Source organism: Cyanobium sp. Cruz-8D1, from assembly GCF_024345975.1.
Lineage (GTDB): Bacteria > Cyanobacteriota > Cyanobacteriia > PCC-6307 > Cyanobiaceae > Cyanobium.
The window spans coordinates 56,503-107,972 of sequence record NZ_JAGQCD010000011.1 but is presented as its reverse complement, the minus strand read 5'-3'; the positions used below and the strand labels follow the sequence as shown (position 1 = coordinate 107,972).

Here is a 51,470-nt window from a genome sequence, read left to right as displayed (position 1 = left end):
TAGAGAGGATCCCATGGTTCAAGCGATCTCGTCGATGGTCGAGATAGATTCTCCTGCTCTGCCGCCTCTTCGGCGGCTTTTTCATGTCCGTAGAGACCCTGGAAATTGCTGATTATTCGAGGTGCCCTTAAGTCATTTCGGAATCGGCAACGACAGGTCCTCAGCTGGATTCTGAGTACAGACCGGCCCGTCCGCACTGTAGTGGCTATGGGCAATCGCCTGACCCTACTCTTAATTGGCCAAGTTCTCGCGAAACCGGAGAGCCTGGTCGCAGCTGTAACCACTGAAGATGAGGCTGTTGAAAACATCAAAAGACATCGACCCTCACTGCTAATCTGCGAGGCACCGCTGGAATCAGGATGCGTGAAATCTCTCATCGTCATTGCCAAAGCAACAGTGGCAGACATCCAGATCCTCGTCCTCATCAGCGAGCGGGAAGACCTAGCAACATGGCCATCAATAGACCCTCTGGTTGACGTGGCGGTTGCCACAAAAGACCTGGGAGACGACGAATACCCGCTGATGCGAGGCTTCATAGAGCTAGCTCGCAAACGCCGCTATCGCACAAACCCATGCGCAGTGGCATATCAAAGGCCGACGTAGTAGCCGCCACAAGGACAGCCATGCTAACCCCAAGAGAGGCAGAGGTGCTGGCATTAGTAGGGAAAGGAATGCGTAACAAGGAGATCGCAGAAAAGCTTGGTATTAGCCATCAGACAGCCCGCACATACGTCAGAGATGTACGCCGTAAGCTCGGCGTAAGAAGCCGCATTTCTGCAGTGATAACAGGATTGGCGAGGCCATAGGCCACCAGGCCTTCATGGCCACACCAAAAGCATGCGGTCAGAGCAGGTTCAAAACAACTCCAGCAGGATTTACCAGAGGAATTATGAGGCAAACCGCCGTACACGAAAAGCCAGCAAAGAAGCGGCTCGAATCACCGAATTACAGCCATTGCAATGATTAGGGCATGCACCCCACACACTATGGACATAGTGTGATCCTGGAGCCAAGCCAGACATGGAAAGGATTGGCGGTGATGATCTCCTCATTTGGGGGGGGGGGGGGCACGCATGCAGGAGCCAGAACCACCATGATGGGCTTCAGAATTGCAGCTTTTTACGTGGGCGTCAACACCTCCAATGCCCGTCTCTTCTGGGGAAACGGCCACTACTACGCGTTTACCCAAGAGAACGCCACATGGCATGATGCATTTTCGCGATCCAATGTCAATCTGGGGCAGCTAGGAACCAATGGCTACCTGGCAACAGTAACATCTGCCGACGAACAGAATTTCATCTTCAATTACTCCTTCAACGGCGGCAAGATTCCCAACCCTGGGTTCCTTGGCGCTACTGATAGTGAAAAAGAGGGCACATGGACATGGAGAGCAGGACCTGAAACGGGACAAGTATTTCGTACCAGCAATACGAATCAGATGTATACCAATTGGGACAAGGGAGAACCCAACAACAGCAGCAATCAAGATTACCTACAAATCAAAACTTCTGGATACTGGGATGACCGAGACCCAGCCAGCATCAACGGCTACGTGACGGAATGGGGCAGTCCCGGCGCAGAATTCACGGCGAGATTTGTCGATCTGAATTCCGACGACACAGCGAATGGATACGAAAACGGCATGGCGGCGCCGAAGATGACAATTAGATTCAATCGTAAGGTGCCGGATGACTATGTTGATATCCGCAACGACACCCCGCTGATCGACATCCCGATCACGTTTGGTGGCACTGCCAAGCTCGGCACTGATTACAACGTATCGGTGAGCGATGACGGTGGCAAAAGTGGCAAAAGCTACTTAAGCGGCGGGCGCCTTTACGTTCGCAACACCCTCAATGTCGTTCTCACCTTCAACCCGATCAACAACAACAGCTGGCAGGCACCTCGCACCATCACAGCAAGCCTGGGCGGCGACGGGAGCGAGAACATTTACGCGATCAGCGGCAACTCCAATAGTCAGGTATGGCTGTTCGACGACGAGCCACAGCTGAGCCTGGGCCAGGGGGCCTATAAGTTCATCCGGACTCCTTTAACATCCACGAACAGCAATCTTCCGGAGAAAAACAGCGATTTCAGCACAAACAGTGATGCACTTCTATTCGACAATGATGGCATCAACGAATCGAGAGCAGATTTCAATAGTATAGGGCTGAACGAAAAGTTTGCCATTCGCTGGGAAACTTACCTCCGTATTCCAGAAACAGGCAGCTATACCTTCAAGGCCACCGGCAATGGCAGCGTACTCACCAAACACAATAACGCGACCGGGGAGGAGTTCAAAGGCCCAACCATCCTGAACAATGGAGCTGTTGTATGGCTGCGGTTTGACTACAAGGATCAAGGCGGCGCGTCGGCCAAACTGACCTGGGATCGCCCCAATGGCTCAGGCGGCATGGTATCCAACGAGGTGGTGCCCGCCAAAGCCATGTTCCTGTCGGAATCGCTCGCACGGGGGGTGAACCGCACGGAATCGGACAGCGACAACACCAGCCTGGGCTTCCAGCTCTTTGCCAACAAGAGTACAATCAGCCCAATCAATATACAGCTTACCTCCAGCTCCGAAACAGCAAACTCCACATCCAACACAACACTTGCGCAACGCCAAACCGGCAGCACCCGTGTAGGCGACGACTACGCAATCCTCGATGGCGGCGCCTTACTCAACACCGGCAGCATTGGCCTTAATGGTGTGGTCAAAGGAAGCATGATCTCCCCATTTGGCACAGTCGCCACTAGGGCAACAACAAGCCGGGACACCAGCACTGGACTCTCGCCCGTACGCGGGGTACCCCTGCGCATGAATGTCACAGGCAATGATCCCTATATTGAAACCTATAACAGCAGCCAATGGAATGTAGCCGATGCTCGACAAGGCGACACCTGGACGGTGAGTGTTTATGCCAAGGCAGACAGATCCACGAGCGGACAACTCTTTATTTTTGAAGCCAATGATAAAGGTGAGTACACGAAGGGAGGGGCCACAACAATCCAGCTAGGCACCGAGTGGCAGCGATATTCCTACACCTACACCTTCACAGATTCCTCCACCCGCTCCATCCAAGTCAGGCTTGACGGCCCTGATAGTGGCGGAACGGGCGCTTCAATCTGGTGGGATGGCCTACAGGTTGAGCGTGCCAGCCAGGCCAGCCCCTTTTCAGCATCATCAGAGATCAATCGTTTCGCCGCGAAATTCAACCCCCTTGATCTTCACAGCGGGGGCTTCGGCACTCTGTCTTGGCAGCCCGATCGGGCCTTCGGCACCCTCCAGAACGTCAGGTCATTTGACGTCAAGGTTCTGAGCGACAGCTATGCCGAGGATACAGAGTCGATCACGCTGACGCTTGCCAATGGCACAGGCTATGGGGTGAGCAACAACAGTCAGACGATCACGATCGCTGACAATCCCTTTGTGCTGTCTCTCAAAGCCGGCCAAAATCCAACCGAGGCCAGTGCCAACGAAACTGATCTCGGTTGGTTTGCGATCACCGCCAACAAGCCAGCCCCAGACGGCGGCCTCCGGGTGCGGTATTCCATCACTGGCGGCTCGGCTAAGCGCGATGTCGACTACTACGCACCAAAATCAACCTTGGTTACAGGTGATGGCTTCAAACCAGAAGATCTAGTTGTGCTACCAAAAGGTGCCACAGAAGCACGGATCTACATCTCAGCCATTGCCGATGCGATCCGAGAAGGCAACGAAACAGTTACTCTCAAACTAATTCCTAACGTTGAAACCGACGACAAGGGCTTCACCTTCCAGCGCTACAACATTGACAGTTCCAAAAGTGAGGACACGCTGACGATCACCGACAGCACGGCCTTTGCGCCGGCAGTGGTGGTCACCCCTGCGGATCGCACAGGTCTGGCAACAGTGCGCGCCCAGCTTGTCAATGGCAAGCAGCAGGCGAGCTTTGACGTGCGCCTCACCAGCCAACCGCGGGACACCGTCACGGTCATCCTGAAAACATCCAGCGGCACCCTGTCCACCACACAACTGAAGTTCTCCAGCAGCAACTGGACCCAGGCACAACGGGTGAACCTCTCGGGCCTGCGCACTGACCAGGCCAGCAGCGTGAGCCTGAGTACCAGCAGCAACGATACCTACTACGCCAATCTGAACACAAGCCAGCGGGTCATTCCCTCCAACTGGCCCTCCGAATTGGGGCTAAGCCTATGGGAAGGTGGCAGTCCTGTACCGATGCAGCCTGCGGCAAGCGTGCAGGCTATCGATGGAACCGAGGGTAGCAACAGCCGCCTGGGCTTCGAGCTGAATCTGGCTTCGCCGGTGACGGGCAGCCCGGTGGAACTCCTCTACCAGCTCAACGGTGCCAACGGCTTCAACCTTGATGGCAGCCATGCCGATGCCATTCACAAACCCCAGGCCAGCTACAGGCCTCTGGTGCTCAACAACGGCAATAGCAGTGGTGGGCCAGCCTATGCCAATTTCGCCGGGCTCACCACGGTCAGCAGCAGCGGTGAAATCAGTGCCGAGGCCTGGGTGCGTCGCGATGCCGGGACCAAGGCAGCGGGAGTTCTGGAATTCACAGACAACAACGGCCACAACCAGATCACCCTTGGCTTTCACGACACCACAGGCAAGCCGAAGCTGGAAATCCGAGATCCTGGCGGCGCACTGCTGCTGAGCCTGATCGCCGACAACGAGGTGGGTCTGGGTGAATGGAACCATCTGGCCTACAGCGTGAATGCAAGAGGCGTCGCCAGTCTCTACCTGAATGGCGATCTCGCCAAACAGGGGCAGCTCAGCCATGCATCGGGACTCAAGGTATCTCTTTATGAGGGCAAGAACTTTGAAACCCTCCGCAGCAACAGTGGTGAATCAAAAATCGACTTTGACGATAGCTATGACACCGCAAAAGGTGGTGACGGCAACACCTTCTCGATTCGAGCAACTGGCCAGATCCAGGCCCGAACAAACGGCGACAACAGTTTCGCCGTGCTGTCCGATAATGGCGTAAGAGTTTGGATCAACGGACAGCAAGTTGTTAACAACTGGACCGATCATGGAGCCACATGGAACAGTTTCATAATATCCAATCTCGTAGCAGGAGAGTGGTATGACATCCAGATCGACTACTACGAGAATGGGGGTTCAGCTCGGCTCCAGCTCGCTGATCGGGCAGGCGGCACGCCGATCACAGCCCTCCGCTATGTACCGCTGTTCGATACAGCCCGCAGTCTCAACTACATCGGCCGCTCAGCCCTGGTGAGCTCTGGTTCTGGCTATTTACGGGGTTCAGTACGTGACGTCGGAATCTGGAATGCGGCCAGGAGCCAGGAGCAAGTCCAAGCTTCGATGCACGCAGCCCAAGCCAGCGGCACAGGCCTGATCAGTGCCCTGGCTCTCAATAACTCAACAGCGAACAGAGTGGCAGGTGCGCCAGCAGCCGTACTGCACAGCGGGTCAAGTAACAGCGCCAGCTTCGCCACCACACCCATTTACGGGATCAAGATGCCCGTGGGCGCCTCAAGCGTCAGCCTGCCCACTCCAGCGGTTGACGATCTCACGGCCGAGGGCACTGAAAGTCTCACCCTCACCCTGATCAACAGCGGGCTCTACAGCATCGGCGGTAGCACGGGCACAGCTACGGCCTATCTCCAAGACAACGACATCGCCAACGTGCTGTTCCTCAGTGCCAACCAGACAGGCAGCACTGACGGTGCCACCATCTGGACACCAACCAGCCAGTTCCGCGTGCGCGAAAGCGATGCCAGCAATGAGACGATCACCCCGCTGGGAATCCGACTGAACAGCCGCCCTACTGCCGCAGTCACCCTCACTCTCGATCCGCTCTCCTACGACAGCGGAGAAATCCAGGTCACCAATCCCGCAAATCCCGCCGCAACTGCGGTGCAACTGGTCTTCACCCCCGACAACTGGAATCAGATCCAGCCACTGCACTTGCAGGGTATTGACGACGACGAAGACGATGACGATACGACCCAGCAACTCAGTTTTACTCTCACAAGTAGCGACCCGATCTACGCCGCAATCAGACCCAGCGTTTCGATGCTTGTCATCGACAACGACGCCACAACAGCCAGCGAATTGCTGGCGACAGTCCAGAGTGCAACGGCACCACTGGCCACCATCACAGGCCCCTCACAGAGCACGATTCACGAGGCCGGAAACGACAGTGCAACGTTCACGATCAGATTACCTGGAGCGTCAAGCGAAGACACTCTGGTGTTCCTCGAGGTGGATCGTCGGCTAAGCCAAGTCAGTGCCAGTGACATCTCCGTCAGCGCTGGCAGCGGCAACCAATCGATGGGCGGGCTTACCCGCTTCGATAGCGCTTCGGGGGCCGGGGAGACAGCCAAGCTTGACAACGATGGGATCAATGAAAGTTCAACTAGCTTCAAAAACAATAATCTGACTGGCAACTTCACCAATACCTGGTCCGGTTACGTCTATATCCCAGAAACGGGCAGCTACAACTTCAGCATCCCTGTTCAAGGGGGCACCAGGCTCTCGTTGGATGGGCAGATAGTAATCGATAAACTGAATACCAACGCGCAAGCAACTTGGAGCACTGGCACGATACAAGCCAATCGCGGTGATTTTCTTGCCATCAAGCTCGATTACAAGTCATTCAACACCAGCTTGCCCAGCGTTGCGTTGAAGTGGAAGCGACCCACCGATGGCGGCACGAAGTACCTTGAAGAGGTAGTCCCTAGTGCTTTTCTAAGCCGCACCAATGGCTTCAGCGTACTGATTCCCAAGGGCAGCACCAGTGGTACCTACACAATCAAGGGCGTACAAGATCAGGTTGCTGAGGGTGTGGAGAGTCTGGCCACATCTCTGCTCACAGCCCATGGAGTTGGGCTGATAGTCCAAGAGCAATCCGGAACCGCAAAACTGCTGGTGACACTGGCCACGACTGATCGGGAGTCAATCACCTTGGCAAAAGGCAGCGTGCTCGCCTTGGGTGAAGACCTCGCAAATAAAAGCGAGACGATTGCCACGTTCACGCTCAGCGCAGCAGCCACCATCCATCGCGATCGCACAACAGGCCTTGCGGGCACGTTGGCATGGACAGAAAAAGGTAAAACCAGCGCCTTCAGCAGCTCCGTTGTTGGTCTGGTAGCAGGCCATGGCAGCGATCTATACCAGATCGCCGATCCCAGTGTTTTGCTCACACTCACCGCACCACTCACCGCCAATGGCAGCAAGAGCTATCTCGCCAACTTGCGGTTGGAAGCCACAAATCGCAGCACAGTCACGATTCCCTCGGGAACCATGCTGAGTTACAGGGTGGACAGCACGGGAGAATTCATTTCACTCGTGCTCAGCAACTCACTCACATTGCGAAGCGGCGAGACGGCAACCAATGTTGTGATGAACGAGTCGGCTAAAAGCACCTCTCTTGTTCCCACGGCAGCAACAACTCCCTTAGTAGGCCTGAGCAGCAGCTACGTCTTGCCAAATACAAACGTGGTGCAGCTGATCGACGACGACCATGCTGGCCTGTTCTTCTCATTGGATGCTGCAGGCACCAATCCTATCGACAGCACACCAATAAACCTCAGCGAGGGGGGCAGCAGTACGAACCGATACGTACGGCTCATCAGCCAACCCACCGCATCGGTGACTGTCTATGTGGAAACAGACGATGCCAGCGAAGTTCTGCTGCAGGTGCCGAGCAGCAATCCCGCCCCAGCTGGCTCGCGGATTGCCCTCACATTTAAGCCAAGTAACTGGCAGACAGCCCAGGCATTCACGGTCGTCCCGGCCGATGACAAGCTCGTTGACGGCACTCAAAACGTTGACCTGCATGTGCGCACCACCAGCAGCGACAGCTTCTACAACATCAACGAAGCCAACCTGCCAAAACTGCCCTTCAGGGTGAATGACAATGACACGGCCACACTGCTCGTTGAACTGCAGCAAAGCACGATCAGTAAAGCTGGCAATGGCTTTCTTAATCTGAGCCTTACAGCGCAGCCCACGGCAGATGTCACAGTGAGCCTGGTACCAAGCGACAGTCAGTTCACCATTAACAACAGGAGCATCGGCCGTGGCGAAACACTGATCTTCACACCTGCCAACTGGTCGACGATTCAAACGATATCTCTATGGGCAGTGGACGACTCCACCGTGGAGGATATAACAAGAAGTCAGTTGCAGATAATCACAACAAGCAGCGATGCAAGCTTCAACGGGCTGAGCATCAATCCGGTTCAGATCGACATCGTCGACAATGATCTGCCCCAGGCTCTGATCACACTGATCAGCGATAGCAGCGAGGATGCCAAGCCAGGGCGATTCAGAATTGAGCTAACGAATCCAGCACCGAATTCAGCCGGGTCGAATGGGATCCAGGTGAACTATCAGATCTCGGCACTGAGTCTGGATCCCGGTCTTGGCTATCCAGCCACACCATCAAGCATCAACAAGATCACCCAGTCGCCAGGGAGGACGTCTGGCCAGGTGCGCATCGCACCTGGACGTACCAGCAGTGACGTGATCGTTGTGCCCATCGACGACTTCATTCAGGATAAGGATAACAAAACGTTCACGGTTCAACTGACAGCCGGTGAGGGCTACTCCCTGAGCAATGACGCAGTAAGCAATAGCGCGACGGTCCAGATCATTAACAACGACGTCGCAGGTGTGGTGCTGTTCACCTCAGGTGAGCGGGTGCTCGTGAAGGAAACCGGCGAGATTGCCACCTACCAACTGGCCCTGCTGTCTCAGCCCTCTCATAATGTCACTGTCAAGCTCAGTGAGCGAATCCCAAGCGGAGCAAGTCGACAACTTGGAACTAGCAGTGCGGCCTACGAGAAAACCCTCACCTTCACACCCAGCAACTGGTACACAGCACAGCAAGTCAGCGTCTGGGCTTACGACGATGCCAAGATCGAAGACGGCACGGGTGATAACCAATTCACCGGCATCCATGCCGCCCAGCTGAGCTACAACTTCAGCAGCGTCGACGACAACTACAACAGCGCCAAGAACAATGACAGCCATTTCACCAACATGGTGCAGGCGGTGGACGTGCTCGACTTTGAGCTCCCCAGCCAAACGGCTGAAGCGCTGCATTCATCGCTCACATCATTACAGGAGGGCATCGATAGTCTCTCCCTACCGATTGTTGGCAGTCTGGATGGCAAAGCTGGTGACGGTCTGCGCAAGTTCATCACCAACCTGGTCAACAGCGTGCGACAGATCAGCACGCCCACACCCAAAAAGCTCAGCAAGCTGCTGAGCGAGCAAATTGCTGATGCTCTCGGCATTCCCGAAACTGCCGTCACCGTGAGCCTGGCGATGCAAGGCACCAGCGCGGTGGTGGTGAGCTTTCAATTCGCCGACAGCTACGACATCTTCAGTGTGCCCCTGGCAGCCGACTTCGGCCTGCCGGGCCTGGGATTTCAGAGTGAAGGCACGCTTGATGCCTACTTCAGCTATGACGCCGGCCTGGAGCTGGTCTTCCCTCGCTCCGGTGAGATCTATCTCAATACCAATAATGACAAGACCTTCCTCAGTGCCGAATTCAACACCAGCCTATCGCCTGATTTCAAGCTCACTGGCGGGCTCGGATTCCTGCAGCTGGATGCCGTCAATCAAGCCAGCGTGAACGACAACGTAAAAATCAAGAGCCAACCAGCCAGCACCGCACTCGATGTGGCCTTTTCACTCGATCTCAGTGGCGATGCAGGTAGTGATGGCAAGCTCACACTCCGCGAATTCAGCAGCCTGGATTTGGGAAAAGTGTTCCAATACGAGATCGCAGGCGATGCTGCGATGTCATTTGGTGTGACGACCAGCGTCAATGGCTCAGCTGCTATCCCCTCCCTCAGCTTTGACCTGGCCAGCCTCCTACCCCTTTTTAACTACTCAAACAAAGACCAGGCAGGTGCCGCGGATAACAAAACATCATTTTATTTCGATAATATCAAGCTTGATCTTGGAAGCTACATCACCCAAATGCTTGCCCCCATCGTTGACGGGCTGGATTCAATTCTCAATCCCCTCTATCCAATCGTAGACGCACTCTATAGCGACACCCATATCTTCTCAGCAATTGGCATCGAGAAAACCTTCGATGTCAATGGGAATGGGCAAGTAAGCCCTCTCGATCTGGCCTCCTGGTTCGCCGATTTCTACGCCACATTCGATCCAGCTCGCGGCAAGGTGCTTAAGACCTCGATCGATGCGACGATTGAATTCCTAGACGTCATCAAAGGGGTCATGGATCTTATCCGTGACTTGGAGCAAATGAAAGAAGAGGGCAGTTTTTATGTCGACTATGGAAGCTATGTGCTGCCTGCCTTCAGCGCTGGTGATCAGTCTGCGTCAACCGAATCAGTCGTGATCGACAAAGATAGTACACCTGCGCTCTCCAGCAACACTGGAGATCAGGCCAAAGCAGGCGGCAACAACAGCTCTGGGAAGTCAAGCAAAAGCTTCGGAGATATCATGAAGCGGCTTAATGATCTTGGCTTCGAGATCCCATTGATCGATGACCCCAAAAACGCAATTAAGCTATTGCTGGGCCAGGATGTAAGCCTGTTCGAATGGCGCATGCCCGGTATGGGGATGACCTCGGAAATTGAGCAGAGCTTCCCAATCTATCCAGGCATTGAGGGGATCATTGAAGGCGGGTTCGGCGTGGGTGCCAACATTGGCTTTGGATTTGACACCCACGGCCTCAATGAATGGAAGCAGAGTGGCTTCAAGGCCGGCGATGCCTGGAAAGTGTTTAACGGCTTTTACGTGGCTGACTGGGACACTAATGGTGTCGATGTCCCCGAATTCACCATGGACGCCACCATGGGGGCTGGCCTCGGACTCTCGGCCTTGGTAGTGAGGTCCGACATCACAGGCGGGCTTGAAGCTGCAGTGAGTTTTGACCTGCTGGATGAAGGGGAAATTGCCGGCACATCAGATGGCAAGATCCGCGGCTCGGAAATCAGCAACAGGATCAGTAAACCACTTGACCTATTCGAAATGGTGGGCAGCCTTTCGGCCTATTTGAAGGCCACAGTGGAGGTGGGGATCGACATGGGCTTCTACTCCATCTGGGACACTGTGTGGCAAGAAAACCTTGCTGAAATTCCACTCTTTGAATTCGGTGTGGGAGGGAGTTATGGCAGCGGTTCGGTGTCAAACGGTTATCTCCAGGGCACCACAGTGTTCTTCGATGGCAACGGCAACCTCACCATCGACCCCTACGAACCAAGCACCACAAGCGGTGATGACGCCCACTACAACCTGCGCATCGATCACCGTACCTTTGACACAAACCGCAACGGCACGATTGATCTCAGCGAAGGCCGCCTGGTCGCCTTCGGCGGCATCGACAGCACCACGGGACTGCCACTGGAAGTGCCGTTCCTGGCTGCACTTGGCCAGATGCTCACGCCGCTCACGACCCTTCACACCCTGGCAATCGATAGCGGCCTTAACGATGAGGATGCTTCGAAATGGATTGATCAAGCCTTCGCACTAGGGGGCTTTGACTATCTGCGGGAGGATCCCGTGCTGCGGCTGAATCAGGCTGCCGGTGCCACAGCAACGGCCAGTGAATGGGATGCAATGGCTGCTTACATCGGCCACATCAAGCTGCACTTCGGGTGGGACATGCTGGCGTATTCGCTCCAAAAACTCCTTTCCGAGCAATACCCTGAAGATATTCACACTGAACTCGGGCTGATCACTGCCTTCACTCAAGAACTGCTCGAGTTATCGGCAGACACACCGATCAATAATCGGCTTGCCACAGCTGCCTTGCGCACGATTACTCGACATCAACCCGACCTACCATCAGCTATCGCAGCTCTTGCGCCTTTGGCCGGGAAGAAGGCTGCGAATGCCAACTGGGAGCTTTCCCAACAAATCGACGCCATATTGGCCTCTGCCAAAGCCAGCGAAATCAGCCTGCCCGAGGCTCAAACCGCCATCAATGGACTCAAGCAAGCTGCCTTTGCCCATTACAGGGCTGAAATGGATAACGTCAGCCACGAGCTCTATTTGATTAACGACGCTTCCCAGCTGCGGCGCGCTGTTCATGAACGGCTGCAGCGGGTGCACCATGGCTTCGTCGCTGAACAGTTCTCCTCTGAGGCTGGACAGCTGATCGACGGCCTGGACTTCGGTTGGATACTGGAGGAAGGCTCCGCCCTGGTTAGCCCGACAACCTTCAGCGCCCGCAACGCCCTGCAGGCCCTTGGTGTCAATCTCGGTGCCCAGCAGCTGGCCTTCACGCTGAATGCCAACCCCAACCAAAGCGACCCAAGTCCGCAGGTACGGCTGCTCGCCAACCTCGAGGGCCTGGGCCTGGATCAGCGCATGGCGGGCCATGCGTTTACCTACTTCGTGGACACCGATCTCACCCCCTCCTCCTTTCTCTACGACGGCAACAGCCGCACGGGCGCACGGCTGTTCAACCTCGGCGCGGGCCTGCCGCTGGTGGCAGAGCTCAACTACATCGACAACGAAAGGGGTGACCGCGATCTTCGTGAGGGCGTCATCCAGGACCCCGGCACCTTCGGCGAACTGATCCAAGACCACCACTTCATGGCCTCCACTGAGTCACCAATTCTCACGGTTGCCTCCAATACAACCAATCCGCTGCCTGCAGCCGTGTTCGCAACCAGCAAAATGGTGCGATCAGGAGCTACTTCCAACCAAGTGGGCTACATCGTGATCGCCAGCGGTGAGGACTGGGATCCTGGCCGTATCACTGTTGAAAGCCTCAGGGAACGCCTCCAAATCCTCGGCGGCACGCTCGAGAGCAGCAACACCCCCAACCTGGGCAGCAACACGTCGCTCTCCCGTGAACTGCAATTCACTACGGGCGACCAGCTGGTGTTCCTGGAGTTGTCTGATCTCACGATCTGGGACCTGGACGACCGCTCCACCACCCTTGATCAGTTGTCCAACCGGATCGGCACCATGCAGCTCAGCATCTCCTCGGCTGGCGGCATTGCGACGTTGAACTCCCAGCGCTCGGGTCTTTCCATCCAACTGGCTCTCCAGGAGGAAGAAGCGACGCTGGCTGGCTTCGTGGCTCGCCAGCAGCATCAGGCGGCCGTGCTGGATTTCACAGGCCTGGGAGAAGCCCGAGTGGAAGGAGTCCTCGAACTTGCTCGGGAAGCCTCACATAACACTCGGTTGAGCTTCTATCGCGTACTTGACGCCAACGGCGCAGTTGCCAACCCCGACGACCCAATCACAGGCAAACCAATACTGCCAGGGCATGAGGGCTACACGCAGGCTGCCATGGCCAATCGCGTTGACGCTCTCACAGGGCTGTCCACTAACAACACTCAAACAACGTCCCGGGAGATCACGTTGGCGGAAACGTTCATGCTCGCTCCCTATGCAGAAGTGGACACCGGCAAGACCCAACACACGTTCTTTGCGTTCAGCGAGGCCAATGCCGATGGGGTCCAGCACTTCCAGGTGCTGGGCGACAACGTCTTCGGCTTCGAAGACCTCTACGGGGGAGGGGATCGGGACTTCGACGATCTGATCTTCTCCTTCAAGCCCGCGGCATTGATCGACAGCCCCCCCCTGGCCTGATGGGCCCCGGCGGGTGGCCGGGCCAAGCTTCCCCTATGTTCCCCAGCCCCAACCCAGGGGTCTCCCAGCCATGCCCCGTTCAGCTGCGCCTGTCGACCCCAGCCTTGGCTGGGTGGATGTAATTTTCGTTGGCGCGAGCGATCGCTTGTCAGGCCATACGATCGCCGAGCCGCAGTCGGATCACCTGCGCGTGATGCCCATCGCGAGCGCCAGCGACGACGTCGTGTTGGTGGATGGCCCCCATCCGGCCGGACCGGCCGAGGGCCTGTTCAACCGCAGCTTCTTCCAGCACTGCCGCCGGCTGCTGCGCGAGGTGTTCGGCCATGCCGATCGGCTCTACGGCTGGGTGTCCATGTACCCGAGCGGCTGGTGGAGCTGGACCTTCGCCTGCCCCGATGGCCCCCGCTACCGGGAGCCGCTGGTGGAGCGCGCACTGGCCGACACCACGGCTCAGCCATGAGCCTGGAGCTGTTCGACACCGAAGGGGCGATCTACATGGGCGCCCGCCGCGAGCCCCGGGGCTGCGCCGTGGGCCTGTTCGGCGTGCCCTACGACGGCACCACCTCCTTCCGCCCCGGCGCCCGCTTCGGCCCGGCGGCGATCCGCGACGTGAGCAGCGGCCTGGAGAGCTACGACCCCCAGCTCGACCTTGATCTCGAGGACCTGGCCTTCGCCGACCTCGGGGCCGTGGCGATCCCCTTCGGCGCCCCCGAACCGGTGGTCGCGGCGGTACGCCAGGCCACCGAGGCGGTGCTGGAGTTGGGCCTGGCGCCGCTGATGCTGGGCGGCGAGCACTCGATCAGCAGCGGGGCCGTGGCGGCGGTGGCGCAGCGCTATCCCGATCTGGTGCTGGTGCAGCTTGATGCCCACGCCGACCTGCGCCAGGAGTGGCTCGGGGCCCGCCACAGCCACGCCTGCGCCATGCGCCGCTGCCTGGAGGTGCTGCCCAGCGGCGAGCTGCGTCAGATCGCCATCCGCAGCGGCACCCGTGAGGAGTTCCAGGAGCTGCACGCCAGTGGCCGGCTGGTGCCGATCGCCGCGATGGCCGCGGCGCTGGCGCCCCTGCGGGGCCGGCCCCTCTATCTCACCGTCGACCTCGACTGGTTCGATCCCGCCGTGCTGCCCGGCACGGGCACGCCGGAGCCCGGTGGTTTCCACTGGCCCCAGTTCGCCGAGCTGGTGGAGGAACTGCGCCAGCACCAGCTGGTGGCCGCCGATGTGGTGGAACTGGCCCCCCAGCTCGACCCCAGCGGCGTCAGCGCCGTGCTGGCGGCCAAGGTGACCCGCAGTCTGCTGCTGTTGCTTGGCGCTCAGTAGCAGCAGGTGCCACTGGCGCGCTGCTCCCGCAGGCGGGTGTGCTGCTGGCCGATCAGTTGCACCGCCAGGGTGGGATGGTTGTGCAGCAGGTTGAGGAAGCGGAGCCGATCCAGCCGCAGCACTTCCACGGGCGTTCGGGCGAAGGCGTCGCTGCGGTGGCTCAGTTCGCGCCAGGTGATGTCCTGGTAGCTGAACAGCTCACCGGGGCGGAAACAGGTTTTTTCGCCCTGCTCGCCCACCAGTTCAACAATGCCGCGCTTGACGGCGTAGATGGCGTCGGCGCTGGCGCCGCGGCAGAAGACGTGGGCTCCGGTGGGAAGGGTGAAGGTTTCACAATCCACATGAACAGCCATCAGTTCGATGGGTGATGGGGATGTGGTGGTTCTGATCAATTCAGGGGGACTCCGTGGTGGCGTGGACGGACTTAAGCCTTCCTAGGGCCAAACGGTGCGTTCCGGTAGGTGAAGGAAGGGTGACACAGTGGAAGAAAGTCAAAACGGCATCCACCGTCACACTTCTGGCCGTTCCGCCGCCGTCAGGTGAGGCCCGTGGCCAGGCTGAGCTGCTGGCTGCCCACCGGAAGGCGGGCCTGCTTCCGTAGGCCGTCAGGGGAGACCACTGGCAGCCGGGGCGGTCGTGCGGTCCAGTGGTGGCACCAGAGGTCGGCCACCAGCTCGGGATGGATGGGCAGCTGGCGCAGCTGACACCATCCCATCTCCACCCCGGCGGGAGGGGTGCAATGGCGGCAGCTGCGACAGTTGGGACGGTTGCCCATCCTGTTGACCTTGTGGGGGACTCAACGTACGCAGTTCCACGCTGGTGTGATAGGGGTGGGAACCGAATCACAGGCTTTCTTCGGTATTGGCGGCGACGGCGCCGCTCCGGGTCGGTGCCACCTTCCTCCATAGGATCGCGCCACCGGGCACCGGCGTCCCCTTGGCCGGCCGGCTGTGTTCCATGGATTCCAGCTCCCTGCTCCGCACCCCCCTGGACGCCGCGGCCGTTGCCGCGGGTGCCCGCATGGTGCCCTTCGCCGGCTGGCAGATGGCGATCCAGTTCGCCGGCCTGGTGCAGGAGCACAACGCCGTGCGGCAGCACTGCGGCGTTTTTGATATCTCCCACATGGGGGTGCTCACCCTGCGCGGGCAGGGCACCAAGGACGCCCTGCAGCGGCTGGTGCCCACCGACCTGTTCCGCATCGGCCCTGGCGAAGCCTGCTACACCGTGCTGCTCAACGAGGCCGGCGGCATCCGCGACGACCTGATCGTCTACGACCGGGGCCGGGTGGATGGCCCTGAGGGGGAGCGGGATGAACTGGTGCTGGTGATCAATGCCGCCTGCGCCGAGGCCGACACCACCTGGATCGTCAGCCAGCTGGAACCCGAGGGGATCGTCATCAGCGACCGCAAGGGTGATGGCGTGCTGCTGGCCCTGCAGGGCCCGGAGGCGCCCGCCCGCCTCGAGGCCCTCACGGGCACCAGCCTGGCGGGGCTGCCCCGCTTCGGCCACCGGGAGCTGGCCATCGATGGCGCACCGGTGTTTGTGGGCCGCACCGGCTACACCGGCGAAGACGGCTTTGAGCTGCTGCTGGGCCGCCAGGCGGGTCTGGCCCTCTGGCAGCGCCTGCTGGCCGACGGCGTCACCCCCTGCGGCCTCGGCGCCCGCGACACCCTGCGGTTGGAGGCGGCGATGCACCTCTACGGCAACGAGATGGACGCGGCCACCACCCCCCTGGAGGCGGGTCTGGGCTGGCTGGTGCACCTGGAGATGCCGGCGGACTTCATCGGCCGCGCCGCCCTGGAGCGCCAGACCGCCGAGGGGGTGGGCCGCAAGCTGGTGGGACTGAAGCTGCAGGGCCGCGCCATCGCCCGCCACGGCTACCCGGTGCTGCAGGACGGCGTGGCGGTGGGTGTGGTCACCAGCGGCACCTGGTCCCCCACCCTGGGGGAAGCGGTGGCCCTGGCCTACGTGCCGGCGGCGGCGGCGAAACCCGGCACCGAACTGGCGGTGGAGATCCGCGGCCGGGCCGAGCCGGCGCTGGTGGTGCGGCGGCCCTTCTACCGGCGCGGCTGAGGACTCGGTGCTGAGGCCCCTCGGGCTGCGGGCGCCCTGTGGGAAACTCGCGGATTGATGTGTTCTTTCCCATGCGCAGCCACGGGTGCGGCGATCTGCGCAACGACGCCATCGGCCAGCAGGTCCAGCTGTGCGGCTGGGTCGACCGGCGCCGCGACCACGGCGGCGTGATCTTCATCGACCTGCGCGACCGCACGGGCACCGTGCAGATCACGGTGGATCCCGACCTGGCCCCCGCCGCCTTCGCCGTGGCCGAACGGCTGCGCCACGAGACCGTGCTGCGCGTGGAGGGCAAGGTGCGGGCCCGGCCAGCCGAGTCCCTCAACGAACGGCTGGCCACCGGGGCGATCGAGGTGCTGGCGAGCGGCATCACGGTGCTCAACGAGGTGCGCGGCAACCTGCCCTTTCCGGTGTCGGTGCACGACGAGGAGAACACCCGCGAGGAACTGCGCCTGCGCCACCGCTACCTCGACCTGCGCCGCGAGCGCATGGCCCGCAACCTGCGCCTGCGCCACGCCACCGTGCGGGCCGCCCGCGGTTTTCTGGAGGGGGAGGGCTTCATCGAGGTGGAGACCCCGGTGCTCACCCGCTCCACCCCCGAGGGCGCCCGCGACTACCTGGTGCCCAGCCGGGTCTGCGGCGGCGAGTGGTTCGCCCTGCCCCAGTCGCCCCAGCTGTTCAAGCAGCTGCTGATGGTGGGCGGCCTGGAGCGCTACTACCAGCTGGCCCGCTGCTTCCGCGACGAGGACCTGCGGGCCGACCGCCAGCCGGAGTTCACCCAGCTGGACATGGAGATGAGCTTCATGGACCAGGAGCAGATTCTGGCGCTCAACGAGGGCCTGATCGCCACCATCTGGAAGCAGGTGAAAGGCATCGAGCTGCCGCAGCCGTTCCCCCGCCTCACCTGGCACGAGGCGATGGCGCGCTACGGCACCGATCGGCCCGACACCCGCTACGGCATGGAGCTCACCGACGTGAGTGACCTGGTGGCGACCATGGGCTTCAAGGTGTTCTCCGGGGCGGTGGCGGCCGGTGGTTCGGTGAAGTGCATCGCCGTGGCCGGCGGCAACGAGGCCGTCAGCAACGTGCGCATCAAGCCGGGCGGTGATGTGTTCAGCGAGGCCCAGAAGGCGGGGGCCGGCGGCCTGGCCTTCATCCGGGTGCGGGCCGGCGGCGAGATCGACAGCATCGGCGCCATCAAGGACAACCTCACGGCCGAGACGAAGGCGGAACTGCTGCAGCGCACCGGTGCGAGCGAAGGCACCCTGCTGCTGTTCGGCGCCGGCGACACCGCCACCGTCAACAAGGCCCTCGATCGGGTGCGCCAGTACCTGGCGCGGGAGCTCGGCCTGGTGCCGGCCGAGCGGGACAACGACCAGTGGAACTTCCTCTGGGTGGTGGATTTCCCGATGTTCGAGTTCAACGCCGGCGAGAACCGGCTTGAAGCCCTGCACCATCCCTTCTGTGCCCCCAGCGCAGGCGATCTGGGCGACGACCCCGCCGCCTGGGCGACCACCCTGCCCACGGCCCGCGCCCAGGCCTACGACCTGGTGCTCAACGGCCTCGAGCTGGGCGGCGGCTCGCTGCGCATCCACGATTCGGCCCTGCAGCGCCAGGTGCTGCAGACCATCGGCCTGCCGCTGGAGGAGGCCGAGCGCCAGTTCGGCTTCCTGATGGAAGCCCTCGACATGGGCGCCCCGCCCCACGGCGGCATCGCCTTCGGCATGGACCGGCTGGTGATGCTGCTGGCGGGCGAGGAATCGATCCGCGACACGATCGCCTTCCCGAAAACCCAGCAGGCCCGCTGCCTGATGACCCAGGCCCCGGCGGACGTGGCGCCGAAGCAGCTGGAGGAGCTGCACGTGGCCAGCACCTGGGTGGAGGAGCCTGCGCAGGCCTGATCTCAGCGGATGCGCCGCCTCCATTTCGCCATCAGCGAACCTCAGGCCCTCTGGATCGCCCTGATCCGTGAAACCGGCTGGCCGCACGCCAGCCTCCAGGTCGCTCTGGCCCTGCTGGTCAGCCTGCTGGATGTGGGAGGGCTGGGCATGGCGATCGCCCTGCTGTTCGGCAGCCCGGGCGGCTCGACTGGCCTGCCATTGCAGCTCTCCCTGCCGATCCTGCTGCTTGTGGTGGTCGGGCGGTCGGCGCTGCAGGGCCTGGCCACGGTGAGGCGGGACCAGCTCAAGAACGATTTCAGCGATCGGTTGCGCCGCGACCTGCTGGCCCTGGTCCTGGCGGCGCCGGCCAACCGGGTCCAGAGCGTGGGGCGGGGGGATCTGCTCGGCCTCCTGGTGAGCGACATCGGTCGCAGCACCCTCGCCCTCGATCAGGGCATGCGGGCTCTGCAGGCCGCGATCGCCCTGCTGATCTACAGCCTCGGGGTGCTGCTCGTGGCGCGGGATGCCTCCCTGCCCCTGCTCCTCGGCCTCGCCGCCGCGGCCCTGGCGGCGCTGCTGCGCCGTTCCGGAGCCTGGCAGCTGGGACACCTTCAGACCCAGCTCAACGGAGCGATCCAGCGCACCGTGGGGGATGGCCTGCATGGCCTCAAGGCGGTGCGTGCAGCAGGGGCCGAATCCTGGCTTCTGGACCGGTTTGCCCTGGAGACCGGTCAGGTGCGCCTTGTGCTGCAGCGCACGGTGCGTCGGCAGGTCTCCTACACGGTCCTGCGCGATGGCCTGGCCCTCACGGCGGTGGGGCTGTGGTTGTGGCTGGCGCAGAGCAGCCTCTCGAATCAGGCGGTGGCCACCACCCTGCTGCTGGTCTACCGGGCGGCGAGCTCACTCGGCACCGTGATCAGCAACCTTCGCTACGGACTCGGCGCCCTGCCCGGCTACGGCGAGCTCTGCCGCCTGCGCCAGCGCCTGCGGCCCCTGGCGCCCGACCCAAGGGCCGTCACCGGCCCCGCAGCGGGGGCGAAGGGGCCGCTACCGCAGCCGCTGTTGCGGGTGACCTGGCAGGGAGGGGCTGCAGCGGTGGAGCTGCAGCGCGGCCAGCTGACCCTGGTGACGGGGCCATCCGGCAGCGGCAAGACCACCCTCCTCGATGGGTTCTGCGGCCTGCTGAGGGAGGAGAGGTCCTTGTGGCAGCTGCACGGCCCATCGGATGGCACCGCGCGGGAGGCTCGCCTGGGTGTCCAGCGGTGGCGAGAGCTGGTGGCCTACGCACCGCAGGATCCGGTGCTGTTCGAGGGCAGCCTGCGGGACAACCTGCTGCTGCAACGCTCCGGGACCGGCCAGTGGACCGATGGGGCCCTGCAGGGATGGCTGGAGAGGCTGGATCTGCACCATCTGCTGGCACGACCCGAGGGTCTCGATGGGCGGCTGCATCTCTCGATCGACTGCTTCTCCGGAGGTGAGATCCGCCGGCTGGCACTGCTGCGGACCTGGCTGATCGATCGACCGGTGGAGGTGCTGGATGAGCCCACCGCCTCCCTGGATCCGGGCAGCGCCGCCCTGGTGCGCGCGCTCATCCGGGAGCGGTGCGGCGAACGCCTGGTGCTGGTGGCTAGCCATGACACCCAGCTGCTGGAGGCCGCAGACCACACCATCCGGCGCAGCCGCACCGACCGCGACCAGGCCCGGGCCCTGCACAACACCTAGGCCCTGAGGCGCTCGCGGACCCTGGCCAGTCGGGCGGTCAGGGCGGCGGCCAGGCTGCGGTCGACCCCGGAGCCTGGATCGTTGAACATCGCCGGGGGAAGGGCATAGGCCGCGGCGCTGCGCAACACGTCGATCGGAGCGCTGCTGAGCGCCACCCTCTGGTACCAGAGATCCCAGGCCCGATTCAGGTGCCAGGTGCTGCGCTGATGCAGATCCAGGGGTTCCGCCTGGGTTCGGGTCGCCACCCGGACGGCCCAGCGTTGCCTGCGGGACAGCTGGTCAGGCTGGCCTGGAACCGGGAGGTGCAACTCCAGCAGCGTGACGGCCACGGCCCAGCCCAGGGCCACGGCAGGGCGAAAGAGCAGGTCATCCCGCAGGGCCTGGCCCCGGGCCCGCATCAGCCGCACCAGGTCCACCAGGGCCCGCAGTTCCCCCCAGCGATCATTGAGGGCATGGGCCGCCAGGTGCTCCAGGGCATGGGCCTGGCCCAGCGTCGGCAGAGGCTGGGCCCCGATCGGGAGCTCCAGCCGCTCCCGCCAGGCGCCCTCGAATCCCGGCTGGTCGCGTCGCACGTTGGTGAGGGCCCAGTGGAGATCCACCACCAGGGGCCCCCGGGCCAGCGGCAGCTCCTTCATCGCCCAGCGGGCATAGCGCCAGGCTCTGCGGCCCGGGTCGCGGGGCGCGTAACCCGGCAGCCTCCGGAAGCCCGCCCCCTCCAGCACCTCCAGGGCTCCGGACACCGCCTCCGGATCCACCAGCAGATCCAGGTCGCCCCCGCCCCGGCTGCCGGGATCGCCGCCGGTCTGCAGCGCCAGCAGGGGCCCCTTGAACACCAGCACCCGCACCCCCGCCGCCTGGAAACGGGGGATCAGGTCCCGGGCCAGCCCCGCCAGCGCCAGACCGCCGAGCCGCTCCAGCCGTGCGCGGCGATCGAGTTCGCCGATGACGCTGGGGGGCAACCCCAGTGCGGCGGCATGGGGGCTGAGGCAGACCCCCAGCCGGTGACGGGCCACGGCCGCCAGCAGGGCCGAGGGGTCCAGGCCGGAACAGTCGGGGGGGGTGGCGGCGCTGCCGCCCTCGCCGGCCAGCATCCAGCCCAGGGCGCGGCGCAGGGCGATCAGTTCGGCCGGATCGCAGCCATAGGGTGTGCTCATGGGAAGACCCTCCGCCCCCTCCCATCTTCGCGGGCGCTGGCAGCGCTGGTGCCGGCTGAGCGCCCGCCAGCGGCGGCTCACCCTCCAGGCCTGGCTGCTGTTGCCCGCCGCCGGCGTGGCCGTGCGGCTCGTGCCCCTGCGCCACCTGCTGACGCTGCTGGCGCTTCAGAAGGCCGCCGATCCCGGCAGCAGCCCCAGGCCCCGCACCCCTGGCGCGCCCAGCGATGGCCTCAGTTGCGACATCGCCGAGGCGATCGCCCGGGCGGCAGCCCACCCGATCGTGGCCAGCACCTGTCTGGTCCGGGCCCTGGTCGGCACTGTGCTGCTGCGCCGGCATGGCAGAGCCGCCCAGCTGACCCTGGCGGTGGCGACACCGAGCGAAGGGCTGGCGGCCCATGCCTGGCTGGAGAGCGACGGCGAGCCGATCAGCGGCTTCCCCGTGCTGCCCACCTGGCAACCCCTGGTGCGGTTTGTGGCTGGAGCGGGCCCCCCGTGATGGTTCCGATGGCAGGCCTGATCCGCCGCCGGTCCACGGCTCCCCTGCCGCCCCTGCCGCCGGACGGCGGTGGCGCGGAGCAGCAGGAGCTGATCCGGCCCCGCCTGTGCTGGCGGGGGCAGCTGTCCCACCACCAGCCCTCCGGCACGGTGTGCCTGGCCTCGGCCCGGATCGACAACCGCCGCGAGCTGCTCGAGCAGCTGGAACTGAGCGTGGAGGCCTGGGGGCCCGGAACGCCCCGGCAGGCCGCCTGCGACGACACCCATCTGATCCACCGGGCCTGGCTGCGCTGGGGCGAGGCCTGCTGCGAGCGGATCCTCGGCGACTGGGCCTTCGCGATCTGGGACGAGCGGGAGCGCTCCCTCCTCCTGGCCCGCGACCACTTCGGCATCACCTCGCTCTACTACGTGCTCACCGACACGCTTCTGGCCTTCGCCACGGAACAGTCGGTGCTGATCGATCTGCAGCTGCTGCCCTACGAGATCGACGAGCTCTACGTGGCCCAGGTGCTGGTGGCCTGGCAGGGCTACCACGGTGGGCAGACCGTGCGGCGCGGCCTCCATCGGCTGCCGCCGGCCCATCGGCTCACGGTCACCCGGGAGCGGCACCGCCTGGAGCAGTACTGGCATCTGGAGCGCACGCCCCCGCTGCGCCTGCGCGACCGGCGCGACTACGTGGCCGGCTTCCTGGAGGTGTTCGATGAGGCGGTGCGCTGCCGCCTGCGGCGCGACCGGGGCGGGCTCGTAGGCAGCACCCTGAGCGGGGGCCTCGATTCCGGCTCGATCAGCGCCACCGCCGGCCGGATGCTGGCGGCCTCAGGCGAGGAGCTGCGGGCCTTCACCTCGGTGCCGATCGCCGACACCACCCCGTTCACCGGCGAGCGCTTCGGCGATGAGTGGCCCTTCGCCGCCGCCACCGCCGCCGCCGCCGGCATCCGCCACCACGAGCCCGTGGAGGCGGCCGAACTGGCGCCGATGGCGGCGATTCAGGCGCTCCTGGAGATCCACCGGGAACCCAGCCATGCCGCCGGCAATGCCTTCTGGATGCTCAGCCTCAACCGCCTGGCCCGGCAGGCGGGCTGTTCGGTGCTGCTGATCGGCCAGAGCGGCAATGCGGGACTCTCCTGGGCCGGCAGCCCGTGGTCCCAGCCGCTGGGGTACCAGTGGCAGCGGCTGGGACCACGGGAATGGCTGCGCCAGGGGGCCCTGCGCAGTGCTCCAGCTGCGCTTGTGCAGCGGTGGCGCCGCTGGCGCCTGCGGGAGTTCTGCTTCGATGGCTCCGCCCTGGCGCCCGCGGCGGCCGAACGGCTGCAGCTGAAGGAGCGGATGCTTGCGGACCCCGATCTTTTCCCTGCCCGCGACGCCCTGCAGGAGCGTTCCTGGCTGATGCCGGGCCGCTCCTTCGTGGGGGCGCTCCACGCCCAGATGGGTCGGGCCGCCGGCCTGGAGATCCGTGATCCGAGCGCGGATGCCCGGCTGCTGGCCTACACCTGGTCGGTGCCGGATCAGGTGTTCATCGATCCGGACAGCGGCGAGGATCGCTGGCTGATCCGGGCCGCCATGCAGGGGCGGCTGCCCGATCGGGTGCGCTGCCAGCGACGCCGCGGCCTCCAGGCGGGGGACCTGGCGGTGCGGCTGCGGCACGACGCCGCCGCGGTGGAAGCGTGCCTCGCCGAGCTGGAACGGTCGGACCAGGCCCGGGCCCTGGTCGACGTCGGCAAAGTCAGGGAATGCTGGCAGAAGGTTCAGCAATCCGACGACGTTCCATCTCTGCGGGGTAGCGGCTCTATCATCCTGAGGGGGCTGATGGTGGTATTGTTCATCCAATCATTCGGCCAAGCTCGGCTAATGTCCTGAGACAGCTTCGTTTTGTCTTCCACAGCTCGACTGATGAATTCTTCCGCCAAGCCCATTCCAGTTGGATCCCCAGCCGTGCATCGGCGCAAGCTCGAATGGCGCCAGCCCTTGGTCCAGAGAATCTCTCTGGAGATCACGCTTGCGTCTGCTGGAAGCACTGGTGATGGAGTCGGAGGGGGTCCGAATCCTCCATAGAAAGATTCTTAATTCTGGCCTCAGACTTGAAAGTTGATATTCTCTGCTCCTTCCCAGTTTCTTCCAGCTGATTGCCTCCTACGTACACACCGCCGCCTCTCCTGCGAGCTGCTCATCCGGGCCCCCTACCCAGGCCACTTTTTCCTTGATGCCGGCCCTCGGGTCGGCCGTTTTTTTGTGGAGGGGGGGCACACCATTCACTTCGAGCCCGCCGTCGACCTGGATCCCGCCCGTGCCGACTTCGTGCTCGCCCATCCCGTGCTGGCCGCTCTCTACCGTCACCGGGGTGACCTGGTGCTCCACGCCAATACCCTCCACTGGCGCTACGGATTGATCGCGATCTCCGGCAGTTCCGGTGCCGGTAAATCCACCACCGCCGCCGGCCTGATTCAGCGGGGCGCCATCCAGATCGCCGACGATCTCACCGTTCTCCGCGCCGGAGACCATGGCCAGTTGGTGGTCCGCCATGGTGCTCCCCAGCTCCATCTCACCCGTGTCGCCGCCGAGCGGCTCGGCCTGATCCACGGCGCCCGGCCCAGTCCTGTCCGCTCTGACAAGGTGGTCGTCCCCCTGGATGGCCCCACCGCCAGCCCGCTCCCCCACGCCGCCGCCGAGCCCGGGGGCTGGCCCGACCCCTCCGGGCCCGGTCTGCGCGACCTGGTGCTGCTCGAACCGGGCGACGGCCCGCAGGTGCAGCTGCGCCGCCTCCGCGGCGCCGACCTGTTCCTCGCCCTGCAGCACGGCCTCTATGGCCCTCTGAAGCCCTGCGACACCCCCGCCAGCTTCCGTCTCCAGGCCCTGCTGGCCCGCAGCGTCAGGGTCTGGTCCCTCAAGCGGCCGCAGGGCCGGTGGTGCCTTGATGCGGTGCTCGACACCCTCGAGCAGGCCCTGGCGGCGGCCCCCGCACCCCTCGGCGAGGATCCTCCCGCCAGCGCTGAGCCCCGCCTGCCCCCAGCCCATGGATGACCACACCCTGATCACGCGCCGCGCCGACGTGATGGCCACCGACATCGATGACGCCACCGTGATCCTCAGCCTGCAGAGCAACTGCTACGTCAGCCTTGAGGCCATCGGCCAGCGGATCTGGGCCCTGCTGGAGCCCCCGATCAGCCTGGACTCCCTGGTGGAACGGCTGCAGGAGGCGTTCGAGGGCGACCCCGGCGCCATCCGCCGGGATGTGGAACACTTCCTGGGCGAACTCGAAGCGGATGGCCTGGTGACCCTGCAGTCCACGGAGCCATCGGCCTGACTCCCCTCGGGCCGCAAAGCCGGCTCGACCGGCTGGCCGGCCAGCTGGGGATCGCCATCGTGCTGGCCTCGATCCTGGGGGGGCTGTCCTTCCTGCTGCGCCACATCGGCCTGATCGATCCGGCCGGCTACGCCGCAGACCTCGCCCGTTTCTGCCACCCGCCGCTGCAGACCCTCTGGTTGCCGGCCTCGTGCCGTGCCTGGAGCTGGCTGGACGGGGCGGGCGGTGCCATCACGCGCCTCGACATGGCGAGGCTCTACCAGATCAGCCCGCCGGAGCTGCTGCTCAAGCTGCTGCGCCACGGCCTGATGGCGGGCCTGGTGCTGATCTCCGGCCTGGTGGTGTGGCGCCATCCTGGTCTGCGCCTGCCCCCCCGCCAGCGGCTGCTCTGGGTGCCGCTGCAGCTCTCGCTGGGGGTGGCCCTGTGGATCGGCCTGCAACGCGGCCCTTTGCCCGCCGTGCTGGCCGGCCTGCCCGGCCAGCTCTGGGTGCCCCTGGTGCCGCTCTGCGGCTGGCTGCTGCCCGCCCGCCGTCTGCAGCGGCTGGTGGATGCGGTGGCGGTGCTGCTGCTGCTGCATCTGCCGGTGCTGCTGCTGGAGGCCATGCGGGGCCTCCCCTTGCGCCATGCCACCCAGCTGTGGGGGGTGCCCCTGCCGGGGCGCCTGCCCGGCCTGATGGGCCAGCCCAACACCCTGGGGGTGGTCGTGGTGCTCGGCCTGGCCTTCTGCCTGGCCTTTACCGCTCGGGCCTGGCACCGCCCCGTGCTGGTGGCGGCGGCGCTGCCCCAGCTGCTGCTGGCCCGCTCCGGCATGGGTCTGCTCGCCCTGGCCCTGCTGCTGCTGTGGCCCAGCCTGCAGCGCCAGTGGCAACGCCATCCCCGGCGGGCGCTGCTGCTGGCCCCGGCTCTGGCGGCCGCTCTGCTGCTGGTCCTGCCCCACCTGCTGGGACGGCCGGATCTGCTGGAGTCGATCAGCGGCCGCTGGGGCCTGGTGGGTTCCGCCGTGCGCTCGGCCTCCCCCTGGCAGCTGCTGCTCGGCCGAGGCCTCGGCAGTGGCGGCGTGGTGGTGTCGCGCTGGCAGGAGGTGAGCGGTGGCCTGCCGCCCCTGTTCTCCCCCCTGACGCTGGCCAGCGAGGCGGCGGCGGGCCCTGCGTTACGGCCCACCGATTCCTTCTTTCTGCACCAGTTCATTGAGGCCGGCCTGCTGGGGCTGGCGGCCCTGCTGGGGCTGATCGCCGCGGCCCTGCGAAGGGATCGGGCCAGCCGGCCCTTTCTGCTGCTGCTTCTGCTGTGCGGTCTGACTCTCAACCTGGGCGAGGTGTTCCCCCTCGGCCTGCTGCTGGCGGTGAGCCTGTGCCATGCCCTGGCGCCGGGCCATGGTTGATCCCCGCGCTGGCCATGGAGGCTGGACCATCGCCTGGTGCCTGGCCGCCCTGACGGCCGGCGTGGTGTACCTGCAGCCCCCGACTCCCTGGATGCGCCGGGGGGTGGTGCATGTGGCACCCGATGGTTTCGATGGCTGGCTCGGCGGCGATCGACGCCTGGCGGTGCGCACGATCCAGCGTGGCCTGGATCTGGCCCGTGCCGGCGAGACCGTGCTCGTCTGGCCTGGGGTCTACCGCGAATCGCTGCGGCTGCGCCACGGCGGCCGGGCCGGCCGGCCCCTGATCCTGCGGGCGGCCGTGCCCGGCCAGGCCGTGATCTCCGGCACCGCCGACCCCAGCGTCAGCCGTCACTGGAGCTGGCAGCCCGTGGGGCCCCGTCGCTACCGCACCCGCACCCCCTGGCGGATCGATGGACTGCGGGTCGACGGTGTGATGGCCTACCGGGCCCGACGGGCCACCGACCTCGACGCCCTTTGCCGTCGTCCCGGGGCGATGCCGGCCTTCCAGATGCGGGGGGACCACCAGCTCGACCTCTGTCTCCCCCAGGGGCGCCCTCCGCAGCAGCGGCGACTGGACGTGAACCGCCGCATCCCGGCACGCCGCCGCTCCGGGGGCCATCAGGTGGCCCTGCTCTGGGTGGAGGCCCCCCATGTGGAGATCCGTGATCTGGTGTTCGATTTCCCCGTGATGGCCGCCATCCAGCTCTGGAACACCCACCACCTGCGCATCAGCGGCAACGCCTTCCATGGCGCCGATGTGGCGATCGACGGCAGCACCGGCCTGCGCCAGCCCCACCAGCTCCTGATCGATCACAATGTCAGCGACTGCCGTCCCCTTTACCAGTGGCGCCAACGGGGCTGGCTGAGCTGGGCTGAGGTCTATCCCTACTCCAACTGCAGCCTCACCTGGATCCAGGGGCGTGACATCAGCCTGCGCCACAACCTGATCAGCGAAGCCGGTGATGGCATCAAGCTCTCGCCCCTGGGGGGGCGCAATCGCATCGAGGCCAATGTGATCGCCTTCACCACCGATGACGGCATCGAGTTGGATGGGGCGGCCTCCAATCTGGAGGTCAGCCACAATCTCGTGGTGGCAACCTGGGCCAGCCTTGGTATCAGCCCGGTGAGCACCGGTCCGCTGCGCATTCACCACAACCTCTTCCTGCAGCAACGCCAGAACCCCCTGAGCGGCAACGGCGTCTGGCTCAAGCTGATGGGCGGGCCGATCCATGGGGTGACGCTGGACCACAATCTTTTCCTTGGCCAGCGGCTGGCCTGGAGCGTGCCCGATTCCCCCGTCAGCGACTTCAGCCTGCAGAACAATCTGCTGCTCCTGGTGGATCCGGCCGAAGCCGGCTTCCATGCCCGCCGCCAGGTCGCCTGGCAGGACAACCGGGCGGTGGTTCTGCCCTGGCAGGCCTGGCCGCCGCCCGATCTTGGCCCACCGGCCTTGCTGGCGCTGCTGGAGTCCGGAGTTGGGGACGGCCCACCCCTGCCCCTGGAGCTGCCGCTGCCGATCCTGCGGCCCGGTCCCGCCTGGTATCGCCTCGAGCAGGAGGCTTCCGGCCGTCAGCTGAAGGCCCTGCTGGACGCCGGCTGGATCCGCAGCCGATGAGCTCCCCGCCTGTTTGGCTCCGCCTCGGCGCTGCCCTGGCCGGCCTGCCCGCCGCTCTGGCCACGGCCCTGCTGGTGGGCTGGCTGCTGCAGCCCTGGAGCGTGGACCGACCGATCGCCCCCACGGAACTGCTGGACTGGGGCTGGCGCTGGGGACTGGTGCTGAGCAGCTTTCTCTGCGGAGCGGCCTGCCTGGGCCATCGCCGGCCGGCCTCCCCCGCCCGGGTGCTGGGCGGCGTGGGGCAGGCGGTGGGAGTACTGCTGGTCCTCACCGCTCTGGGGGTGCTGCTGGCGCTGCTGGCGCTGCAGCTCGGCTGGGTCGGTCAGGAATGGATGGTGCCCGCTCGCCGGGGCCTGATGCTGCGCATGGCCACGGAGACAGGACTGGAACAGCTGGGCCTGCCGGTGGCCTTCAGCACCGCCATCCTGCTTTGGAGATCGAGGCGAGGTTCGGCATGACCGCGCCACGTGGCGCGCCGCAAGGCCCAGGCCATGCTCAGGGGAACCAAGCCCTAGGTCGTGGTCGTGGCGGGTTGGACAGCCTCATGGGTTCGTTTTCTGCGTTTGCGTCGTAACCCGAGCGCCCCTAGGCCCTTTCGCTTGCTGGGTGGCAGCACACCAGCCAAATATCCGAAGCTGATGGCATAAGCTGCGGCCGAGATGAAGATGCGGGAGGTTTCTTTCATCAACTGATCCGGCCTCATGCCGACCTGGGCTTCAATCTGCTGCTTGAGCTGATTGGAGGCCTGTTCCGCCCTTGCAAGCAGGATGTTGCGTAAGATCCCGATGGGTGTGTCTAGTTCCGCCTGTGAGAGGCCGGCGTTGCTGCCGAAAAGTTGTTGCACCTTGGCTTGAAGCTCCTCATGGGTGTTGGCGCTGGCGATGGCCTCGCGCAACTCCGTGAGCTTCTCGGAGGCCTGGCTGGTCTGTTTCCCCTGGACAAGGGTGACGGACGTGTGGAAACTCCAGGCCGCGAAGGCCTGAAGGGGAATCAGCAGCAGAAACCCCAGGGAAGCGGCCACGATCCAGGGGCGCCACGCTTTCCAGCGGTCCCGAAGGGTCTGGCGGGTGGGATCGAACCCGACGGCCAGGACCATCAGCAGGACCCCCATCAGCGCCAGGAAGGCGTTGTTGATCAGCGCAGCAATCACGGCCAGCTGCCAGGTGTGATCAAGCAGCTTCGGTGGCGCGGAGGCGATGACCATGGCGGCCACGAACATCACCAGGAAGATCAGGGACAGGGCAGCGAGCAGCCGAGCCACCGCCCCTCTGTTCCATTCTTGCGGCGGAAGAGGCGGAAAAGCGAGGCGCACCAACAGGCGATCAGCAATAGATGGAAGTTACATGGAAGCAAGGGAGAGGGGGGCGCTGCGTAGCCGGATCGGAAACAAGCCGTGTTCCCGTCGGTGCAGGGCCGTTGCCTGAGATCCCTACAGGCGGTGATGCCGGTGGCGAGGGCGCAGCAGACGACGCGCCAACCGCCCAAGGGGGTGGCTGAGCAGGCAGGAACGCAGAGTGCCGCGCAGTCGTTGCCACTCCCAGGCCTCGATCGCCGCGTCCTGCCGCAGCCGCAGATCCCAGGTCCCCGGGCGCGCCAGGATCCAGGGCCGGGCCACGGTCCAGGAGAGGGTCAGCAGCGCATAATCCGGTCCGCGGGGGAAGAGATGGATCTCCCGGCCCTGAACGGGCAGTCCTCGGGGCTGCAGCGGCCTGGGCGGAGGCGTCTCCGCAGCCATCAGGGCACCCCAGTCCAGCCCCAGGCGAGGGCCGAAGGCATGCCAGGCGGTGGGACGGGGATCAGCCTCAAACAACAGCGGCGACGACCCGTCATCCGGCATCCGAAAAGTGCAGTTGAAAAAGCCATGCAGACCCGCCCCCCGTCCGAGGGCCTGCAAGGCGGCCGTCACACCGGCCGGCACGATGGCCACGAAGCGGCGGCTCAGGTTTGGACCGAAGGGACCTGTTGAGTGCAACGGCCGCGACGCCTGATGCCCCAGCAGCTCACCATCGCCGAACAAGGCCTCGACGGCATGGTCCTCCCCTGCCACCCAGGCCTGCAGCAGGAGGGGGTACCAGGTCAACGGCGGCGGGTCCGCCAGCACGGCGGCCGCATCCGGCACATACCGCACCTGCTGTCCGCCTGATCCGTGATCGGCTTTGAGCATCAGGGGCCCATGGCAGCTGGCGAGGGCAGCGGCCAGCTCGGTCGGGGAGTCCACCACCCGGGTCCCCGGGGTTGGGATGCCATGCCGCTGAAGCAGGTGGGCCAGCCCTGCCTTGGAACCCACCAAGGCCAGCCCCTCGGGTCGGCGGATCGGCAGCAGGGCGAGCCGGCGCTTCAGCGGCAGCTCAGCCCTGGCCAGGGCATGGGGCAAGGCGTCGTTGGCATGGACGACCCAGTCCGCTGCACCATCGACGGGACAGGGCTCCGCCAGAAGGGCGTTGGTCCATCCCTCCAGCGTCCATGGGCCCGGCAGCGTTACAAAGTGATCGATGAAGCGGCTGCGGCGGAAGGGACTGGCCCCACTCCCCAGGGCCACAAGTTCGAGACGATGGCCCGCCAGCACCTCCGGCAGCCGCGCTGTGACCTCGCTGCAACCGATCAGAACGACGCGACGCATCCAGCCTCGCCATCCGGGGTCAAGGGGCGCCAGCGGGCACGCCGGGCCAGAAGGCGCCGGCGATGTTGCGTCTGTTCGTCTGGGAACAGCAGATCCGCCACCACGGGAGCCAGTGCATAGCCGCGCCGCTGCAGCTCCACCAGCAGGTTGTGGTCACGGCAGCCGCGATAGGCCCGGGTCTGGAGGCTGCCGAGCGGCAGATCCCAGCGGGCCACCGTCGCCCGGGCCAGGGCCGTTCCCCTGATGTCGGAAGCGCAGCCGGCGGAACAGCAGAGACGCAGATCAGGCCAAGCCGCTCGCGGTGGCGGCAGGGCAGATCGCAGCCCCTGCATCCAGGCGCGGTCCAAGGTCACCGCACCCTGGGGCGGCCAGCCTCCCAGGGAGACCCCCCGATCCGCACCCAGGGCCACCGCCGCCACCGCCGCGGCAAACCCACCGCCGCTGTAGCCGATGGTCACCACCTGGTCATAGACCGCCAGGGGCACCAAGGTCGGGAGGGCCTCCAGCAGGCGGGCCATCGCACTGGAAGCGCCATCCCGGCCAAAGAAGGATTGCTGGTGAGGCCGCTCCCGCAGCACGAGCACCACGTCGGTGGCGAAAGGACCCAACAGCTGCAAGAAGCAGGGCGCCGTCATCGCGACGGCATTGGCGTTGGACCCGAACGCCACCACCAAATTCCGCGCCGGTCCTGGGGCGACCGGTCCATGGCGGTACCAGTGCATCCGAACCGCTCCCAGATCCCGGACCGCCACCGCTTCGCCGTAGGGGGCGGGGGCAACGAGCAGGCCGGGGGCGTCCGTACAGGTTTCGCACAACCAGGACGTCAGAGGCTGGGACGGCTCGCCCGAAGCCAGCCAGGCCAACAGGAGACCCTGCAGCTCCAAGGGACGCATCACCCGGTCATGCCGCATCCGCAGCTGATTCGACCGGTTGGTCGACAGGTCTCGAAAGCGCTGATAGAAGGCCTGGGATTCCGGGGACAGCCCCGCCACCAGCTCCGGCCTGCGGCGCACCAGCCAGCGTGCCGTCCGCAGATGCCAACGCTCCCTGACGCGCTCCCGATGGGACCGGAACCAGGCCATGGCCTGGGCAAAGGTGCGAACCCCGATCACGCCAGAGCATGCCGTCGTGCGAGCTCGCGCCGCAACGGCTTGCCGCTCGCCCCCCGAGGAATCTCCTCCACCGGGATCAGGGCCTTCGGCGCCCGGTATCCCATGGCGTCCTGGCAAAGGCGTCGCAATCGTGGCAGCTCCTGAACCGCATCCGTGTCGGGACGGAGTCGCAAAGCCGCCATCGGCACCGCTCCATAGACGCTGGAGGGGGCACCAAAGGCCACCACCTCCAGCACCGCCGGATCCTCCGCCAGCACATCCTCGATCTCCTGGGGGGAGATGAGCACGCTGCGGAAGAGAAAGACGTCGTTGGCCCGACCCACGAAGGAGAGCAGGCCATCGGGCCATTGGCGCAGCAGATCGCCGGGGCGGGAATCCTCGACGGTGTGCTCGATGTCGATCGGACCGTGCTCGGGGTGCAGCAGCCGCACCCGCCAGGTCTTGGCCACCACGACCTCCCCGATGCCCAGGGCCTGCCAGTCGGGGGCCGCCTCCGGATCAAAATGGAAGCGCACATTCGCTAGCGGCACGCCCACCGATTCGCCGTCATGGGCCAGAAGCTGGTCGGCCGGCAGCAACGTGAGCGGACCGAGGCGGCTGTTGGCCAAGGCGATCGTCAGACGGGCGCCGAAGCGACCATGAAAGCGCCGCCGCACCCCCCCCGGGACCCGGTCCGTGCCCGTCACGAACCCCAGGGAGGCAGGGAAACGCCGCTCCAGCCGCTCCGCCAGCATCGTCTCGATGTACGGCGGATTCACCGATAGGGTGTCGGCCTCCAGGAGGCCCGCCAGCTCAGGCAGATCCTGGCGCTCAGACACCCGCACACAACAGAGGGTCGCCCCTTCCAGCAGGATCCGCGAGGCCCAGGCGCGCGAGGCTCCGAACTGCATGCGGAAGCTCATCAGCATGCGCCGGCTCGGCGGCCACTCCGGATGCTGCTGCATCGCCAGCCACTCCAGGAAGGAACTGCGCTGGATGGCCGGCACCCCCGTTGTGGTGCCGGAGCTGAGGGCCAGGCCTGCCGCCCGCTCAAGCCGAACCCGGGCCTCCTGCGCCACGTCCGCCAGCGACAGGAGACGATCCGGTGCTTGCCAGGCGGGTTCCGGCGACCCGGCCAGCGGTGCCCAGATCTCCCAGCCCTGCGCCACCGTGGTCCGGCGGTGCAGGCCCATGGACGGCGATAGGGGCCGATCGCTGAGCACGACGCCGACTCCCGCCCGGCGGACCAGTGTGGCCCGTTCAGCCTCGGTGGCATGGAGCGGCAAGAGCAGCAACGCCCGACCGGAGAAGACCTGGGAGAGGCCAAGAAGCAGATTGTCGATCGTGTCGCCACCGTGGATGGCCCAGATCAGATCGGGGTCGCTGCAGCCACAGCGAGCCGCCGCAGCCGTGACCAGCTCTTGCCAGCGATCGATCTGGGGCAACAGATCCCCGTGGGTCACGGTGTGACCGCTGAACCGCAAGGCCTCTCGCCCAGGGTCGGCAACGACGCGGAGTCGGTAGAGCTCCCGCAACATCCAGCCCGCTGGCGGAATGGGCCCTGGCGGCAGAGGTAGGGCTGGGGGCAGGTGCAAGGCTTGCGCCGTCAAGACGTTCCCCTCAGGCCCTGGGGGCAGCGGCGATTCGGCAGAGAAGTTGATCGGCGGAATAAAGAGAAGCCATCTCTTCTGGAGTGATCAACACGCCATGATCAATTTCCAGAGTGATACAGGCCTCCATACGACCAAGACTGTCGAGACCAAGTTCCTCCAGAGTCACATGGGCGGGCTCGGAGCGCAATGCAAGCAGCAACCTGCCCAGATCCGACGGCGGCACGCTGATGGAGGCAAGGGCCGCCAAAAGCAGGGCCACCGGTTCGGATGCGGTTGTCATCGCTATGGGATCAGAATCTGAATCAGTTTCCGCTCCGACTGATGATGACTAGCGGGAGGGGGATGGCCTACCAGAGAGTCCTGGAGGCGTTTCGCCGGGTCCACGAAGAGTGGGTCCGGTTTCGCCAGGAGCTTGCAGTACGGGAGCTGTCTCACCCTGACCTTCAACAATCATTGTCAATACCATTGGATTCATCCGAAGCTCACAAATGGTAGCGTTTCTCAGGCCAGGCCACATCAGCTACCTTTCGGTTCATCATATTACTCGAGGCCGGCACAATCCGGAAGCCATCCAGTGAAAGCGCTGGCCGGTTCGCGTGGGCCCTCCACTCCCTTAGAGCACTGTCGATCCCCTGAGCCCTTGACGGAGCCTGACCGAGCGACGGCAGGCCCTGCACCGCTGCCGTAGCGCCAAGCAACGGATGATCCAGGCCAAACGGTGCCTAGTGGTGGCCGTGGCCGGCACAAGCCCCACTGTGTTCATTCCGGCGCATGGGGCCAACGACCAACCCACCGCCGACCTGCTCACCCAACAGCCAGGAGCTCCAGATCCACGAGAAGACCGCCTGGATGGAGAAGATCCTCCTGGCGTGTTGCGCCGTCCCCAATGTCCGCAGCGTCCGCCACACGGGGCCATGCCGCCATGCTCGTCTTCGTCACCGGCGGGGCGGTTCCCGAGCATCGGCAAAGGCAGCGTGGCCGCCTGTCTCGGGCGGCTGATTCATTGGCGCGGCGATGGCGGCTCCTGCCTGAAAAGGAAGACTGCCGTCGAGTTTCAACGTCCTTGAGACCTGACCCTCATCAGAGCAGGCTGTGTCCCCAGGACACGGTGGACATGGCCGCACAGCTGGGCGATCTCCATGCCGCCCCCTGCGCGCCCTCACCACCAACGCTGGAAAGCTCGGTACCTTCACTGAAGTCCCGCCCTCACCTTCCCGCCATGGCCGCCACCGTCACAGCCCCCGCCATCGACATCGGCATCCCCGCCGAGCAGCGTCAGCAGATCGCCGAGGGCCTAGGACGCGTCCTGGCCGACAGCACCGTTCTGTACGCCAAGACCCACGGCTTCCACTGGAACGTCACGGGGCCGATGTTCAACACGCTCCATCTGATGTTCATGGACCAGTACACCGAGCTTTGGACCGCCCTCGACCTGATCGCCGAGCGCATCCGTGCCCTCGGCTTCCCCGCCCCCTATGGCGGCTCCATCTACGCCGGCCTCTCCTCGGTCCCCGAGGCCGAAGGCGTGCCCGCCGCCCTGGCCATGGTGCGTGAGCTGGTGGAGGGCCACGAGGCCGTGGCCCGCACGATCCGCTCGGTGTTCAGCATCGCCGATGGGGCCAACGACCAGCCCACCGCCGACCTGCTCACCCAGCGGCTCCAGATCCACGAGAAGACCGCCTGGATGCTGCGCAGCCTGCTCGAGGCGTGAGCCTGGCGCCGGCTTGGGCGCACAGGCGAACTGGAAGGAGTCGGTAGATTGGGTGATCAGCGCCAGGCCCGATGTCCGCACCCTCCGCCCCGCGGGGCCATGCCGCGAAGTTCGTCTTTGTCACCGGCGGGGTGGTCTCCAGCATCGGCAAGGGCATCGTGGCCGCCAGCCTTGGGCGTCTGCTCAAATCGCGCGGCTACAGCGTCTCGATCCTGAAGCTCGATCCCTATCTCAACGTGGATCCAGGCACGATGAGCCCTTACCAGCACGGTGAGGTGTTCGTCACCGATGACGGCGCCGAGACCGACCTGGATCTGGGCCATTACGAGCGCTTCACCGACACGGCCATGTCGCGCCTCAACAGCGTGACCACCGGCTCGATCTACCAGGCGGTGATCAACAAGGAGCGCCGCGGCGACTACAACGGTGGCACCGTCCAGGTGATCCCCCACATCACCGGCGAGATCCGTGAGCGCATCCACCGGGTGGCGGCCAACAGCGGTGCCGACGTGGTGATCACCGAGATCGGCGGTACGGTGGGCGACATTGAATCACTGCCGTTCCTGGAGGCGATCCGCGAGTTCCGTGGCGACGTGGGCCGCCAGGACCTCGCCTACGTGCACGTCACCCTGCTGCCGTTCATCGGCACCTCCGGCGAACTCAAGACCAAGCCCACCCAGCACTCGGTGAAGGAGCTGCGCTCGATCGGCATCCAGCCCGACGTGCTCGTCTGTCGCAGCGACCGGCCGATCAGCACCGACCTCAAGGCCAAGATCGGTGGCTTCTGCGGCGTGCCGGCCGGCGCCGTGATCCAGGCCCTCGACGCCGACAGCATCTACGCGGTGCCCCTGGCCATGGAGAGCGAAGGCCTCTGCCGCCAGGTGCTCGACGTCCTCTCCCTGGTCGACCACGACAGCGACATGGCGCGCTGGGCCGACCTGGTGGAGAAGCTGCGCCACCCGGGGCCCGCCGTGAAGGTGGCCCTGGTGGGCAAGTACGTGCAGCTCAACGACGCCTACCTCTCGGTGGTGGAGGCCCTGCGCCATGCCTGCCTGGAGCGGGACGCCTCCCTTGATCTCCACTGGGTCTGCGCCGAGCAGATCGAGAGCCAGGGCGCCGACGCCCTGCTGAAAGGCATGGATGCGGTGGTGGTGCCCGGCGGCTTCGGCCACCGCGGTGTCGACGGCAAGGTGGCGGCGATCCGCTGGGCGCGGGAGCAACGGGTGCCGTTCCTGGGGCTCTGCCTCGGCATGCAGTGCGCCGTGATCGAGTGGGCCCGCCACCAGGCCGGCCTGGAGGGGGCCACCAGCGCCGAGCTCGATCGGGCCAGCCCCCACCCGGTGATCCACCTGCTGCCCGAGCAGCAGGATGTGGTGGACCTGGGCGGCACCATGCGGCTGGGTGTCTACCCCTGCCGGCTGACCGCGGGCACCATGGCCCAGCGCCTCTATGGCGAGGAGGTGGTGTATGAGCGCCATCGCCACCGCTACGAGTTCAACAACGCCTACCGCTCCCTGTTCCTGGAATCGGGCTACGAGATCTGCGGCACCTCCCCGGACGGCCGCCTGGTGGAGCTGATCGAGCTCAAGGACCACCCCTTCTTCACCGCCTGCCAGTTCCACCCGGAATTTCTGTCGCGGCCGGGCAAGCCCCATCCTTTGTTCCGGGGGCTGATCGAGGCGGCGCAGCAGCAGCGCGAGGGCGTCGCTCAGGAGCGGCAGGTCCCGGCCGATGGGGTGCCGCTGCAGGTCTGAGCCTCGCAACGGTCGGGCAGGCCTGGGCGGCTTGCCGACCTGGATGGCTGCATGGCGTGCTTCTTAGCCCACCAGATTCACGGTGGTGCCGTAGCGCCGCAGCTGTCGGTCAGCCGTCAGCAGCAGCATCGGTTCGGTCCTGCTCTGGTACACCAGCAGCCGATCAAATGGATCGCGATGCTCTCCATCCGTCTCCAGCTCTGCCATCGCCAGCAGATGGCTGTTGCGAATCGGCAGCCAGCGGAAGCCCTGCAGCGGCACCTGGCGCTCCAGCTCCGGCAGGTCCACCTGCAAGCGGCCGAGCGACACCTTGATCGCCATCTCCCACAGCGAAGCCTGGCTCACGAACACCTCAGCCTCCGATGCCTGCAGGCGCTCCACAACAGGTTCAGGCAGCCGCGGATCGCCACTCAGCCACCAGAGCACCAGATGGGTGTCGAGCAGGAGTCTCGTCACCGCAGGGCCTCGAACAGATCAGCCAGCGGTGCATCGAAGTCATCACTGAGCTGGATTCGGCCGCGCATCGCACCGGGCACTGCCACCGGCTGGGTAGGAGCCTTCCAGCCCACCAGCCGCGCAATCGGTACGCCGGCCCGGGCGATCACCACCTCCTCTCCCTGCTCCACCCCATGCAGCAGCTGGGAGAGCTGGGTCTTGGCCTGGTGGATGTTCACGGTCTCCATCGCCGGCCGCTTTGAACTAAGTCTTAGCTTAGTCCTGCTGGAACGCAGGCCTGCCGCTGGGCCTTTGACCTGCTGTTGGTGGGCTGCGGTGTCGGTTGCTCCTGGTGAGCTCGCGCCGCTCCAGGGCGGCGGAGGAGCATTCGCGGCGCCCGCTGAGGACGCTGGACCTTCTGCCAGTACCACCCAGAGTTCCTGTCGCGTCCCGGCAAGCCCCATCCGCTGTTCCGGGGGCTGATCGCGGCGGCGCAGTTGCGGCATGGGGATGGGAAGCATCAGGAGGCGATCACGAACGTCCAATCGGCGGCGGCGACGACAGCGTCAGCCCACTGAACAGCCAACTGATTATTGAGCTGACTTGCTGACCCATGCTTCGCCTCGTGATCGATCTAGCAGCGAGCTGGTCGCATTAATTCTTGCCATAGGTGGCATCGTGATCTGGGGCAATCGTCAGCAGGCGAATGAAATCACCGTCTCGGTGAGCCGTGGCGCGGCGTGACTGGCTGATCCGAAGTGAATAAACAGAGTCAATCCCTGCAGGAAGCTTGATGCTCGTGATCTTTTCCCATTTGATGCCCTGATCGCGGTACAGCTGATTCCAGGTCAGCTTGCGGATCTTGTTGAGGGTGTCCAACGCCGCATGGCGCTCGTTCTTCTGCAGGCTCAGCAGCTGCTCCTGGAACACCGGATTATTCAGATCGAGCCTGACCTCGGCATCACGGCTCGCCATGGCCAAGACGCGTCAGGGTGTCCTGCAGCCCAGCATCGGCTGGCCCATGGCTGACGGACCAGGCCATCGCGGCTTGCAGATCTGCTGCAGCCGAGGGTTCGTGCAGCCAGCGCTCATTGTCTGGAATGACGGTCGCGGTGCGAATAACCCAGACACCGGGTTCGCGTTCTTCCACCAACACATGGCGGCCGGCGTATTGCTTGCCCAAGGAAATCTGCCCGTTGCTGCCAACGAGCTTCAGCGCGGCGGGGTGGGCTGCGGCAACCATGGCCGATCTCTCTGATCGTTCTGCACGAAAGTCTACGGTTCGTGTGGCACCAACTGAGCAGTGGGAAAGCTGAGTTGGCCGCGGGGTTGCGCGGGGTCAGCTTCTGGGCATCCAGCGTCAACCCCCGCCAATGCTCTCCGCCGGATCTGGGATCGGGGGAGACGGCAGCCCGATGCCGGTTTTAGGCAAAGGCGTGACGTGATCCAACGCCGAGCTAACCCACCAGCAGTTTCTGGAGGCAGGGCTGGATCTGGTCCTGCTGCAGGCGGATGCCGGCACCGGCGAAGGCGGGAGCTGATCTTGGCTGGGATCGACCGGCCCAGCCCGGCCGGACGAAGCTTCAGACGTCTCCTCAAGTCGTCCAGATGTTGATGCTATCGGGAACCGGCTGGCGGCCTGCCTCCCGGCCTGCCTCCCGGCCTGCCTCCCGGCTTGCTTCAGGAGGATAGAGGCCACCTGCATCGTTGACATGATCACAGTGGTGACTGGCCTGCCCCGCTCGGGTACCAGCCTGGCGATGCAGCTACTGGAGGGGGCCGGCATCCTGCCGTTCACGGATGGCTGCCGCAGCGCTGATGCCAGCAATCCACAGGGCTACTACGAGGCGGAGATCGTCAAGACCCTGCCCCAGGACAGCGCCTGGCTGGCCCAGGCGGAGGGCCGGGCCGTGAAGGTGATCCACCTGCTGCTGCCCCAGCTGCCTGGGACAACCGCCCCTACCGGGTGCTGGTGATGGAGCGAGAGCTCGGCGCGGTGCTGCGTTCGCAGCAGCTGATGCTGGAGCGGCTGGGGCTGCATTGCCTGAGGCGCGACTGCGGGGTGTGATGCAGGCGCAGCTGGCACAGATGGAGGGCTGGCTGGCCGCGCGGCCCCGCCCGATCAACAGCAGCTGGCCGGCGTGCTGAAGCGGCGCTCGCCGCAGGGCCCATCAGGAGATTATGACGAGGTGGAGCAACAGACTTGACAAAATAAGGGGGGGGTTAAGTCAGGGAAAAGCTTTTGCAATGGCGAATCTTAAGTCCAGGTTGGCTGGTCATCTGGCCGCATGCTCCGTAACTGCGATTGCCGCCTGCTCCGCTTCCGCTGCCAACGCCGCCATCGTTTACAGCGGCCCAGTTAATTTCGTAGCCGCCGTTGACATCGATGGCACGTACATCAATGTCGAAACCAATCAGCTGACCAACGGTCCAGCAAGCGAAGTGCCGGGCTGGGACGTCAACCCCTATCGCCGCGCGACGACCGGCAGCGGCATGAACTTCTTCAGCCCCACCGGTGGCGGCCAGATGCGCTATACGGGCGTGACGACCGGGCCTGCAGGCAACCTTGCCGTCGGCACCTCGATCGGCGCCACAGGCTCCTTCAACATCGCCACCACCGACGTGGTGTTCGGTTCCGCTGCTGGCAACTGGCAGTACAGCGCCGAGAACGTTATTGGCTTCAGGTTTGTTGGTGCTGACGCGGGCGTCCGCTACGGCTGGATGCGCTTCCTCATGGGCTCGCAGCCTGCGACGGGCAACCTGGTCACCCGCACCGTAGTTGACTACACTTTCGAAGATCAGGCCAGAGTGGCTATCCTGGCGGGTGATAACGGCGCCCGTGACTCCCCCTTCGAACTCTTCCGTGCCCGGTCCGCTGCCCCTGTTCGGCGCCACCGCGGCCTTCGGCTGGTCCCGCCGCCTACGCCGCCGCACTCTTCAAACGTCGAAGCAACCGGCACCGGACACCACACTTACTTCGTGCATACCCACGGCTTGAGTCGGGCCGGGTTCTTGTTGCCGCCGCCGGCCTCAGGCCGTCCTATGCGCCTGCTGATGCTTGGCTGGGATGGCGCCGACTGGGACGTGCTCGATCCCCTGCTTGAGGCGGGGGCTCTTCCCCACCTGGCTGGCCTGCTGGCCCGGGGCTGGCGAGCGCCCCTGGCCAGCCTGGAGCCGCGGCTGTCGCCCCTGCTCTGGACCAGTGCGATCACCGGCGTCACCCCCGATCGCCATGGCGTGCTCAATTTCGTAGAGCCCTCCCCCGATGGCCAGGGCCTGCGGCTCGCCTCCTCCACCAGCCGCCGCTGCCGCGCCCTCTGGAACCTGCTGCAGCTCTGCGGGCTGCGCAGTCACGTCGTCAACTGGTATGCCACCCATCCGGCTGAGCCGATCAATGGGGTGGTGCTCAGCAACCAGTTTTTCCAGGCCAGCGAACCCCCGGCGTAGTCGCTGCATCCGGTTGTGCAGCACAGCGAGTGGCTGCAGGCCAGGCAGGCGGCGGGCGGCGCGGCGGCGGCCACCCGCGCCCGCATCCTTCCCGATCCGGCCCTACTACGGCAGCCGGAAGACAAGGCCCTCAGCCAGGCCCTCGGTGCGGCCGCCGAACGGGCTGAAACGATCCATCAGCTCTCCCTGCGGCTGGCCGCCCGCAACGACTGGGACGCCCTAATGGTGTTTCACGAGTGGATCGATGTGGCCGGCCACCACGCCATGGCCTACGCCCCGCCCCGTCAGCCGCACATCTCAACGCGGCAGCAGCGGCTGTTCGGTGGGGTGATTGAGGCGGTGTACCGCGAACAGGACCGCATGCTCGGCGAGCTGCTGGCGGCGGCGGGCGATCTCGGGCCCGATGGGGATCTCAACGTGATCCTGCTCTCCGATCACGGCTTCCAGCACGGCGCCTCCCGCCCGAAGCTCAGCGGCGTCGCCCTCGGTGACGACCGCGCCGAGCAGGAGGCCAGCTGGCACCGGCCCTTCGGCATCCTGGCCATGGCCGGCCCCGGCATCCGCTCCGCGGCCCAGACGCCGGCCGCCTCCTTACTCGACATCACCCCCACCGCCCTGGCGCTGTTCGGGCTGCCGGCCGGAGCAGACATGGACGGCCGCGTGCTGCATGAACTGCTGCGGGCCGATCCGCTGGCGCCGATCCCCAGCTGGGAGCTGTTGAGCGGCGATGCCGGCGAACATCCCGCCGAGCAGCGGCTCGATCCGTTCGAGGCCCACGAGGCCGTGAAACAACTGATCGATCTCGGCTATCTGGCCGCCCTGCCGCCCGGTCAGGCCGATCGGGTGGCCTTCGTGCGCCGCGAAACCGCCTTCAACTGCGCCGTGGTGCTCGCCCGCAGCGGCCGGGGCGCAGAAGCGATCCCCTGGCTGGAGCCGCTGATGGAACAGCAACCCCGCCAGGCCCGCTACGCCCTGCTGCTGGTGGAGTGTCTGCTGGCCAGCGGCGACGCCAGGGCCGCTTTGCGCCAGGCCAAGACCTTCCTGCAACGCCAGCTGCTCTCCAGCGCCATGCGCCTGCAGCAACTGTTGGCGCTGCTGGCCCTGAACCAACAAGAAGAAGCCCGCGAGCTGCTGCCGCTGATCCGCCCAGGCAGCACCACTGAGCACCTGAACCTGGCCGAAATCCATGCCCAGCTGCGGCAGCCGCAGGCGGCAGCCGAGCACTACCGGGCGGCCCTCGCCGATGCCGGCCTGGCAATCCCGGCCCACCTAGGCCTGGCCCGCCTGGCCCTGGCCGCCGGCCAGGGCGAACAGGCCGCCGAGCACTGCCTCGACGCCCAGGCCCTCAGCCTGCAGGTGCCGGAAGCCCACCTCCTGCTGGCCCTCTGCCTGGCCTGGCTGGAGATGCCCCAGGAGGCCGCGCTGAGCTGTGGCCATGCCCTGGCCCTGCAACCCCACAGCCGCCCGGCGCTGCTGCTGCAGGCCGGCCTGGCCGGCCTGCAGGGTGATGCCGACGTCGACCCCCTCAGCCGTGAGCAGCTGGACGGCCTGCTCGCCGTTGATCTGGACACCGCCAGGCCGCAGGAGCGTCTGCTGCCGGAGGTTCTCCTTTGGATCCGCAGCCGCTCCGTCCCCGCTCCCCTCGCACTCGATCGCTTCTGATGGAATCCCGCAGCTCTCTCGCCGACACGCGAGTTCTGGACTGGCTTCCTGCTGCTGGCCCTGTTCGGCATCTGGTCTCTGCTGGCGATCCTGCCGCTGCCGCTGCCCAGTCCCGTCTGGGCCCATCAGCTGGTGGTCACCCTGGTCAACAATGCGCCGCTGCTGTTGATCGGTGTGGCCCTGCTCCGCCTGGCGATCGCTTGGGGCGCTGGTGCGCCGGCTGTTCGGGCCTGGCGCCTGCGTGTCTGCCGTCTTGCCGCTCTGGCTTCGGTGGTGTATGTGCTGATGGTTCCGCTGGATCTGGTGTCCACCTGGCGGCAGGTGCAGGGGCTGCCGCTCCAGGCCCAGAGCCGTCAGCGGGCGATGGATCGGGTGGAGCAGCAGGCCCTCCAGGCCAGCGACCAGGCGGCTGATGGGGCTTCGCTCGCCAGCCGCCTGCGTCAGTTGCAGGGGCCGCAGCTCACCTCCACTGACCTGGCCCAGCCGCTCCCGGATCTCAAGCTTGAGCTGCGCGCCTCCCTGGCCAGCAACTTCGCAGCCTTGCGCAACCAGGCGGCTGGTCCCAGGGCTGAAACCCTCTTCGCCATGGGCAGGGAGAGCCTGCGACTGGTGTTGTCGGCTCTGGTGTGCGCCTTGGGGCTGTCGGCCCTGAGCTGGAATGGAAACACGCAATGGAGCCAGTTGCAGGCCATAGCGGACGGGCTGGCCGGGATGCGCCGCCGCAACTGGATGCGCCAGCGCCATCAGGCTCTCCGCGAGGCCATCAATCCTCAGGCTCAGGCTCCTCGTCCGCGTAACGGCCGATGGAGCTTCGGTCGCGATCAAGGCTCAAAGGACTACATCAACGAGATCCTGCGCGAGCAGGAGCGCGACCGGCCCTGAGATCACAGCGCCCTCCCCTGTGGGCACAGAGAGGTGGGCAGACGACCGAGCCGACCTCGCCCGGCAGGCTTCTCTGCCGCGGTCTGACGCAGCCATGGCGAGACTGCCATCGCTGGGCCAAGGCGGATCCTGCCGCCCCTGCGGCTCGGCTGGCAGGCTGACGCTGTCATCCCCTACAAGCCCCCCTAGAGCGTGTCCGCCTTGGTATCGCTGTCCCTGCCCGTCGTCGAGACCTTCCACTCCCTGCAGGGCGAAGGGCTCCATGCAGGCCGCAGCGCCTTCTTCATCCGCCTGGCGGGTTGCACGGTGGGCTGCAGTTGGTGCGACACCAAGCACTCCTGGCCGGTGGGCGCCCATGGTCAGCGCAGCCTGGCGGCTTTGGCCGCCGAAGCGCGCGACGCGGCCAAAGCCGGTGCCGCCTTCGTGGTCATCACTGGCGGCGAGCCCCTGCAGCAGCCCCTGGACGGCCTGTGCGCGGCCCTGGCCGCGGCGGGCCTGCCCCTGCACCTGGAAACCAGCGGCGTGGGGGAGCCCAGCGGCCGCTTCGACTGGATCACCCTCTCCCCCAAGCCCCACCGCCCCCCGGCCGCCACCCTCCTGGCTCGCTGCGACGAGCTCAAGGTGGTGGTGACCTCCGCGGCCGACCTGGCCTTTGCCGAAGCTATGGCTGCCGAGGCCGGCCGCCTGCGCCCGCCCGCCGCTCTCGGCCCCGAACTCCTGATCCAGCCCGCCTGGGACGAGTCGGGCTCCGAGGCGCTGGCGGTGGCCTACGTGCGTCGCAACCCCGCCTGGCGGCTCAGTCTGCAGAGCCACAAGTGGCTGGGGGTGCGCTGAGGCCGGGGAGCGAGCCCCAGCGCTGGGGCCTCAGAGGGCCTGGGCCGGCTGCTGCACCTTCTCCGCCTTCCACAGCCGCCAGCGCAGCTGCAGATCCTTGGGGGTGTACACCACGATCGGCCGGCTGGCGTCGTAAGGCACCACGAAGGGCCTGCTGCCCATGGGCACGAACACGGTGCGCTTGGCCTGGCCGGGGGGGCAGGCCATCCGGGTGGTCACCATCGGGCCCACATCGCTCACGGTGTAGACGCTGACGCCGAGATCCTTGCGTTTGCTGGCGCGGAAGCGGCCGCGGAAGGCCTGCTGGTTGCAGTCGGCCTCCACCTCCCGGCCGGGGATCAGCTGCACCCGCCAGTCGCTCGGGTGGGGGGAGAGGCGCGGATCGGCGCCGGGCGGCAGCACGCCGGGCAACTGGATCACCCAGCGGGTCTGGCCGGCGGCCGCTGGTGGGTAGGGCTTGAGATCCAGCCGGGGGATGGCCAGGGCCGGAGCCCCCAGTCCCGCCAGGGTGATGATGACGCTGGCGGTGGCCGCCGTCAGGCGGGCGCGGCGCAGGGGGTGGGCCATGGGGATCCTCATGGAATCACGATGGCATCTTCCGCCCCCTCCGGCCGCTTCCACAATGGGGACACCTTGCGCCCAACGGCCCATCACGCGCACTCCCCCCTCTCCGACGCCTTTAGCGATTGCCCTGCTCTCGGGCGGCCTCGACTCGGCCACCGCCGCCGCCCTGGCGATCGAGGCTGGCCACCGGGTGATCGGCCTCTCCTTTGATTACGGCCAGCGCCACCGGCGCGAGCTCGCCGCCGCCGCCATGGTGGCCGCCGCCCTGGCGCTCGAGGAGCACCATGTGATCGCCGTGAACCTGGCGGCCTGGGGCGGCTCGGCCCTCACCGATCCGGCCATCCCTGTCCCCGATGGGGGTGTGGTCGAGGGGGTGATCCCCACCACCTACGTGCCCGGACGCAACACGGTGTTCATCGCCCTGGGACTGAGCCTGGCCGAAGCCCGTGGCGCCGGCAGCCTGGTGCTCGGGGTCAATGCGGTGGATTACTCCGGCTATCCCGATTGCCGCCCCGATTATCTGGCCGCCTTCCAGAGCCTGGCCGACCTGGCCAGCAAGGCGGGGCGCCAGGGCCAGGGGGCCCGCCTCTGGGCGCCGCTGGTGGCCTGGGACAAGACCACCATCGTGCGCGAAGCGCTGCGACTGGGGGTGCCGATCGCGGCCACCTGGAGCTGCTACAGCGGCGAAGATCTCCCCTGCGGCCGCTGCGACAGCTGCCGCATCCGTGATGCCGCCCTGGTCGCCGCCGGCCGGGCCGATCTGGCCAGTGCTGCCATCCGCGCCGGAGCCGCCCGTTGAAGAGCGTGCCGCTTCCGTGGCTGGAGCCCCGCTCCCTGGCCCGGGTGCTGGCGGCGCGCTTCGGCCAGGACGGGCTGGTGCTGCTCGATGGCGACGGCAGCCGCCTCGGCAGCCGCGGCGTGCTTGGGGTGGATCCGGTGGCCCGGGTGGTCTGCCGGGGCCTGCCGGGCACCCCAGGGGCGGGCGATCCCTTCGCCGTCCTGGCGGACCTGGAGCGCCAGGGGGGGCCGTGGCTGGGCTGGCTCGGTTACGAGGCCGGGGCCTGGGTGGAGCCTTCCGACCACTGGCAGCTCTCCGACATGGCCAGCTTGTGGGCGGCCCGCCACGACCCCCTGATCCATTTCGATCGGGGCGAGCAGCGGCTCTGGCTCGAGGGCCGCGACCCCGCCCGGTTGGCGGCCATGGTGCGCTTGCTGGAGGATCCGGCCACGGTCGCGGCGGTGACTGCGACTGGGGAGTGCCCGGCCGATGGGGCCGGCATCGCGCCGGGCGACTGGCGCTGGCACACCTCCCCGGAGGACTACGCCGGGCAGGTGCGGATCCTGCGGCAGTGGATCGCCGCCGGTGATCTGTTTCAGGCCAACCTCACGGCCTGCTGCGAGAGCTTGCGGCCAGCGCGGGCCGATCCGCTGACGCTCTATAGCCGCCTGGTCCGGCACGGGCCGGCCCCCTTCGCGGGCCTGGCGATCGCCGGCGAGGAGGCCGTGATCTCGGCCTCCCCTGAGCGCTTCCTGCGCCTGCACCCCGATGGGCGGGTGGAGACGCGGCCGATCAAGGGCACCCGGCCGCGCCACGGCGACCCCGACGCCGATGCCGCCAGTGCCGCCGCCCTGATCTGCGACCCCAAGGACCGAGCCGAGAACGTGATGATCGTCGACCTGCTGCGCAACGACCTGGGCCGGGTCTGTGTGCCCGGGTCGGTGCACGTGCCCCAGCTGCTGGGGCTGGAGAGCTACGCCCATGTGCATCACCTCACCTCGGTGGTGATGGGCCGGCTCGCCGCCGGCCGCGGCCTGGTGGACCTGCTGCGGGCCTGCTGGCCGGGGGGCTCGATCACCGGCGCCCCCAAGGTGCGCGCCTGCCGGCGCCTCAACCGGCTCGAGCCGGTGCCGCGGGGCCCCTACTGCGGCTCCCTGTTTCACCTCGAGGCCGATGGCGGCTTCGACAGCAGCATCCTCATCCGCACCCTGTTGCAGAAGGGCCGTCGCCTGCGGCTGCATGCCGGCGGCGGCATCGTCGCCGACTCCGACCCGGCGGGGGAGGCCCGGGAGATGGGCTGGAAGATCGAACCGCTGCTGGAGGCCCTGGTATGAGCGGCGGCGGCGCCAGCGGCCCGGGCCCCAGGGCCATCGCCTGGATCGATGCGCCAGCGCCGGAAGGAACCTGGGGCGACCCGGACCACCTCAGTCTGCCCCTGAGCGACCGGGGCCTGCTGCTGGCCGATGGCTTGTTTGAGACGGTGCTGGTCCAGGCGGGGCGCCCCCGGCTGCTGGCGGAGCACCTGGCGCGCTGGCAGGCCTCGGCCGCCAGTCTGGGTATGGAACCTCCCCCCGGCGCCGATCGGGTGCTGCCGCTGCTGGCGGAGGCCGTGGCCCGCAGCGGTCTCCGCGGCGATGGCGCCCTGCGGCTCAACTGGAGCCGGGGGAGCGGCGCCGGGCGGGGCCTTGCCCTGCCGGGGTCGGGCGAACCCCAGGGGCGGCCGCGCTTCTGGTTGCAGCTGAGCCCCTGGACGCGCCCCAGCGCGCCGGTGGCGGTGATCGTCAGCGGTCTGGAGCGCCGCAACCCCGACAGCCTGGTGGGCCGCTGCAAGACCTTCGCCTACGCCGGCGCCATCCAGGCCCGGCGGGAGGCCCGGGCCGCCGGCGCCGACGATGCCCTGCTGCTGGGAGGTGGCGGCGACCTCTGCTGCGGCACCAGCGCCAACCTGCTCGTGCGCCTCAACGGCGAGTGGATCACACCGCCCCTGGCCAGCGGCTGCCTGCCGGGGGTGATGCGGGGCCGGGGCCTGGCCCTGGGGTTGGCGCGGGAGGGCGACGTCGCCGTCGCCGACCTGCTGGCCAGCGAGGGGGCCCTGCTGATCAACAGCCTGGGCTACCGGCCGATCCGCCGCTGCGAGGGCCATGATCTGCCCCCGCCGAGCGGGATCGAGGGCCTGTGGGAGCGGCTGCTGGCGTCGTCATAGGTTGGCCCCAGAGTCGATCTATCCACCTTGTCCGACGCTGTGGGGGGCCGGTCCCGGAAGCACCTGGCGGGATGGCTGGCCTGTCTGGGCGTGGCCCTGGCCGGCTGTGGCGCCACGTCCAAGGAGGTGGCCATCCAGAACGCCAAGCCGGGCGACCTGCTGGTCAGTGTTGATGGAAGCCGCGTGGAGCTCGTCAGAGCCTTCACCCCAGGCATCGCCAATGGCCTGCACAAGGGTGTTGTGACGATCACAACAGAGGCCGATGGGGCCAAGGGTCAGATGTATGAAGTCACGGTGATCTGCAGCATCAAGGGAGAGTCGGGCTGGCAATCCTATGACAATATCTACGGTGATCCGATCAGTGATCTCAATGCGAAGAGAACATTCCCAGTCAAGGATCGCTGGCAGTTCCTGTTCCATTATGATGGCCGGACGGAAAAGACTGGAACGCTTGAACCCAGTGGCTGGGTCTCACGACTGAAAGACAATCTGTGCCGCAAAGGTGATTTCGATGACACCTGATTGCTCTGATGGACAAGCAGCATGAAGTCTTGGTCAGCCTTGATAATCATTCCTATTTCAATCCCATAGGCAGCTCCTGGGCTGCCGACATTCGGTAGCAATAGGCACTTTCGAGCCGCAGGTCATCCTTTTGGATGGAGAGGACATTGCGCCTCGGTTTCTCGATGCCAAAAACACTCTTCTCCGTCGATCTCACCAAGCCGATGGATCAGCAGGACATGCCCGGTCACAACCGTTGGCACCCCGACATCCCGGCTGTGGCCTCGGTGAATCCTGGTGATGTGTTCCGGATCGAATGCAAGGACTGGACCGATGGCCAGATCAAGAACAATGACGACCCCAAGGACATCGAAGATGTCAATCTTGAGGTTGTCCACGTCCTGAGTGGCCCGATCTGGGTCAACGGGGCCCAGCCCGGAGACATCCTTGTGGTCGACATTCTTGATGTCGGTGCCCTGCAGGGGGACGAATGGGGTTTCACCGGTATCTTTGCCAAGGAGAACGGTGGTGGCTTCCTCACCGATCACTACCCCAAGGCCGCCAAGGCGATCTGGGATCTGGAAGGCATCTACACCTCCTCCCGCCACATTCCCGGTGTGCGCTTCGCGGGCATCACCCACCCGGGTCTGATCGGCTGCGCCCCTTCCCAGGAGCTGCTCAATGAGTGGAACCGACGCGAGACGGAACTGGTGCAGACCGCCCCCGACCGCCGCACCTACGGCGCCGGCCTCTCCGGCAGCGAGCCGGTGCTGGCGGCCCTGCCCAACCCCAACAGCGCCATCCTCGGCACCCTCCCCTCCAGCGAGTTCGAGCGGGTGGCCAACGAAGCGGCCCGTACTGTGCCGCCCAGGGAGCACGGCGGCAACTGCGACATCAAGAACCTCACCAAGGGCACGCGGATCTACTTCCCCGTCTATGTTGAAGGCGCCAAGCTCTCGATGGGTGACATCCACTTCTCCCAGGGGGATGGGGAGATCTCCTTCTGCGGCGCCATCGAGATGTCCGGTTACCTCGATCTCCATGTGGAGATCATCAAGGGCGGCATGGCGAAGTATGGGATGGTCAACCCCATGTTCAAGACCAGCCCGGTGGAACCCCACTACTCCGACTACCTGGTGTTCGAAGGCATCTCCGTCGATGAATTCGAAGGTAAGCAGTACTACATGGACGTGCACATCGCCTACCGGCGTGCCTGCCTCAACGCCATCGAGTACCTCAAGAAGTTCGGCTACACCGGCGAGCAGGCTTACCTGCTGCTGAGTTGTGCGCCGGTGGAAGGCAGGATCAGCGGCATTGTTGACATCCCCAACGCCTGCTGCACCCTGGCGATCCCCACCTCGATCTTCGATCAGGACATTCTCCCCTGCTGATCAGCCAGTGGAATGCGGGGGCCTGAACGTCAGGCCCCTTTTCTTTTGTGCCACCGCTCCGCTTTCATTTCTCTCCCCGTTCGCACCATGCCTGTCTACGAATACAGCTGCAGCAATGGCTGCGAGAACTACGAAGTCTGGCGCAGCATTGATGAGCGCCAAACGGAGACCAACTGCCCGTCCTGCACCGCGGAAGGGGTCCGGGTCTTCACGCCTGTGATGTCGCTCAGCGGCCCGCTCAGGCTGAAGCAGGAACAATCCGGACCGCGCCTGGTGCGCAAGGAAACCAAGGAAGTGGCTGGCAAGCAGCGGCTCAAGGAGAGCGGCACCCGTCCCTGGATGCTCAATCGCGGCTGCTGAGGCCGCCGGCCGCCACCCGATGGTGGCGGCCGGGGAGAGCAAAAGTGCCTCAGACGGTGAGGAATTCCTTGATCACGTCATCGGAGAGCTTGTCGGTCTGGCCACTGGAGACGATGCCGCCGCGCTGCATGGCGTAATAGAAGTCGGACTGGCGCACGAAGTGCAGGTGCTGCTCCACCAGCAACACGCTGATGCCGGTTTCCTTCATGATCCGCTGCACCGCATGCTCGATGTCGAGGATGATCGAGGGCTGAATGCCTTCGGTGGGTTCATCCAGGAGCAACAGCTTGGGCTTGCCCAGCAGGGCGCGGGCAATGGCCAGCTGTTGTTGCTGACCGCCACTGAGGTCGCCCCCTTTGCGCTTCAGGAACTTCTCGAGGATCGGGAACAGATCGAAGATCAGTGGATCAATGTGGCGGTTCTTCTCAAGACCCCCAGGCAAGGCCTCCATGCCGAGCAGCAGATTTTCCTTGACGGTCACCTGGGGAATGATGTCCCGGCCTTGGGACACATAACCGATGCCCGCCCTGGCCCGCTTGTAGGGCGGCTGGGTGGTGAGCTGGTCATCCTGGTAATGGATGGTTCCCGATCGCTGCTGCAGCAGGCCGATGACGGTTTTGAGGAAGGTGGTTTTGCCGACGCCATTACGGCCGATCAGGCAGACCATCTTGCCTTCGTCGATGGAAAGGTCGACGTTGCGGAGAATATGGCTTTCTCCGTAATACACATTCAGGTCGGAGACCTGGAGCAGGGGTTGGGCGCTGGTGGAGGACATGGGGTCGGTGGGTGATGGTCAAGAAGCGATTACTGTTCGGGCGGCCCCAGGTAGACCTCAATCACCCGCGGGTCGGATTTAACCTTCTCCAGAGGCCCCTGCGTAAGCACCTGTCCCTGGTGCAACACGGTGACGTCGAAACCCAGGTCGCGGATGAACTCCATGTCGTGCTCGATCACCACCACGGTGTGGTCGCCGGCCAGGGACTTGATCAGCTCGGCCGTGCGCAGGGTTTCCTCGTCAGTGAGGCCGGCGACGGGTTCATCGAGCAGCAGCACTTCCGGGGCCTGGGCCACGAGGGAGGCGATGGCCAGCCACTGCTTCTGGCCGTGGGAGAGGG

The 51,470-nt window shown here is 65.5% G+C and carries 41 protein-coding genes and 1 pseudogene (1 of these 42 running past the window's edge); 27 read left to right on the top strand and 15 right to left on the bottom strand.

Annotated elements, in window-relative coordinates:
- Positions 1 to 572 precede the first annotated feature (572 nt).
- From KBZ33_RS21820 to speB, 4 genes and pseudogenes are all read left to right on the top strand, one after another.
- Positions 573 to 806, top strand: a complete 234-nt coding sequence (locus KBZ33_RS21820; RefSeq protein WP_396108259.1) for a response regulator transcription factor — start codon at positions 573 to 575, stop codon at positions 804 to 806.
- A 317-nt stretch (positions 807 to 1,123) separates the two neighbouring features.
- Entirely contained in the window at positions 1,124 to 13,570 is a 12,447-nt protein-coding gene (locus tag KBZ33_RS09200; RefSeq protein WP_255011666.1) for a PA14 domain-containing protein, read from the top strand.
- A 208-nt stretch (positions 13,571 to 13,778) separates the two neighbouring features.
- Positions 13,779 to 14,009: pseudogene (locus KBZ33_RS09195) on the top strand (polyamine aminopropyltransferase); the annotation flags it as partial.
- A gap of 17 nt (positions 14,010 to 14,026) precedes the next feature.
- Positions 14,027 to 14,887, top strand: coding sequence for an agmatinase (speB, locus tag KBZ33_RS09190; RefSeq protein ID WP_254952287.1), 861 nt, complete (start codon positions 14,027 to 14,029; stop codon positions 14,885 to 14,887).
- Here speB and KBZ33_RS09185 read toward each other — a convergent pair.
- Both KBZ33_RS09185 and KBZ33_RS09180 read right to left on the bottom strand, forming a co-directional pair.
- Complete coding sequence (locus KBZ33_RS09185; protein ID WP_254952289.1) at positions 14,881 to 15,240, bottom strand: cyclic nucleotide-binding domain-containing protein; 360 nt, start codon at positions 15,238 to 15,240, stop codon at positions 14,881 to 14,883. The genes speB and KBZ33_RS09185 overlap by 7 nt on opposite strands.
- Before the next feature lie 182 nt (positions 15,241 to 15,422).
- Complete coding sequence (locus KBZ33_RS09180; protein WP_254952291.1) at positions 15,423 to 15,662, bottom strand: hypothetical protein; 240 nt, start codon at positions 15,660 to 15,662, stop codon at positions 15,423 to 15,425.
- 182 nt (positions 15,663 to 15,844) lie between these two features.
- Here KBZ33_RS09180 and gcvT point away from each other — a divergent pair, with 182 nt between their 5' ends.
- The 3 genes from gcvT (at position 15,845) to KBZ33_RS09165 (ending at position 20,562) form a co-directional block, all read left to right on the top strand.
- On the top strand, positions 15,845 to 16,960 hold the full coding sequence (gcvT, locus tag KBZ33_RS09175) for a glycine cleavage system aminomethyltransferase GcvT (RefSeq protein ID WP_254952292.1): 1,116 nt from the start codon (positions 15,845 to 15,847) through the stop codon (positions 16,958 to 16,960).
- A 71-nt stretch (positions 16,961 to 17,031) separates the two neighbouring features.
- Positions 17,032 to 18,861, top strand: coding sequence for an aspartate--tRNA ligase (gene aspS / locus KBZ33_RS09170; protein WP_254952294.1), 1,830 nt, complete (start codon positions 17,032 to 17,034; stop codon positions 18,859 to 18,861).
- Positions 18,862 to 18,870: 9 nt separating this feature from the next.
- Complete coding sequence (locus tag KBZ33_RS09165) at positions 18,871 to 20,562, top strand: ATP-binding cassette domain-containing protein (protein ID WP_254952296.1); 1,692 nt, start codon at positions 18,871 to 18,873, stop codon at positions 20,560 to 20,562.
- On the opposite strand, the gene KBZ33_RS09160 is transcribed toward KBZ33_RS09165, so the two are convergent.
- Positions 20,559 to 21,716, bottom strand: coding sequence for a nucleotidyltransferase family protein (locus KBZ33_RS09160; RefSeq protein WP_254952298.1), 1,158 nt, complete (start codon positions 21,714 to 21,716; stop codon positions 20,559 to 20,561). The two genes, KBZ33_RS09165 and KBZ33_RS09160, sit on opposite strands and share 4 nt — an antisense overlap.
- Between KBZ33_RS09160 and KBZ33_RS09155 the strand changes: the two genes are divergently transcribed.
- The 7 genes from KBZ33_RS09155 (at position 21,715) to KBZ33_RS09125 (ending at position 28,967) form a co-directional block, all read left to right on the top strand.
- Positions 21,715 to 22,212 (top strand): lasso peptide biosynthesis B2 protein, encoded by a 498-nt coding sequence (locus tag KBZ33_RS09155; RefSeq protein ID WP_254952300.1) that lies wholly within the window; start codon positions 21,715 to 21,717, stop codon positions 22,210 to 22,212. The two genes, KBZ33_RS09160 and KBZ33_RS09155, sit on opposite strands and share 2 nt — an antisense overlap.
- A gap of 8 nt (positions 22,213 to 22,220) precedes the next feature.
- On the top strand, positions 22,221 to 24,068 hold the full coding sequence (locus KBZ33_RS09150; RefSeq protein WP_254952301.1) for an asparagine synthetase B: 1,848 nt from the start codon (positions 22,221 to 22,223) through the stop codon (positions 24,066 to 24,068).
- Between the two features lie 372 nt (positions 24,069 to 24,440).
- A complete protein-coding gene (locus KBZ33_RS09145; RefSeq protein WP_254952302.1) occupies positions 24,441 to 25,229 on the top strand; it encodes a hypothetical protein in 789 nt (262 codons plus the stop codon).
- Positions 25,222 to 25,512 (top strand): PqqD family protein, encoded by a 291-nt coding sequence (locus KBZ33_RS09140; protein ID WP_254952303.1) that lies wholly within the window; start codon positions 25,222 to 25,224, stop codon positions 25,510 to 25,512. Before KBZ33_RS09145 ends, KBZ33_RS09140 begins: the two co-directional genes overlap by 8 nt.
- 59 nt (positions 25,513 to 25,571) lie before the next feature.
- Positions 25,572 to 26,894, top strand: coding sequence for a hypothetical protein (locus KBZ33_RS09135; protein ID WP_254952305.1), 1,323 nt, complete (start codon positions 25,572 to 25,574; stop codon positions 26,892 to 26,894).
- A complete protein-coding gene (locus KBZ33_RS09130; RefSeq protein ID WP_254952307.1) occupies positions 26,887 to 28,509 on the top strand; it encodes a right-handed parallel beta-helix repeat-containing protein in 1,623 nt (540 codons plus the stop codon). The genes KBZ33_RS09135 and KBZ33_RS09130 overlap by 8 nt, the downstream gene beginning before the upstream one ends.
- Positions 28,506 to 28,967: a hypothetical protein gene (locus KBZ33_RS09125; RefSeq protein ID WP_254952309.1), complete on the top strand. Its 462-nt coding sequence runs from the start codon at positions 28,506 to 28,508 to the stop codon at positions 28,965 to 28,967. Before KBZ33_RS09130 ends, KBZ33_RS09125 begins: the two co-directional genes overlap by 4 nt.
- A 53-nt stretch (positions 28,968 to 29,020) precedes the next feature.
- Here KBZ33_RS09125 and KBZ33_RS09120 read toward each other — a convergent pair whose 3' ends face one another.
- The 5 genes from KBZ33_RS09120 to KBZ33_RS09100 all read right to left on the bottom strand — a co-directional run bounded on the left by KBZ33_RS09120 (position 29,021) and on the right by KBZ33_RS09100 (position 34,113).
- Positions 29,021 to 29,728: a hypothetical protein gene (locus tag KBZ33_RS09120; protein ID WP_255011658.1), complete on the bottom strand. Its 708-nt coding sequence runs from the start codon at positions 29,726 to 29,728 to the stop codon at positions 29,021 to 29,023.
- 210 nt (positions 29,729 to 29,938) lie between these two features.
- A complete protein-coding gene (locus tag KBZ33_RS09115; protein ID WP_254952312.1) occupies positions 29,939 to 31,129 on the bottom strand; it encodes a hypothetical protein in 1,191 nt (396 codons plus the stop codon).
- On the bottom strand, positions 31,111 to 32,241 hold the full coding sequence (locus KBZ33_RS09110) for a hypothetical protein (protein WP_255011656.1): 1,131 nt from the start codon (positions 32,239 to 32,241) through the stop codon (positions 31,111 to 31,113). The genes KBZ33_RS09115 and KBZ33_RS09110 overlap by 19 nt, the downstream gene beginning before the upstream one ends.
- On the bottom strand, positions 32,238 to 33,815 hold the full coding sequence (locus KBZ33_RS09105; RefSeq protein WP_255011654.1) for a class I adenylate-forming enzyme family protein: 1,578 nt from the start codon (positions 33,813 to 33,815) through the stop codon (positions 32,238 to 32,240). Before KBZ33_RS09105 ends, KBZ33_RS09110 begins: the two co-directional genes overlap by 4 nt.
- Before the next feature lie 25 nt (positions 33,816 to 33,840).
- The gene (locus tag KBZ33_RS09100; RefSeq protein WP_254952318.1) at positions 33,841 to 34,113 is read right to left on the bottom strand and encodes a hypothetical protein; all 273 of its coding nucleotides are present in this window, start codon (positions 34,111 to 34,113) and stop codon (positions 33,841 to 33,843) included.
- A 939-nt stretch (positions 34,114 to 35,052) separates the two neighbouring features.
- Between KBZ33_RS09100 and KBZ33_RS09095 the strand changes: the two genes are divergently transcribed.
- Positions 35,053 to 35,544, top strand: a complete 492-nt coding sequence (locus tag KBZ33_RS09095; protein WP_254952320.1) for a Dps family protein — start codon at positions 35,053 to 35,055, stop codon at positions 35,542 to 35,544.
- A 71-nt stretch (positions 35,545 to 35,615) separates the two neighbouring features.
- Positions 35,616 to 37,298 carry a CTP synthase gene (locus KBZ33_RS09090; RefSeq protein WP_254952322.1) on the top strand — a complete coding sequence of 561 codons (1,683 nt, stop codon included), beginning with the start codon at positions 35,616 to 35,618 and terminating at the stop codon, positions 37,296 to 37,298.
- A 63-nt stretch (positions 37,299 to 37,361) separates the two neighbouring features.
- Here the strand turns inward: KBZ33_RS09090 and KBZ33_RS09085 are convergent, their stop codons facing one another.
- The 4 genes from KBZ33_RS09085 to KBZ33_RS09070 all read right to left on the bottom strand — a co-directional run bounded on the left by KBZ33_RS09085 (position 37,362) and on the right by KBZ33_RS09070 (position 38,976).
- Positions 37,362 to 37,754 (bottom strand): type II toxin-antitoxin system VapC family toxin, encoded by a 393-nt coding sequence (locus tag KBZ33_RS09085; protein ID WP_254952324.1) that lies wholly within the window; start codon positions 37,752 to 37,754, stop codon positions 37,362 to 37,364.
- Positions 37,751 to 37,981: a type II toxin-antitoxin system Phd/YefM family antitoxin gene (locus KBZ33_RS09080; protein ID WP_254952326.1), complete on the bottom strand. Its 231-nt coding sequence runs from the start codon at positions 37,979 to 37,981 to the stop codon at positions 37,751 to 37,753. The genes KBZ33_RS09085 and KBZ33_RS09080 overlap by 4 nt, the downstream gene beginning before the upstream one ends.
- Before the next feature lie 406 nt (positions 37,982 to 38,387).
- Positions 38,388 to 38,708, bottom strand: coding sequence for a hypothetical protein (locus tag KBZ33_RS09075; protein WP_254952327.1), 321 nt, complete (start codon positions 38,706 to 38,708; stop codon positions 38,388 to 38,390).
- On the bottom strand, positions 38,695 to 38,976 hold the full coding sequence (locus KBZ33_RS09070; protein WP_254952329.1) for a hypothetical protein: 282 nt from the start codon (positions 38,974 to 38,976) through the stop codon (positions 38,695 to 38,697). Before KBZ33_RS09070 ends, KBZ33_RS09075 begins: the two co-directional genes overlap by 14 nt.
- Before the next feature lie 469 nt (positions 38,977 to 39,445).
- On the opposite strand from KBZ33_RS09070, the gene KBZ33_RS09065 reads away from it, so the two are divergent.
- From KBZ33_RS09065 to KBZ33_RS09045, 5 genes are all read left to right on the top strand, one after another.
- Positions 39,446 to 39,709, top strand: a complete 264-nt coding sequence (locus tag KBZ33_RS09065) for a sulfotransferase (RefSeq protein WP_255011651.1) — start codon at positions 39,446 to 39,448, stop codon at positions 39,707 to 39,709.
- A gap of 292 nt (positions 39,710 to 40,001) precedes the next feature.
- A complete protein-coding gene (locus tag KBZ33_RS09060; protein ID WP_254952332.1) occupies positions 40,002 to 41,180 on the top strand; it encodes an alkaline phosphatase family protein in 1,179 nt (392 codons plus the stop codon).
- A gap of 15 nt (positions 41,181 to 41,195) precedes the next feature.
- Positions 41,196 to 42,842: an alkaline phosphatase family protein gene (locus KBZ33_RS09055; protein ID WP_254952334.1), complete on the top strand. Its 1,647-nt coding sequence runs from the start codon at positions 41,196 to 41,198 to the stop codon at positions 42,840 to 42,842.
- Positions 42,843 to 42,974: 132 nt separating this feature from the next.
- Positions 42,975 to 43,724: a hypothetical protein gene (locus KBZ33_RS09050; RefSeq protein WP_254952336.1), complete on the top strand. Its 750-nt coding sequence runs from the start codon at positions 42,975 to 42,977 to the stop codon at positions 43,722 to 43,724.
- Between the two features lie 192 nt (positions 43,725 to 43,916).
- The gene (locus KBZ33_RS09045) at positions 43,917 to 44,558 is read left to right on the top strand and encodes a 7-carboxy-7-deazaguanine synthase QueE (protein WP_255011648.1); all 642 of its coding nucleotides are present in this window, start codon (positions 43,917 to 43,919) and stop codon (positions 44,556 to 44,558) included.
- A gap of 30 nt (positions 44,559 to 44,588) precedes the next feature.
- On the opposite strand, the gene KBZ33_RS09040 is transcribed toward KBZ33_RS09045, so the two are convergent.
- The gene (locus tag KBZ33_RS09040; protein ID WP_255011647.1) at positions 44,589 to 45,137 is read right to left on the bottom strand and encodes an ecotin family protein; all 549 of its coding nucleotides are present in this window, start codon (positions 45,135 to 45,137) and stop codon (positions 44,589 to 44,591) included.
- 43 nt (positions 45,138 to 45,180) lie between these two features.
- Between KBZ33_RS09040 and queC the strand changes: the two genes are divergently transcribed.
- The 6 genes from queC (at position 45,181) to KBZ33_RS09010 (ending at position 50,355) form a co-directional block, all read left to right on the top strand.
- On the top strand, positions 45,181 to 45,921 hold the full coding sequence (gene queC / locus KBZ33_RS09035; protein WP_254952342.1) for a 7-cyano-7-deazaguanine synthase QueC: 741 nt from the start codon (positions 45,181 to 45,183) through the stop codon (positions 45,919 to 45,921).
- 5 nt (positions 45,922 to 45,926) lie between these two features.
- Positions 45,927 to 47,234, top strand: a complete 1,308-nt coding sequence (locus KBZ33_RS09030; protein WP_396108248.1) for an anthranilate synthase component I family protein — start codon at positions 45,927 to 45,929, stop codon at positions 47,232 to 47,234.
- Positions 47,231 to 48,103: an aminotransferase class IV gene (locus KBZ33_RS09025; RefSeq protein ID WP_254952346.1), complete on the top strand. Its 873-nt coding sequence runs from the start codon at positions 47,231 to 47,233 to the stop codon at positions 48,101 to 48,103. The genes KBZ33_RS09030 and KBZ33_RS09025 overlap by 4 nt, the downstream gene beginning before the upstream one ends.
- A gap of 90 nt (positions 48,104 to 48,193) precedes the next feature.
- A complete protein-coding gene (locus KBZ33_RS09020; RefSeq protein ID WP_254952348.1) occupies positions 48,194 to 48,625 on the top strand; it encodes a hypothetical protein in 432 nt (143 codons plus the stop codon).
- A gap of 164 nt (positions 48,626 to 48,789) precedes the next feature.
- Positions 48,790 to 49,995, top strand: a complete 1,206-nt coding sequence (gene fmdA / locus KBZ33_RS09015; RefSeq protein ID WP_254952349.1) for a formamidase — start codon at positions 48,790 to 48,792, stop codon at positions 49,993 to 49,995.
- A gap of 87 nt (positions 49,996 to 50,082) precedes the next feature.
- Positions 50,083 to 50,355 (top strand): FmdB family zinc ribbon protein, encoded by a 273-nt coding sequence (locus tag KBZ33_RS09010; protein ID WP_254952351.1) that lies wholly within the window; start codon positions 50,083 to 50,085, stop codon positions 50,353 to 50,355.
- A 49-nt stretch (positions 50,356 to 50,404) separates the two neighbouring features.
- Here KBZ33_RS09010 and urtE read toward each other — a convergent pair whose 3' ends face one another.
- Complete coding sequence (gene urtE, locus KBZ33_RS09005; protein ID WP_254952352.1) at positions 50,405 to 51,130, bottom strand: urea ABC transporter ATP-binding subunit UrtE; 726 nt, start codon at positions 51,128 to 51,130, stop codon at positions 50,405 to 50,407.
- Positions 51,131 to 51,159: 29 nt separating this feature from the next.
- Positions 51,160 to 51,470: the final stretch of an urea ABC transporter ATP-binding protein UrtD gene (urtD, locus tag KBZ33_RS09000; protein WP_254952354.1), read on the bottom strand. It continues 436 nt past the right edge of the window; only the last 311 of its 747 coding nucleotides appear in the window; its start codon lies beyond the right edge, outside the window — the gene reads right to left on this strand; it ends in the stop codon at positions 51,160 to 51,162.

Bases quoted from the DNA above. Each gene is read 5' to 3' on its own strand.
- KBZ33_RS21820 (WP_396108259.1), top strand. From the start codon at position 573: ATGCGCAGTGGCATATCAAAGGCCGACGTAGTAGCCGCCACAAGGACA.
- speB (WP_254952287.1), top strand. From the start codon at position 14,027: ATGAGCCTGGAGCTGTTCGACACCGAAGGGGCGATCTACATGGGCGCC.
- KBZ33_RS09185 (WP_254952289.1), bottom strand. From the start codon at position 15,240: ATGGCTGTTCATGTGGATTGTGAAACCTTCACCCTTCCCACCGGAGCC.
- KBZ33_RS09180 (WP_254952291.1), bottom strand. From the start codon at position 15,662: ATGGGCAACCGTCCCAACTGTCGCAGCTGCCGCCATTGCACCCCTCCC.
- gcvT (WP_254952292.1), top strand. From the start codon at position 15,845: ATGGATTCCAGCTCCCTGCTCCGCACCCCCCTGGACGCCGCGGCCGTT.
- aspS (WP_254952294.1), top strand. From the start codon at position 17,032: ATGCGCAGCCACGGGTGCGGCGATCTGCGCAACGACGCCATCGGCCAG.
- KBZ33_RS09165 (WP_254952296.1), top strand. From the start codon at position 18,871: ATGCGCCGCCTCCATTTCGCCATCAGCGAACCTCAGGCCCTCTGGATC.
- KBZ33_RS09155 (WP_254952300.1), top strand. From the start codon at position 21,715: ATGGGAAGACCCTCCGCCCCCTCCCATCTTCGCGGGCGCTGGCAGCGC.
- KBZ33_RS09160 (WP_254952298.1), bottom strand. From the start codon at position 21,716: ATGAGCACACCCTATGGCTGCGATCCGGCCGAACTGATCGCCCTGCGC.
- KBZ33_RS09150 (WP_254952301.1), top strand. From the start codon at position 22,221: ATGGCAGGCCTGATCCGCCGCCGGTCCACGGCTCCCCTGCCGCCCCTG.
- KBZ33_RS09140 (WP_254952303.1), top strand. From the start codon at position 25,222: ATGGATGACCACACCCTGATCACGCGCCGCGCCGACGTGATGGCCACC.
- KBZ33_RS09130 (WP_254952307.1), top strand. From the start codon at position 26,887: ATGGTTGATCCCCGCGCTGGCCATGGAGGCTGGACCATCGCCTGGTGC.
- KBZ33_RS09125 (WP_254952309.1), top strand. From the start codon at position 28,506: ATGAGCTCCCCGCCTGTTTGGCTCCGCCTCGGCGCTGCCCTGGCCGGC.
- KBZ33_RS09120 (WP_255011658.1), bottom strand. From the start codon at position 29,728: ATGTTCGTGGCCGCCATGGTCATCGCCTCCGCGCCACCGAAGCTGCTT.
- KBZ33_RS09115 (WP_254952312.1), bottom strand. From the start codon at position 31,129: ATGCGTCGCGTCGTTCTGATCGGTTGCAGCGAGGTCACAGCGCGGCTG.
- KBZ33_RS09100 (WP_254952318.1), bottom strand. From the start codon at position 34,113: ATGACAACCGCATCCGAACCGGTGGCCCTGCTTTTGGCGGCCCTTGCC.
- KBZ33_RS09095 (WP_254952320.1), top strand. From the start codon at position 35,053: ATGGCCGCCACCGTCACAGCCCCCGCCATCGACATCGGCATCCCCGCC.
- KBZ33_RS09090 (WP_254952322.1), top strand. From the start codon at position 35,616: ATGTCCGCACCCTCCGCCCCGCGGGGCCATGCCGCGAAGTTCGTCTTT.
- KBZ33_RS09080 (WP_254952326.1), bottom strand. From the start codon at position 37,981: ATGGAGACCGTGAACATCCACCAGGCCAAGACCCAGCTCTCCCAGCTG.
- KBZ33_RS09075 (WP_254952327.1), bottom strand. From the start codon at position 38,708: ATGGCGAGCCGTGATGCCGAGGTCAGGCTCGATCTGAATAATCCGGTG.
- KBZ33_RS09070 (WP_254952329.1), bottom strand. From the start codon at position 38,976: ATGGTTGCCGCAGCCCACCCCGCCGCGCTGAAGCTCGTTGGCAGCAAC.
- KBZ33_RS09065 (WP_255011651.1), top strand. From the start codon at position 39,446: ATGATCACAGTGGTGACTGGCCTGCCCCGCTCGGGTACCAGCCTGGCG.
- KBZ33_RS09040 (WP_255011647.1), bottom strand. From the start codon at position 45,137: ATGAGGATCCCCATGGCCCACCCCCTGCGCCGCGCCCGCCTGACGGCG.
- queC (WP_254952342.1), top strand. From the start codon at position 45,181: ATGGGGACACCTTGCGCCCAACGGCCCATCACGCGCACTCCCCCCTCT.
- KBZ33_RS09025 (WP_254952346.1), top strand. From the start codon at position 47,231: ATGAGCGGCGGCGGCGCCAGCGGCCCGGGCCCCAGGGCCATCGCCTGG.
- fmdA (WP_254952349.1), top strand. From the start codon at position 48,790: ATGCCAAAAACACTCTTCTCCGTCGATCTCACCAAGCCGATGGATCAG.
- KBZ33_RS09010 (WP_254952351.1), top strand. From the start codon at position 50,083: ATGCCTGTCTACGAATACAGCTGCAGCAATGGCTGCGAGAACTACGAA.
- urtE (WP_254952352.1), bottom strand. From the start codon at position 51,130: ATGTCCTCCACCAGCGCCCAACCCCTGCTCCAGGTCTCCGACCTGAAT.